This window comes from Paraburkholderia sp. Clong3, assembly GCF_050436485.1.
GTDB lineage: Bacteria > Pseudomonadota > Gammaproteobacteria > Burkholderiales > Burkholderiaceae > Paraburkholderia > Paraburkholderia tuberum.
Genome location: NZ_JBNDMH010000002.1, coordinates 2,753,059 through 2,810,422, shown reverse-complemented (window position 1 = coordinate 2,810,422; position 57,364 = coordinate 2,753,059). Strand labels below are relative to the sequence as shown.

Sequence of the window (57,364 nt, the reverse complement as noted above, 5' to 3'; positions counted from 1 at the left end):
GGGGCTGCGGCAAATGACGAGCGTCGCCCACTCAACTCGGGCGAATTGTCATGGGTCTGTTGTGGCTGTTCCTTTAGAGTCGGAGGAAGATATGTTCGTCGCAGGGCCAGTGTCCGAGAGGCGGGATGCCGAGCCATCGTCCACTCGATCCGATCGACATAACCCAACTGACTAAGAACGTGATGAATGTCCCACATGGGTTCCTTCAGCGGTAGCGAGGCTGCGATAGGCGCATGTGCATGTAGGTATTAGATAGGCGAAGCGGGCGTATCGAGTTCTATTTGCCTAAGCCAATCGTACAGACGACTGGCCTTGCGTTTGCTCGACGGCATGATTGGGGGGCGCTCCTAAAGGCTGGCAAGTGCAGAACATCAGGATTACGCGGAACTGAGCGGGACTGGAGGCTGTTTTTTGCCGGGCGTGGCCGTCAGCATCGCACCCTAGGGGATGCATGTGCAATTCTGACCTGCGTTCTTTCAAAAACGGGCAGTGGCGCCGCCCGAATTTGGCAATGCCTCGTGAAGTTGTGGTGACATACCACGGTTCTGTTGCAATTGCTGTGGTCGGATTCTAAGGCCGGATTTGCAGCCGCACCGGTTTCGGGGCATGCATTGGGGCACGCTGAAAAGTCGTCATGCGAATATCAACACCATTATTTTGGTGTTTTCGCAACAGTTCAGGAGCCCTCCTCTCAACAAAAGCCGGCCTCCCGCCGGTTTTTGTTTTTCTACATCGACAAACGCACATCGTCATTGCCCCCGATGCACGAGTTGACCGCACGCCGTGCCTTCGAGAACAGCAGGCGCGACGCGCAGGCGAAAAAGCTCCGGTCAGAACTTATCCCACCCCTCTGCGATCAAGTCCGTCGCGCGTGCGACGGCGTGCATGACCTCGTTCATCGTCCTCCCCGCTTCGCCAGCGAGCGCCGAGCCGTCGCGGATCCGGTCGACCGACGTCGCGATCGGGTCCTTGATCTCCTTGACCGCGCTCGACGAGCGTTGCGCGAGGCTGCGCACCTCGCTCGCGACCACCGCGAAGCTGCGCCCCTGCTCGCGGGCGCGCGCCGTTTCGACGACCGCGGTCAGCGCGAGAATGTTGGTCTGAAACGCAGCGCCTCGATGATCGCTGTGATGTCCGCGATCTTCGTCGATCTGTCGATGATGTGCCGCGTCGTGTTGACGACCTAGGGCCGGCCACCGCGCTGCCCTTCTGTGCAACAGACAACGCAATGACCGAAAAATTAGAAGCTTGCACGGATTTGCGCGTATTTAAAATGCGTGATGAATGCATCGCCTTTCGTTTGAATTTCGGTCTCTTTTCCATATGGCAGCAATTCTCCATGCCAGCACAGCGGTGCTTTACCTGAGGACAATGTTTTATTCGTCCACCCGGAGCGGTCACGGTTGAGGTAGGCTTAGCCAAACCCATCATGTCCCCGTTCTGCGCCCTGATGGACTGTCTCCCCTCGGGGCACGCACCTCAATAGCTCGTCTCCACGTATGTCAACACCGGACCCCAACAACCGCGACCTCCGCGCCGCCTTAAGCGACCTAGACGGCGCACGCAACTGGATGGCGTCCATCTGCGGCCCCCACGGCCTCCAGGTCAGTCACCCGGAGCGCTTGCGCTTCCACCAGTCCGGCACCGTACTTCGTTCGATGGCGACGACGATAGGCTACGTCGAATACGGCACCGACGTGACAGTCGCGGTGAGCGAGAGCAGTCCGCTGAACTGCTACAGCGTGAGCCTGCCGATGGTCGGTCAACAGGAGCTCGCAGCACACGGCAAGAGGTGGTTGTCAGATCAGGATTGCGGTCTGATCGTCAGTCCGCAGGAATCGCAAGATCTCGCGATCACCGGTAATTGCCGCAAGCTGCACGTCGCGATTCCGCGCTCCGCGCTCCAACAGGTGCTGCAGACGATGCTGCAACGCCCCATCGAAGCGCCGCTCGTGTTCCAGCCTGACATGGACGCAGCCACCGGCGATCAAGCATCGTGGTGGCGCATGGTCAAGTTCCTGGCCGGCGAGATGGAGCGCTCGGGACCATCGCTGGGGCAGCTTTACATGTCCAGCGAGTTCGAACTGACGTTGCTGAAGGGGCTTCTGCTGTCACAGCCGCATAACTATTCGGAACAGCTGGCCAACGCGACCGCGCCGACGCCACCGCATTATCTGACCCGCGCGCGCCAGTTCATTCACGACAACGCGCGCGAGCCGATCACGCTCGAAGACATCGAGCGCGCGTCGGGTGTGTCGCGCTTCAAGCTGTTCGACGGCTTCCGTCAATATTTTGGCTGCGCGCCGATCGCGTATCTGAAACGCTACCGGCTCGAATCGGCGCGGCGCGATATTCTCGACGACCGCTCGGTGCGCAATATTTCGTCGGTGGCGCTGGGCTGGGGGATGTCGCATCTCGGCCGTTTCTCGACCGAGTACAAGGCGTTGTTCGGCGAGTCGCCGTCCGAGACGCTGAAGCGCGCGGCGCGGCGTTAGAACGTCCTATCGCGCGTTGCTTTCGCCGAACTTCTCGTAAAACAGCCGGTAATCCTGAATACCCTGTTCGGTGAGCCAGGTCTTGATCGCTTCGACCATCGGCGGCGGTCCGCACACGTACATGTCGAAGCCATTCGATTCGAGGAACGAGCGGTCGAAATGCTCGGGAATCAGCCCGGTCTTGCCCGACCATCCCGGCGCCGGATTCATCACGACGGTCTCGACCGCGAATCCTTCGATGCTCGCCTTGTAGCCGTTGATGCGCCCGGTCTCGCACAGATCGGCTGCATTCGTGACGCCGTAGTACAGATGCACCGGATGCGCGACATTGCGTTTCGCCGAAATGTCGTCGAGCATGCCGAGGAACGCGGAGAGTCCCGTGCCGCCCGCCACCATCACGAGCGGACGCTCGACCTGGCGCAGATAGAACGCGCCGAGCGGCGCCTCGAACTCGACCGTATCACCGGCTTTGCAACGTTCGCGCAGATAGTTGCTCATCATGCCGTCGGGCAGCAGACGGATCAGGAATTGCAACTCGTTGCGCGCGTTCGGATGATTCGCGAACGAGTACGAACGCCATTCTTCGGTGCCGGGCACCTTCACGCGCGCATACTGGCCCGGCAGAAAATCGAGCTGACGCTCATGCGCGCTCGCATCGACTCGCAAAATCGCGGTCGTCGCCGAGACCAGCTCGACGCCGACCACGCTCGCGCACACGGTGCTCGTGCCGGCGCCTTCGCACAGCGTCGAGTCGAAGTCGAAATAGAACGACGCATCCGACTTCACGCGCGTCTGGCACGAGAGGATCTTGCGCTGCGCGAGGTCCTCTTCGCTGAGCGTTTCCTCGTCGACGTAATCGAGCGTGTAGTCGCCCGATTCGCAGCGCCCCTGGCAGGTGCCGCACACGCCTTCGCGGCAGTCGAGCGGAATGTTCACGCCGTTCTTCAGCGCCGCGTCAAGCAGCAGCTCGTTCGGGCTCACATCGAAGAACGCGGTTTTGCCATCGGCAAAGCTCAACGCGACTTTATGTTTCATCGTCGTGCTCCCGGTTCACAGATGGTAGAAATCCAGCACCGCGTTGATGTGGTCGTTCAGCAGCAGCACGTGCTTGCGCTTGATCTTCCAGCTATCGCCCGACGCTTGCAGGTCGTACACCGCGCGGCCGTAGAAGTAGTCGGTCGAGCCGTGACGCGTGTACAGCGTCGACCAGTTCACGTTCGCTTCGACGCTCGAATCTTCGCGCTCGCTCAGTCGCACGTTGCTGATCTGATGCATCGTGCGCGGCAGCGGCGTCGACGCGGCCGACTTGCCGGTGCGCAGCCGGAACACGCGGTCTTCGAGACCGGCGCGATCCGAGTAGTAAATCAGCGACATGCCCTGCTTCGGATCGGTCGTGTACACGTGCTCGGAATCCCACTGCGGCACATGGAACACGCTCTGCGGATCGAACAGATCGAGGTATTCGTCCCATTGCTGCTTGTCGCACAGATCGGCCTTCAGATACAGAAACTGCTCGACGGAGTGTTGGAGTTGGCTCATGCCTGCTCTCCCTGCGATTCGATGGATTTGTCGAGACCCTTGAGGATCGTGTCGCGCCAGGTGCCGTGCTGGTTCACGTAAAGCCCTTCGTGGGTCAGCTCGGTGCCGGTCAGATTCGGCTCGATGCCGAGCAGCGTGGTGTTCGCGGTCGCGCCGCTGACCCACTTGTGATGCCCGCGCGAGATGTCGCTCCAGCGTTCGAGGCGCGCCTGGAAGCCGCGCTGCTGCTCGCGGAACTCGACGAGGTCGTCGGGCGTGCCCATGCCGGACACGTTGAAGAAGTCTTCGAACTGACGGATGCGGTTCTCGCGATCCTTCGCCGACTCGCCCTTCACGCCGATGCACTGGCTGAGGACCTCGGTCTTGTTCCACGCGACCGGCCGCACGATGCGCAGCTGCGAACTGATCTGGTCCATGAAGAACAGGCTCGGGTAGACATTCAGATTGCGCAGCCGGTGCATCATCCATTCGGCCTTGTCCTGGCCATAGGCTTCGACGAGCCGCGGCATCACGCTCTCGTAGCCGGGACGCACTTGCGGATTCGGCATGTCGCTGAAGAGGACGCTGTGGCCATTCCTGAACGCGAACCAGCCGTCGTCGGTTTCGCTGTCGCCGGCGCCGAGCTTGCTGTAGTCGAGCGTGCCGCCGGGGTTATCCCCTTTCTTCGCATTCGCCTCGATGCGGTGCTGCACGGTCGCCACGTAGTTGTAGTGCACGGTGCTCACGTGATAGCCGTCGAGACCGTTCTCGTTCTGCAGCTTCCAGTTGCCGTCGAACGTGTAGGTCGACTTGCCGGGCAGCACTTCGAGCTCGCCGGTCGGCGACTGCGCGACCATCATGTCGAAGAAGATGCGCGCGTCGCCGAGATAGTCTTCGAGCGTGTCGATGCCGTCGACGTCGAGGCTCACGAACACGAAGCCCTTGTAGCTCGCGATGCGCGCTTTCTTCAGCCCGCGCACCGACTTGTCGAAGTCGTCGCAATATTCGCCCGGCGCCTTCACCTTCACGAGCCGGCCGTCGTTCTTGTAGCACCAGGCATGGAACGGGCACGTGAAGGTCGACTGGTTGCCCTTGGTCATACGCGTGAGCGTCGCGCCGCGGTGCTGGCACGCGTTGATCATCGCGTTCAGGTTGCCGGCGCCGTCGCGCGAGATGATCAGCGGCTGGCGGCCCGCGCGCATCGTCAGGAAATCGTTCTTGTTGGGGATCTCGCTTTCGTGGCACGCATAGATCCAGGCCTTCTCGAAGATGTGCTCCATCTCGAGCGAGAACAGCTCGGGCTCCGTGAACATTTCGCGGGCAATCCGGTACACGCCTTCCGCGGGGCGGAAGTCCAGACAGCCGCTGACGAATTCGCGCCATTCCGAGGCGCTGCGCTTCTCGCTCATGATGTGTCGCTCTCCTTGTGTTCAATCGTTTGAACGTGACAGGCTCGATTGAATACTCAAGTGGCGAGGCCAACTATCCAGCCAATTCGCATTTGCTATCCGAATAATTGGACGGCGCCTGGATAATCTGGCGATCGGGCGCAAACCCCCCGCCGGACGGAACTTCTGGCGTGCCGTTCTGGCGCATGCGGGCAAAAACCCGGCTACACAAACGTTTGCCTGTACGCCATGTCTGCTACGCTAACGTTTTTCGTAGGTCGCGTTTTTGACGGTGATTGCCGAGACGCGGCCGCTTCTTCACGCGCGACGTTCAGCGCATGTCAGAACCAAAAACGCATGGTGACGCGCCGACCGAACAACGTGATTGCGATCAGTGTCTTGCTGGCTGGCGCGATCCTCGCGATCGCCGTGTCGCTGCTCGCACAGATGCGCGAAGATGCGTTGCGGCGCGCGCAGGACTCCGTCGCCAACATATCCCTGCTGGTCCAGCGCGACGTGTCGCGCAATCTCGAGATCTACGACCTGTCGCTGCGCGCGGCGATCGACGGACTGAAGCAGCCGGGCGTGCTCGATCTGCCGCCGGAGATCCGCCAGATGGTGCTGTTCGACGGCTCGATCAGCGCAAAGTACATGGGCTCGGTATTCGTGCTCGACGAGAACGGCAACGTGCGCTTCGATTCGCGCGCGTGGCCGCCGCGCGCAAGTAACCATGCGGACCGCGACTACTTCAAGGCGCAGCGCGCTTCACCCGATGTCGGCCTGTACATCAGCCATCCGTTCAGCCCGAGCGGCACCGACGACGACCTGCGCATCGCGCTGAGCCGGCGCATCGCGAGGCCGGACGGCAGCTTCGGCGGCGTGGTGGTCGGCACGCTGCGCCTCACGTATTTCCATCGCCTGTTCGACGGCATGAAGCTCGGGCCGAGCGGCTCGATGGCATTGATGCTCAGCGACGGCACGATGTTGATGCGCCGTCCTTACGATTCGAAAACGATCGGCATCAACCTGACCGGCACGGCCAACTTCTCGCGCTTCATCAAGGGGCCGAGCGACGACTTCTTCGGCACGGCGGCGATCGATCGCGTCGAGCGCTGGTATGCGTTCCGCCATATCGACGGCTTTCCGCTGATCCTCGACGTCGCGCTCTCGACGCGCGACATCTACGTCGAGTGGCGGCGGCGCGCGTGGATCATCGGCATGCTGATCGGCGCGCTCGACGTGACGATCATCGCGCTCGCGATCCTGTTCTCACGCCAGTTGCGTCTGCGCCGCGCGGCCGAGGAAGAGTTGCGCGAACTGGCGCGCACGGACGGGCTGACCGGCCTGAACAACCGCCGCACCTTCGAGCAGCACGCGAACGACGAATGGCGACGCGCGCAGCGCACCGGCCGGCCGCTGTCGCTGCTGCTGATCGATGTCGACAACTTCAAGGGCTTCAACGACCTTTACGGCCATTCGGCCGGCGACGAAGCGCTGATCGGCGTCGCGCGCTGTATCGCGAAGAACGCGCGACGTCCGGGCGATACGGCCGCGCGCTTCGGCGGCGAGGAGTTCGCGGTGCTGCTGCCGGACACCGACGCGACGGGCGCGCAGCGGATCGCCGAGCAGATCCGCGCGGCGGTGCAGGCGCTGCAATGCCGCCATGTGGCCAGCACGCATCACGTGCTGACGGTGAGCGCAGGCGTTGCGACCGCGCAGGGCGCGGCGCTCGCGACGAGCCGCGCGCTCGTCGACGCCGCCGACGAAGCGCTGTATCGCGCGAAGGATGCCGGCCGCAATCGGGTGATGCTGTACGGCGCGCCGACGGACCACTCCTCGCGGGACGGCGCCGCGGTGACGCCGGACCCCGACCCGCGCCGCGCGAATTGACGCGCTTCCGGGGCTCGTTTCCCGAGCCACTTGTCGGCCCGCTTGCCAGCCCTTATTGCTCTCCGTAAACTCGCGCGTAACTTTTGCCGGACCCACGCCAAAGCGTGTGATCGGCACACACCACGCCGACCCTGAGGAGAATCCCCGCGATGGCCGCATCCTATTTCCCCCGCTGGCGCCGCCAGCCTGCCGCCGCCGAAGGCGGCATCGTCGGCATCGACGAACGGCTCGGGTGGCCGCAGATGTTCGCGATGGGCGTCCAGCACGTCGTCGCGATGTTCGGCTCGACCGTGCTCGCGCCGCTGCTGATGGGCTTCGATCCGAACCTGGCCATCTTCATGTCGGGGATCGGCACGCTGCTGTTCTTCGTGCTCGTCGGCGGGCGCGTGCCGAGCTATCTCGGTTCGAGCTTTGCGTTCATCGGCCTCGTGATCGCGGTGACCGGCTACGGCGGACACGGCGCGAACCCGAATATTGCGGTCGCGTTGGGCGGCATCATCGCGTGTGGCGTCGCGTACGGGGTGATCGGCCTGATCGTGACGGCGGTCGGCACGGGCTGGATCGAAACGCTGATGCCGCCGGTCGTGACCGGCGCGATCGTCTGCGTGATCGGTCTGAACCTCGCGCCGATCGCCGTGCATGGCGTGAGCGGCAGCAATTTCGAGTCGTGGATGGCGCTCGTCACGGTGCTGTGCGTCGGCGCGGTCGCGGTGTTCACGCGCGGCATGCTCCAGCGTCTGCTGATCCTGGTCGGCCTGCTGCTCGCCTACGTCATTTACGCGATCGTCACGAACGGCCTCGGCATGGGCAAGCCGATCGATTTCTCGATCGTCGCGAACGCCGCGTGGTTCGGCATGCCGCACTTCATGTCGCCGGTGTTCGACCCGCACGCGATGACGCTGCTCGCGCCGATCGCGGTGATCCTCGTCGCCGAAAACCTCGGCCACATCAAGGCCGTCAGCGCGATGACGGGCCAGAACCTCGACCGCTATATCGGCCGCGCGTTTCTCGGCGATGCGCTCGCGACGATCGTGTCCGGCTTCGCGGGCGGTACCGGCGTGACCACGTACGCGGAGAACATCGGCGTGATGGCGGTCACGAAGATCTATTCGACGCTGGTGTTCGTGATCGCCGCGTTGATCGCCCTCGTGCTCGGCTTCTCGCCGAAGTTCGGCGCGGTGATCCAGACGATTCCGGGACCGGTGCTGGGCGGTGTGTCGATCGTCGTATTCGGGCTGATCGCGGTGACGGGCGCGCGCATCTGGGTCGTCAACAAGGTCGACTTCTCCGACAACCGCAATCTGATCGTCGCGGCCGTCACGCTCGTGCTCGGCGCCGGCGACTTCTCGCTGAAGCTCGGCAGCTTCGGGCTCGGCGGCATCGGCACCGCGACGTTCGGCGCGATCATCCTGTACGCGCTGCTGAGAAGAAAGCCGACGCAAGGGCCGGTGGCCTGAGCGTCTTTTATCGGCACTGGCATTGCAAGCGCCGGTGCCGATGCCGATGCCGATGCGGCAGCCAACTCCTACCTTTTGCGCGCGGTCAGCGCCGTCTCCGACAGATCCACCTCGCGCATCAGCTTGTACAGCGTCTCGTCGTTGATGCGCTGGGTGTCGCGCAGATCGAGCAGCGTCTTGCGCTCGGCGCGCATCGCCGCGAGCTTCATGCGGAATTCGAGGGCATCGGCACGCCGCGCGAGTTCGCGTGGCGCCTGTTCGTCGTCGAGCGTCGCGAGGCGGCGGCGGTACAGGTCCATCACCCGTGCGGTTACATCGGTCGCATACGCCTGAGCCGATTCCTCGAGGTCCGCGCATTCCGTGTCGTGCAGATGATCGACCGCGCGAATCGCCGACTGCGCGGCGAGCGTACGCGCGAGTGCTTCCTCGGCGGCATGCGGGTCCTTGCCGCGCCGCCAGCCGCGCAGCAGCAGCGGCAACGCGGCCACCGCCACCACCAGCGACAGCAGGATCACGCCCGACGCGATGAAGATCGCGAGATCGCGTCCCGGCAGCGGCGTGCCGTTCGGCAGCACCTCCGGCAGCGACAGCACGCCCGCGAGCGTCACCGCGCCGCGCACGCCGGCCACCGTCGTCACCGACACCATGCGCAACCCGGGCACTGCGTTCGCGACGCCGTGCTTCGTCGCGCCGCGGCTCGCGAACCAGCGCAGCAGCCACACCCACGCGAAGCGCATCGCGTACAGCGCGAGCGCCACCGCAACGATATAGCCGATCAGCAGCGCGACCTGCGCGTCGTTGGTTTCGTGCGCGACGAGCAGCGCGCGGCCGAGGATGTGCGGAAACTGCAGGCCGAGCATGATGAACACCATGCCGTTGAACACGAACTCGATCATCGTCCACGTGCTCGAGGCCCGCACGCGCGAGGCGACCTGCCATTTTTCCGTGATGCTCGCGTAGTTCATCATCATGCCGGCGGAGACCGCGGCGAGAACGCCCGACAACTCGAAGCGCTCGGCGGTCAGATAGGCGGCGAACGGGATCAGCAGGGTCATCACGACGCCCGGCGCGGGATCGCCTTCTTCGGTGAGATTCAGGAAGCGCGCGGACACGAAGCTGAACACCGCGCTCACCGCCGCGCCGACCGCGAGGCCGCCCACCGCGATGATCACGAAGCTCACCGACGCTTCACGCAGCGAGAACGCGCCGGTCAGCGCGGCGGCGATCGCGAACTTCAGCGCGACGAGGCCTGACGCGTCGTTCATCAGCGCCTCGCCTTCAAGGATATGCATCAGTTGCACCGGAATCTTGCCCTTGCCGGCGATACCGGACAGCGCGACCGCGTCGGTCGGCGACAACACGGCGGCGAGCGCGAATGCGACCGGCAGCGAGATCTGCGGCACCAGCACGTGCACGAAGTGACCGACCACCAGCACCGTCATGAACACGAGGCCTAGCGCGAGCATCAGGATCGCGCGGCGCGCCATGAAGAACTCGCGCTTCGGGATGCGCCAGCCGTCCGCGAACAGCAGCGGCGGAATGAACAGCAGCATGAAGATTTCCGGATCGAACGCGACGTGCAATTCGAGGCGCGGCCACGCGAGCATCGCGCCGATCGCGATCTGCACGAGCGGCAGCGGCAGCTTGAACGGCAGCGCGCGGGTCAGCATGCCGGACGCGGCGACGGCGAGTAGCAGGATCAGGACGGTAAAGACAATTTCCATCGTGTGTTTCGGGGGATGAAGGGGGTGTCCCGAGAGAGGGCGCGATGCGCAGGGTCGAGTGTAGCCCGGCGGCGCGCGCAGTTGCCGCGAGCTTCGCCGCGACGCGGCCTGCGAATCGGTGCACCGAAACGGTGCGTGCGACGCCCGCGGGCGGCGCACGAGCGCTGTCGCCGGTGCAATGTTTCGGCCGAGTTACAGCGCAGTGTGCGCCAGCGTGCGCATGGACCTTGCTTAACCGGTAACGATGACGCACATTTTGAGAGCTCGTTGCCGGTCGCGTTCGGACCGGCCGGCTCTCGCGTGAGAGGATTGCATGACGATTGCGCAACAGGAAAGGGCGGCGAGCATGCCGCACGGCTTCGAGGTCGAGGTGAGCTCGGGCCTTCAACGCTATTCGGTCCAGCACGGCGAACTGACGCTTACCAGCGTGTTCCAGCCGATTTTCAGTCTGTCGCACCTGCGCGCGGTCGGCTATGAGGGCTTGCTGCGCGCGCACGACGCGCTCGATCGCCCGGTGTCGCCGCTCGATGTGTTCGGCGAGGCCGCGCGCCTCGGCGACGCGCTGCAGATCGACCGGCTGGCGCAGACGCTGCATCTGGAGAACTTCAAGGTGCTCGGCGCCGAGCGCGAATGGTTGTTTCTGAACGTGCACCCGGGCGTGCTGACCGACCCGTATCTCGCGGCCGCTTTGCTCGCCAATCTGCGGCGGCTCGATCTGTCGCCGCGGCGCGTCGTGCTCGAAGTGCTCGAGCAGAGCGCCGAAGATCTCGATCGACTCGCCGACGCGGTGCGCGAGTTTCGCGAGCGCGGCTTCCTGATCGCGCTCGATGATTTCGGCGCCGGCCATTCGAACATCGAGCGGATCTGGCAACTGAATCCCGACATCGTGAAGCTCGACCGCGTCATGCTGTCGCATGCCGCGCATCGCGCCGACATGGCGACGATCCTGCCGGGGCTCGTGGCGATGCTGCATGAAGCGGGCAAGCTCGTGCTGATCGAGGGCATCGAAACCGAGCACGAAGCGCAGATGGCGCTCGCCTGCAATGCCGACTTCGTGCAGGGCTTTTTCTTTGGCCGGCCGAATCCGGGTGTAGCCGATCCGATCCACGCGGCGGTTTGCATCGGCGAAGTCACCGAGCGTTATCGTGAGCAGGCCGAGGCACGCGAGCGGCGCAGCGCGAGTCGGCTCGCGCCGTATCTGCGCGCGTTCGAGCGCGCCGCGGAGCGTCTCGCCGCCGGTGAGCCGCTCGACGAGGTGTGCTGGAATTTCCTCGCGCTCGATCACGTGGCGCGCTGTTTTCTGCTCGACGCGAAGGGGCGCCAAGCCGGCCGCAACGTCGTGCTGCGCGCCGATCGCGCGGCGCACGAAACGCGCTTTCTGCCGCTCGCTGACGCGCAGGGCGCGAACTGGTTGCGTCGGCCGTACTTCAGCGTCGCGATCAACGCGCCGGAGCGGGTGCACGTGACGCGGCCGTATCTGTCGATCAACGAGGCGTTGCCGTGCGTGACGCTGTCGGTGGCAACGCGCGTCGGCAGCGAGACCTGCGTGCTGTGCGGCGATATCGACTGGGTCGAAGACGAACGCGACGCGCGCATCTGACATGATGTCGTTTCCAACGACACCAGGTTGCGCTCATGTCCGTGCTGCTCGAAGTGATTGCCACGACCGTCGCCGATGCGCGCGCTGCCGCGCAGGCCGGTGCCGACCGTCTCGAACTCGTGACCGCGATGGGCGAGGGCGGACTGACGCCGAGTGTGGGGTTGATCGAGGCGGTGGTTTCAGCGGTCGGCGTCCGGGCAGCCGGCGTACCCGTGAACGTGATCGTGCGGCCGCATAGCCGCGCATTCGTCTACGACGCCGACGACTACGCGGTGATGCTGCGCGACATCCGGGCCGTCAAGGCGGCCGGCGCGAACGGCATCGTGATCGGCATGCTCGATGCCGAGCGGGCGATCGACCGCGAAGGTCTCGCGCGCGCGTGCGAAGCTGCCGATGGACTCGCGATCACGTTCCATCGCGCGTTCGACGAGGCGCGCGATCTGCGCGAAGCGCTCGACGTATTGCTCGGTTTCGAGGCGGTGACGAATGTGCTGACGTCGGGCGGACAGCCGTCGGTGCTGCGGGCGCAAGCGACGATCGGCGAATTGCTGCGGCAGGCTGCCGGCTCGCATTGCACGGTGCTCGCCGGTGCTGGCCTGACGGTCGATGCGGTCGCGGAGTTCGTAAGCAAAACGCACGTCGAGGCCGTGCATTTCGGCTCCGGCGTGCGCGTGAACGGCAACGGACTCGCGCCAGTCGATCCGGCGAAGGTGATGCAGGTGAGGGCGCTGCTCGACGCAATGCAACGGTGAGCAGCGCAACGAACCACTTACTTCGCGACCACCACCGGAATGCCGCGCAACTGCCCGGCGCCCTTCATCTCCTCGAGCGACTTCTTCACCGCGACACCCGTCGCCGCATCGATGCCGAGGCGCGCGGCGAGGTCATGCTCGCCACGCTTGACCCCCGCCAGATTCGCCAGCTTCACGTGCCCATACCCGCGCACGCGCGCATGCAGTTCAGCGAGTTTCGCGACGTCGTCGACATGGCTCGCGTCGAGTTTCGCTAGCGCACGGTGCAGCGTGGCTTCGTAATCGCCCGCGAGCTCGCGCTCCATCTTGCGCTCGAGCGTGCGGCCGAACGGATCGAGCGCAGAGCCACGCAGACCGCGCCATTTCGCGAGCAGGCCGAGCACGGGCCACATCCACTGACCATAGGTTTTCTTCGTCGGCACGGCGCCGGGCTGCGCACGCGTGAGCGTCGGCGGCGCGAGGTTGAAGCGGATCGTGAAGTCCTTGCCGGCGACGCCCTCGAACTGCGCTTCGAGCGCATCGCGGAACGCGGCATCCGTATGCAGACGCGCAACTTCGTATTCATCCTTCACCGCCAGCAGCCGGTAGAACGTGCTCGCGACCGCGCGCGTCACGCGCTCGCTCGCCGCATCGACGGCGGTTTCCGCGCGCCGTGCCGCATCCACGAGCGAGCGATACCGCTTCACATAAGCCGCGCCGCCATACGCGAGCAGCCGTGCTTCGCGATGGGCGATCAGCTCGTCGAGCGTATCGACCCGCACGCTCGGCTTCGGTGCATGACGCGACTGCCACAGCGATTCGAGCGCGGCGGGATCAGCCGCGGCCATGCGCCCGATCGAGAACGCGAGCTGGTTCATCTGCACGGCGACGTTGTTCAGTTCGATCGCGCGCATCATCGCGGCGAACGACACCGGCACGAGACCGAGCTGCCACGCGAAACCGAGCATCAGAATGTTCGCGCCGATCGTATCGCCGAGAAAACGCGTTGCGAGCGCTTGCGCGTCGCACGTCGACATACGCTCTTCCCCGGCCGCGTGACGCATCTTGTCGATCAGGGCGTCGGCATGCAGCGTCGCATCCGGGTTCTGCACGAAGCTCGCGTTCGGAATCGCATGCGTGTTGACGACGATGCGCGTGCGGCCATGTCGCACCGTCTGCAGTGCCTCGGCACTCGCGCCGACCACCATGTCACAGGCGAGCAGCACGTCGGCCTGCTGCGTGTCGATGCGGACCTGGTTCAGCCATTCGTCGCGGGCGGCAAAGCGCACGAACGACAGCACCGCGCCGCCCTTCTGCGCGAAGCCCATGAAGTCGAGCACCGACGCGCTCTTGCCTTCGAGGTGCGCGGCCATGCTGATCAAGGCGCCGACCGTCACGACGCCGGTACCGCCGACACCCGTGATGAGGATGTCGTACGGCGCGGCATCGAGTTGCGTCGCGGGAATCGGCAACGCGTCGACGTGCGTGGCGAGCGCCTGCGGATCGAACGCGTCGCCCGCGGCTTTTTTCAGCGTACCGCCTTCGACGGTGACGAAGCTCGGGCAAAAGCCGTTCACGCACGAGTAGTCCTTGTTGCACGACGACTGATCGATGCGGCGCTTGCGACCGAGCGCGGTTTCCACCGGTTCCACCGACAAACAGTTCGACTGCACGCCGCAGTCGCCGCAGCCTTCGCAGACTTCCTCGTTGATGAAGAGCCGTTTGTTCGGGTCGGGGAATTCGCCCTTCTTGCGGCGCCGGCGTTTTTCGGCCGCGCAGGTCTGGTCGTAGATCAGCACGGTCACGCCGTCGGTGTCGCGCAACTGGCGCTGCACCGCGTCCATCTCGCTGCGATGGTGAAACGTCGTGCCCTGCGGAAACTGGCCGTGATGGCCGTCGTATTTCTCCGGCTCGTCGCTGACCACGACGAAGCGCGACACGCCCTCGGCTTCGACCTGACGTGCGATCTGCGGCACCGAGATGCTGCCGTCGACTGGCTGGCCGCCCGTCATCGCGACCGCGTCGTTATAGAGGATCTTGTAGGTGATCGTCGCGTTCGCGGCGACCGCCTGGCGGATCGCGAGAATGCCCGAATGAAAGTAGGTGCCGTCGCCGAGATTCTGGAATACGTGGCGGGTTTTCGTGAACATCGAATGCGCGGCCCAGTCGACGCCTTCGCCGCCCATCTGAATCAGCCCGGTCGTGTCGCGCTCCATCCACGACGCCATGAAATGACAGCCGATGCCCGCCTGCGCGATCGAGCCGTCCGGCACTTTGGTCGACGTGTTGTGCGGGCAGCCGGAGCAGAAGTACGGCGTGCGCTTCACGCTGTCCGCCGCGTTCGACAGGATCTGCGGCGCGACCAGATCGACGACGCGTTCACGGCGATCGAGCGCCGGCTTGTGCTTCGCGAGCCAGTTCGCGAACACCGGGAGAATGCGCGACGGCCGCAATTCGCCGAGCGACGACAGCAGCAACGTGCCATCTTCGGCGTGCTTGCCGATCACGACCGGCCGTGTGCCTTGTGTGCGGTTGTACAGATAGTCCTTGATCTGTTGCTCGATGACCGGGCCTTTCTCTTCGATCACGAGCAATTCGGACAGACCCGACACGAACGCGTCGATGCGCGTCATCTCCAGCGGAAACGACAGCCCGACCTTGTAGATGCGCACGCCGGCCACGTCGAGATCGGCGACCGTCAGATCGAGCCGGCGCAGCGCTTCCATCAGATCGAGATGCGCCTTGCCGCAGGTGACGATGCCGACATTGGCGTGCGGGCTCGGCGCGATCCATTTGTCGATGCTGTTCATGCGCGCAAACTGGCGCACCGCGTCGAGCTTCGCGTGCAGACGCGCTTCGATCGTCAGACTCGGCAGATCGGGCCAGCGGTTGTGCAGACCGCCGGCTGGTGCTTCGAATTCCGGTGGCGGTGTCCATTCGGTTTGCAGCGCGTCGAGATCGACGGTCGAGCCCGATTCGACGGTCTCCGAAATGGCCTTGTAGCCGATCCACGCGCCGGAGAAGCGCGATAACGCCCAGCCATACAGGCCGAATTCGAGCATGTCTGCGATGTTCGACGGATTCACGACCGGCATGTGCCAGCCGATCAACGCGAAGTCGCTCTGATGCGGCATCGACGACGACACGCAGCCGTGATCGTCGCCCGCGACCACCAGCACGCCGCCGTGCGGCGACGAGCCGTAGGCGTTGCCGTGCTTCAAGGCATCGCCCGCGCGGTCGACGCCCGGGCCTTTGCCGTACCACATCGCGAATACGCCCTCGACGGTGCGCTCGGGATCGGCTTCGACGCGCTGCGTGCCGAGCACGGCGGTGCCGCCGAGTTCTTCGTTGATCGCGGGCAGAAAGCGGATGTCGCTGGCGGCGAGCAGTTTTTTCGCCTTCCACAACTGCTGATCGACCATGCCGAGCGGCGAGCCGCGATAGCCGCTGATGAAACCGGCCGTGTTCAGGTTGCGGGTCTTGTCGAGCGCGCGCTGCATCAGCGCGAGGCGCACGAGCGCCTGCGTGCCGGTCAGAAAGATCCGGCCGCGCGTCGCGGTGAGATTGTCGGAAAGCTTGTAGTCGGCGAGTGCGGGCGTGCCGTCGATGGGCAGGCGAGCGGTCATGGGGGAGTCTCCAATGTTCTGGCTTCGCGCGCGGGCGGTGGGGTCACGGATGCCGCGCAGCGAAAGAGACTCTATTTTTTAGCGCTCGTGAGAGTGAATTATTTCTTCTTTAATCGGGCGTGCGCGAATGGGCGCGACGAGTCGCGCGTTTCGGCCCGCTTTTGAGCCGGATTTGCCACGCGGCGGCGCGCTTCGGGTATGCCCTGGGGTGTCGTGAGGCGGCGAATGGGACGATGGCTATTGCTATTGCGCCGTGTTCGCCGCGATGTCCGGTTGGAGCGGTGCCGCATCGAGCGGCACGATTTCGTCGAAGTGCGCGTAGTCGATGTGGCTCACGCCGTCGCGCTCACTCATGATGTCGACGAACCGGTGCTGCCAGACGATCTGGTCGCAGGTCCACATGTGGCGCGCCTGCATGGTTTGCGACGTCGATTCGTCGATGCCTTCGAGCGTGAGCAGCAGCGACACGTCGCGGCCTTTCAACGATTCGGCGTTTTCGCCGAACAGCGGACTCGCTTCGTCGATGATGTGCATCAGCGTCCAGCCGAGCTTGAAGACCGGGTGCTGGTCGCGCACCAGCGCGAGGTCGTAGAGCTTGCGCAGCGTAAAGCCTTCGATCGAGGTCTCCAGGCGCATGATGCGCAGCCGAGCGCGTGCCTCGGCGATCACGTTCTGACGCGCGTTGGCCGAACGCACCATCAACGTCATGCGGCCGTCGATCGGCCGGATCACCGCGTAGCGCGCGAACATGATCTTCGCGTGCGGCCGCGAAAAGCGCGCGAAGATCAGCCCGGTCGCCAACGCGATGCTCGACATGCCGATGAAGATTTCGAGCGTCGCGATCCAGTGCGCGTAGACGGTTTGCGGATGCATGTCGCCGTAGCCGACCGTCGCGAGGGTTTCGACGCTAAAGAAGAACGCGCCGCCGAAGCCCTTCGGAAACTGATTCGCGATCGGAGCGTCGCCGAGCATGTAGAGCATGGCGAACACGGTGTTGAGCAGCAGGAACAGCAGCGCGAGCGACACGAAGAACCCCGGCCAGCGCACGCCGAGCGCGCGGTGATACAGGTCTTGCCACAGCGGCGTCGGCATGCCGTGCGCGATCACCACGCGATCGTCGAGACGCATTTCGCGACTGCCGCGCGCGCGGCGCCTCGGCGCGCTTGCGTCGGTGTCGGTGTCGCCGAGCGTTGAAAAACGGTCTGACGGTTCGCTTGCCATCACGCGCTCGTGGGGATGAAGACGTGCACAGCGTAGCATGGCGCGTTGTGCGCGCTGCGCGAGTTCCCGCGCGGTGCGAAGGCGGCGCGGCGCGATGTATCGCCAGGGTGCGAGGTTGCGCGATGCCGTCGTTGAAATGCTTCCGGGCGCGTCCCGGATTTCAGGCTGGGTCAGGTCGCATCATGCGCGGCGAGCGGGTCGGACGCAGCCGCGCACCACACGCACCCAACCGCCGTCACGGAAACACGCGCGGCTTCGGAATTCCCGCGCCATGCTCGATATCGTCGACCGCCTGCCGATGCGCACGTTCCACCGCTTCGGCCTGCTCGGCATAACCCGCGTCGCCGCCGACCGTGGTCCACGCCTTGACGGCCTTCTCGCGATGACGGATTTCGTATTCCGCGTCCCAGCGCGCGCCACTGAGTTCAATCGGACGAACGTGGATCGAATACACGCCGTATTGGAACAACTGTTCAGCCATGATCGCCTCCAGCCGGCCGATCCGGCAGCGGCGCGCCGATGCGCGAGGACGCGCGGCGCGCAGCCCCTGGTTCGGCCTACAGTTCGATTTCCCCGAGGATACGATGTGCGAGCGCTTTGGCTTCTTCGAGCGCTTCTCCCGGCGTCGACGACGTCGAGTCGACTTCGTAGAGCGTGGTTTCCTGATCGGCGCTGGGTTCGCCTTCGTCGCGCGCGAGGGTGACGACACCTTGCCAGGCGTCATGTGCGACTTCTCTTATCGACGCGGTGGCCGTGTAGAGCCCTTTGGTGTAGGTGACGTCCTCCATGGCCTCGCTCCTTTTCGCAAAGGTTTCGATGTTTTCATCCTAGCACGGCGTGGCGGGATCGGTTCCCGCCCTGGGCAGCTTCGCGCCGCGCGACGTGCTCGACATCCGTTACGCTACGCGCGCCCCAGGGCAGCAGAATTACAGCGCCGCGTTTTATAGCAGCGCGACCACCTCGTCGAGCGTCGGTGCATGCGCGCCGGCGTGGCCGCAAGCCGCCGCGCCGGCCGCGAGCGCGAACGCGAGATGCTCGGGCCACCCGCGTTGCGGCGCGCTCATCAGGCTGAACAGCAGACCGCCGATCGACGCATCGCCCGCGCCGACCGTATCGACCACTTCGACGCGCGGCGGCTTCGCCTCGATCACCGCGGCGCCGTCGAGCAGCATCGCCGCTTCGGGGCCGCGCGTGACGAGCACGCTGGCGGCGGGATTCATCGCGCGCAATTGCGCGAGCGCGGCGGCTTCGTCGCTGGTCTTGAAGATCATGCGCAGGTCTTCGTCCGATACCTTGATCAGATCCGCGAGCGCGGCCATCTTGCGCAGCGTCGGCTCGTAGCCGTGCTCCATCAGGTTGCGATAGTTCGGATCGAAGCTGATCTTCACGCCGTGCGAACGCAACTGGGCGGCGAGCTTCGCCAGTGTGTCGCCGAGCGGCTGACGCACGAGGCTGATGCAGCCGAAGTGCGCCCACTTCACCGCGTTCATCCAACCGGCGGGCAGCTTCGCCGGCTCGAACGCGAGGTCGGCGCCGTTCTCGCCCATGAAGAAGTACGCGGGCGGATGCGTCTGATGCACGATCGCGAGCAGCGGCGGACGCTCGACGCGCTGCAGGAAGCGCATGTCGAGGCCGGCCGCGACGCTCGCGTCCCACAGCTCGTCGGAAAAGTTATCGACGCCGAGCGAGCCCGCGCACGCGGTCGGCAGGCCGAGCCGCGCAACGCAGCGCGCGGCGTTCCAGCCCGCGCCGCCCGGACGCGACAGCCAGTGCGATGCGCCGGTGCGCACGAGATCGGTCAGGATGTCGCCGGCGGATACGAAAACGGGGAGGTTGGTCGTCGCGCTCATTGTGCTTTCTCCGCGGAAGCCGCTGCGGCGGGAGCGGCTGATTCAGCCGCAGCGTTTTCGCCGAGCGCATGGGCGAGCACTTCGTAGCACGCGCCCATCGTGTGATAGTCGGTCTTGCCGGCCGGGCTCTTTTCGTCGCTGTACTTGCGGTTGTCGCAGGTGAGGATGCGATACCACGCGCCGTACTTGTGGTCGACGAAGTGCGTCCAGCTATAGCGCCAGATCTCGTCGTACCAGTCCCAGAAGCGCTCGTTGCCGGTGCGCTTGCCGAGCAGCGCGGCGGTCGCGAACGTTTCGGCCTGCACCCAGAAGTACTTGTCGTGATCGCACACGGTGCCGTCGGGGCCGAAGCCGTAGTAGAGGCCGCCGTGGTCTTCGTCCCACGCGTGCGTCATCGCCGCGTCGAACAGTTCGATCGCGCGCGGCAGCAGCCACGGGAGCGGACGGAAGCGTTCGAGAATCAGCAGCAGCTTCGCCCATTCGGTCTGATGACCGGGCTGGAAGCCCCACGGACGGAAGATGTTCGAGCTGTCCTCTTCGTTGTAGTGCCAGTCGACCGACCAGTCCGCGTGAAAGTGCTCCCACACGAGCCCTTGCGACAGCTTCGCCTGGCGCAGCGTGATATTCGACGCCACGCGCTCGGCGCGATCGAGATACACCAGATGACCGGTCGCTTCGTGCGCGGCGAGCAGCGCCTCGGTGGTATGCATGTTCGCGTTCTGCCCGCGATACGTGCTGACACACCAGTCGGCCGACGCGTCGTCGGCATAGAGGCCGGCGGCGGCGTCCCAGAAGCGGTGCTCCATCAGCTCGAAGGTCGCGCCGATCATCGGCTTCGCTTCCTCGATGCCGGCCATCGCCGCGTGCGAGTACGCGAGCAGCACGAACGCGAGGCCGTAGCAGTGGCGCGTCGCGTCGAGCGTGCGCTGTTTGCCGTCGCGCCATTCGATTTCCCAGTCGTAGCCCTCGTGCTGCGAGTCCCAGTGCGCGTCGCGCAGAAAGCGCAGGCCGTGGCGCGTGTATTCGAGGTGCTTCGGGTCGCCGAACTGCCGGTACGCCATCGCGTAGTTGAACACGTAGCGGCAACTGCTGACCAGGTGGCGCGTGGTGCGGTTGTAGATCGAACCGTCGTCGCGCAAGAAGTGGTAGAAGCCGCCGCTCGGGTCGAGCACGTTCGGCGCGTAGAAGCGCAGCGTGTCTTCGATGTGCGCGAGCAGGAACTCGCGCTTGCGGAAGCTGGCGACCGGCGGCGCCTTCGCCGCGTCGGTGGAAAGTTGAAGCGGATCGGTTAGCGTCATGGCGTTTTCACCAAAGTACTGGCACGGGCAACGAGTTGAACAGGCAAGCGGACTTCGAGTTCGGCGGGCGAGTCTTCGAGCAGCAATTCGACGCCGCGTCGGCCGAGCGCTTCCTTGTCGACCGCGATCGTCGATAGCGGCGGGGTAGCGTGGGCGGCGGCGGGGATGTCGTCGAAACCGATGATCGCGATGTCGTCGGGCACGCTGAGCCCGCGCGCGAGGCACACGCGCAGCGCGGCGAGCGCGGCGGCGTCGTTGAACGCGAATACGGCGTCGGGGCGCGGGCCCGGCGCGTCGAGCAGGCGCTGCATCGCGCGCGCGGCGCCGGTGTCGGGATCGAGCCCGGCGTCGATGTTCACTTCGAGCGACGGATCGAACAGCAGCCCCGCTTCGAAGAACGCGCGCCGGTAGCCGAGCGCGCGCTCGGCGATGCTGAAGTGCGCGAGCGAGCCGCCGATGAACGCGACGCGCTTGCGCTGCTGCGCGAACAGATGGCGCATTGCGAGCGTGGCGCCGCCGGCGTTGTCGAGATTGACCGAGCGCAAGCCCGGCGACCATAGATCGATCAGCACCAGCGGGCGTTGCATCGCGACCAGCGTGGCGAGCGTTTCGGGCTCGACGAAGCCGGCGATCGCGACGGCGTCGGGCGCGTGCAGGCGCATCTGGTGAATCACGTCCTCGGTCGGCCCGGCGGTCAGCACCGACGGCACGATGCCGCGCTCGCGGCACGCGTCTTCGACACCGTGTAGCACGTGCGAGAAGAACGGGCTCGCGGCGAAGTTGTTGTGCTGACGATGCAGCAGGAAAGTTAGCCGGCGGATGCGCGGACGCAGCTGCGCCGAGTCGTAGCCGAGCTGGCGCGCCGCTTCGACGACGCGTTCGCGCGTGGCCTCGGAAAGGCCCGGCTGATTTTTGAGCGCGCGCGACACGGTGCCGATCGAAACGCTGGCGGCGCGGGCGACGTCGCGGATGGTTGTGGCCATCGAATGAAGCTGCCGCGCGAGGCGAGGCAGCACGGGATCAGGTCGGGCGATTGTATAGTAAAACGCAGCTAAAGCTGCCCGCAAAACGCCAGCATGACACCAGTAAATACCCGTATTTTATGGACTTGTTGGAAATTAAGTTGTTTAGTAAAAATGCCTAAACAGTAGGCTGGCCGCCGTTTTCGAGACGGTTCGAGAATCGTCCTATGCCATCCGGCCGAGGCGACAGCGAGAGCGTTTGCGCGTGAAATAACGACAAAGGCCAGTGAAGAGCCAAAAGAAAAGCCGCCCGAAGGCGGCTTGCTTCACACGATCAAAACGACGCTCAGGGAGGGCGCTTATGAATGTCCTGTTTGCATTGCGTGTGTTTTCAACGGCGCGCGACGGCGGCGGCGGGTCGCCGCGCCGCGGCATTGCTCTCGCCGCTGAGGTCGCGGGCGCCCCAGCGTTGCGCGAGCGCGGCGCAGACCATCAGCTGGATCTGGTGGAACAGCATCAGCGGCAGCACCACGGCGCCGACCGCATGCGACGCGAAGATCACCTTGGCCATCGGCACGCCGGCGGCGAGGCTCTTCTTCGAGCCGCAGAAGATGATCGTGATCTGGTCCGCGCGGCTGAAGCCGAGCCGCTTGCTCGCGAAGATCGTCACGGCCAGCGCGAGCGCGAGCAGCACGGCGCTCACCACGACGAGGCCGCCGAGCGCCGACAGCGGAATCGTGTGCCACAGGCCTTCGGTGACGGCCTCGCTGAACGCGCCGTAGACGACGAGCAGGATCGAGCCCTGGTCGACGAACTTCAGCACGCCGCGATTCTTCTCGATCCACTTGCCGATCAGCGGGCGCAGCAGCTGGCCGGCAACGAACGGCACGAGCAGTTGCAGCACGATGTTGCCGATCGTATGCCACGGCGACGCACCGCCGCTCGCGGCCTGACTCGTCACGATGACGCTGACGAGTGCTGGAGTGACGAAGATGCCGAGCAGGCTCGAGGCGGACGCGCTGCATACCGCGGCCGGCACGTTGCCCTTGGCAATGGACGTGAACGCGATCGACGACTGGACCGTCGACGGCAGCGTGCAGAGGAAGAGGACGCCGGCGTAGAGCGACGGCGTGACCAGCGGCGAAAGGACCGGTTTAAGCGCGAGGCCGAGCAGCGGAAACAGCGCGAACGTGCTCAGCAGCACCACGAGGTGAAGGCGCCAGTGCGTCGCGCCCGCAATGATCGCCTCGCGTGACAGCTTGGCGCCGTGCAGGAAGAACAGCAGGCCGACCGCGATGTTCGTCACCCAGTTGAACCCCACGGCGGCCTGTCCATGAACGGGCAGGAAGCTGGCGAGGATCACGGTGCCGACGAGGCACAGGGTGAAGTTATCGGGCAGGAATTTCGGGCGGGCCATGTCGCAATCTCGATTCAATGACGCGGTGTAAGCATGGGACGGGTCTGTCAGGCGTGGTCCATGCCAATGGAAAGCGGCTATTGTTGTCGAAAGCCGATTGAAAACGCAAATTCATTTGCCGAATCGATTAATGAAGTTTGCGCATTGACTCCCCAATCAGGCCGAGCCCATTCGTGCGACGCGCCAGGTTTCAGTATTGACGAGGCGCTTTCTCGCGACAAACCGTTTAACCATTGACGTTGCAAGCGGCGTTTATTTGCAACAAACGGCGCCCGCGCGGACCCGGCGAAAACGCCGGCCGGCAAGCCGCCGAGGCGCGTGCGCACGAGGGCTCCGGCGCGAAAAAACGCCGCAGTAACAGGGTGTTACATCCACCGACGAGACCTAACACTTTTTGGCTCGACACCCTCTGCCCCCGACCATAAATTACTCGTTCAAAGGCCGCAGGGATGCCCTGCGCCGCGACAGGAACGCGGCGCTTTTCTCCTCCCGCAACAGGTCCATCGCAGCTCGAACGGTGGATTTCAGGCAAGTCTTCGGGCGTGAGAGTCACAGGTGGACGGGTTGTCGAGAACGAGGCACTGGGCGTGGGGCGCGGTCATCGCCGTGCTGTGCTCGTTCGCCTATGCGAGGGAGCCGGGTGGGCCGCATGGCGGCGGTGCCGCCGCGGGCGGCGCTTATTCGCGCGACACTGCCGGGCGCGCGCCGCGCATGGAGATGCGTGGCGACGGCCGTTATGCCGGTGCGGGCGGCGCACCTGCTCCGCGCGGCTCGCGCAATGCGATGGCTTCTCGTGACGCACGCGCACAGCGCGGCAACCCGAATATCGCGGACGCCAATTTCGGTTATGGCTTCGGCAGCTACAAGTCCGGCATGCGCCGTGTCGGCGATCCGTCCGGCTATGCGGGCGCGATCACGCCGGTCAGCGCGGAGTCGCGTCCGGTGCCGCATCCCCCGTCCAATATGCCGATGCGCAACGGCTCGATCCGCGCCGACGTGGCCCGCTACAACGAAGAGCGTGGCGCAGCGCGCCCGCTGCAACGCCCAACTGACGATCCGCGTCAGCCGGGCGGTTCACCGTACCGGAATTAGCTGAGCGCGATTTCGCAAACCAACGCAGCGCCCCCACCGCAGTCCCGAAACCCGTCTTCCAGATCCTTCCCGCGATCCCTCGCGCGGCTTCGCGCGCCTTCCTCTGCGCTGTAGCCCCGAATCTGACGTTTCGACGCCACACTTTTTTGTAAACACCCGGCATCGAAGTACCGGTCAGCGTCAAATCCTGGCATTCTGCCGCGTCGCGTCATCGGCCCGTCATTTAAGGCGTTCACGCACGCCGTGGCGCGCCGTTCGCCGCATGCCGCATTGCGTCCAGGAGTCGGCGCCAGTCCGCTCTGAAGCGTCGTATCAAGCCGATAACCGACCAAACTAATCAGACCGATATACCCGCAATAAGCAGCGATATTTTTGTTTATAAAAATGGTCCGCAAAGATGGGACCCGCCCAGATTGACTCGACGATCGAACGGATAACAACGACGTTTCGCGCGAGCGCCCCCTTTCGCACAGCCACACCCTTTTGACAAAGATTGGAGAACCCATGAACACAAGCCTCAGCAGCGCGCTGAAGACTACTCTCAAGGCCACCGCATGCGTCGCCGCGCTGGCGAGCGCGTCGTCGGCGCTCGCGCAATCGAGCGTGCAGCTCTACGGCCAGGTCGACGAATGGGTCGGCTCGCAGAAGTTTCCGGGCGGCCAGACCGCGGTGGTCGTGTCGGGCGGTGGCATGTCGACGTCGTACTGGGGCTTCAAGGGGACCGAGGATCTGGGCAACGGCTACAAGGCGATCTTCACTATCGAAGGCTTCTTCCGCGCGCAAACCGGGGAGTACGGCCGCTTCACCGGCGACACGACGTTCTCGCGCAACGCGTACGTCGGCATCGAATCGCCGTACGGCACGGTGACCGCCGGCCGCCTGACGACGCCGCTGTTCGTGTCGACGATCCTGTTCAACCCGTTCGTCGATTCGTACGTGTTCTCGCCGATGGTCTATCACACGTACCTCGGCCTCGGCACCTTCCCGACCTACACGACCGACCAGGGCGTGACCGGCGACTCCGGCTGGAACAACGCGGTGTCGTATGCGACGCCGAACTTCAGCGGTCTGTCGGCGACGGCGATGTACGCGCTCGGCAACACGACCCAGAACGGCGCGAAGAAGTGGAGCGGCCAGGTGCTGTACTTCCACGGGCCGTTCGCGGCGACCGCGGTGTACCAGTACGTGAACTTCAACAACGTGCCGGGCGACCTCGGCAGCTTCGAAACGTCGGGCGTGCCGGGTCTGCGCAGCCAGAGCGTCGCGCAGGCGGGCGTGTCGTACGACCTGAAGTTCGTCAAGCTGTACGGCCAGTACATGTACACGTACAACGACCAGCAGGTCACGAGCTGGCACGTCAACACGGGACAGGGCGGCGTCACGGTGCCGTTCGGGCCCGGCACGGTGATGGCGTCGTATGCGTACTCGCGTAACGGCGGCGGTTCGAACCAGACGCGCCAGACGGCGGCGGTCGGCTACGACTATCCGCTGTCCAAGCGCACTGATGTCTATGCCGCGTACCTGTATGACCACATCACCGGTCAGTCGAGCGGCAATACATATGGCGCGGGGTTGCGCGCGAAGTTCTGAGCTCGGCCCACGGTGTCACCGCAAAGCCCGCGTTCCGCCCGGAACGCGGGCTTTGTCGTTTTCGGGCGCCGCCGAATACGAGCGTTTGCTGCCGTCCTTTTGATAAACCCGGCAAAATGACGTCGATTGATTCCTGAAGCGAGCGACTGAGATGGACACCCTCGTCAGCATGAAAGTGTTTCGCCACGTGGTCGAAGCCGGCAGTTTCGTCGGCGCGGCAGAGAAGATGGAGATGTCGGCGGCGATGGCGAGCAAGCATGTGATGCATCTGGAGCAGCAGCTCGGCGCGCGGCTCCTGAACCGCACCACGCGTCGCGTCGCGCCGACCGAGGCAGGCCGCGAGTACTACGAGCGGCTGAGTCAGGCGCTCACCGAGCTCGACGAAGCCGGCCAGGCGGTCGGCGCGGCAAGCGTCGTGCCGCACGGGCGGCTGCGGGTGTCGTCGCTGTCGGCGTTCGGCCTGAATCACGTGATGGCCGCGGTCGCGGACTACGCCGCGCAGTATCCGCAGGTCACCGTCGATATGACGCTGTCCGACCGCGTCGTCGAGCTGATCGACGAGGGTTTCGACGTCGCGATCCGCGCCTCGCCGGGCGGCCTCAAGTCGTCGTCGCTGATCGCGCGGCAGATCGCGACCGCGCATCTGGTGCTGTGCGCATCGCCCGCCTATCTGCGCAAGCATGGCACGCCGAAGAGCGTCGACGATCTCGCGCGCCACAACTATCTGCAGTACGCGGGCGTATCGGCGCTCGAAGTCGCGACCGGCGACGCGGGCTCGCGTGTGCGCCTGTCGGGCAACCTGATCGTCAATCAGCTCGAGGCCCAGCGCGTGGTCGTGCTGCATGGCGCGGGCATCGCGATGCTCGGCACCGAGGTGATCGGCAGCGATCTCGCCGAAGGGCGGCTCGTGCCGCTGCTCGTCGACCAGGTACCGCCGCGGGAGCTGCCGATCCACGTCGTCTACACGAGCCGACGGCATCTATCGGCCAAGGTGCGCTCGTTCGTCGATTTCCTGGCGGCGCGGTTCGCAAACGAATCGCTGTGGCCGTCGCTCGACGAGATCAAGGCGTTGGCGGTGCGATAGCGTTTCGCGAAGCACCGAGCATACGTCGCCAATCGCCCGCCCCGCGCCCCGGCGCCGTGTTACCCCGTTTCTATATACTGATTGTGAACACCCATCAGTTAAATGATCTGGGGGAGACATGACCGATCTGTCCACGCCGCAGCGTGCCGGCAGCCACGAGCTGCCCGCGGGCCGGCGCCTGCGCTTCGTCACCGCCGCCGCGTTGTTCGACGGCCACGACGCGTCGATCAACATCATGCGGCGCATCCTGCAGGCAAGCGGCGTCGAGGTGATCCACCTCGGCCACAACCGCTCCGTCGCCGAAGTCGCGACCGCCGCGCTCAACGAGGACGCCGACGGCGTCGCCGTGTCGAGCTATCAGGGCGGCCACAACGAATACTTCCGCTACCTCGTCGAACTGCTGCGTGCGCGCGGCGGCGAGCGCATCAAGGTGTTCGGCGGCGGCGGGGGCGTGATCGTCCCCGAAGAAATTGCCGCGCTCGAACGCGACGGCGTCGAAAAAATCTACTCGCCGCACGACGGTCAGCGGCTCGGTCTGCAAGGCATGATCGACGACATGATCGCGCGCTGCGTCGAAGGGGCGCGCGCGGCCGACGCGGCGCGGCCGACGCCGGTGCGCGAATGGCTCGCCGAGCTGGCCGCGCGGCCGTTGCCGCGTTGCGGTGAGGCCCATGCTTCGCACGCTGGCACTGCTGCTGGCTCGCGCCCCGCCGATCCCGCCGCGCCGATCTTCCGCCGCCTCGCGCAACTGATCAGCGCGTTCGAAACGAACAGCGTCGACGCCGCCGCGCGCGACCAGCTAGCGACGCTCGCCCAAGCGCCACGCATCCCGGTGCTCGGCATCACCGGCACCGGCGGCGCGGGCAAGTCGTCGCTGACCGACGAGCTGATCCGCCGCTTCCGGCTCGACTACGGCGACACGCTGAACATCGCCGTGCTCGCGATCGATCCGTCGCGCCGAAAATCCGGCGGCGCGCTGCTCGGCGACCGCATCCGCATGAATGCGATCGGCGATTGGGGCGGCGGCGCCCGCATTTATATGCGCTCGATGGCGACGCGCGAGGCATCGACCGAACTCTCCGATTCGCTACCCGCCGCGCTGATGCTGTGCAAGGTGGCGGGCTTCGATCTGATCATCGTCGAGACGTCAGGGATCGGTCAGGGCGATGCGGCGATCGTGCCGTTCGTCGACGAATCGCTGTACGTGATGACGCCGGAGTTCGGCGCCGCGAGCCAGCTCGAGAAGATCGACATGCTCGACTTCGCGAGCTTCGTCGCGATCAACAAGTTTGATCGCAAGGGTGCGCAGGATGCGCTGCGCGACGTCGCGAAGCAGGTGCAGCGCAATCGCGGGGACTTCGCGACATCGCCCGACGCGATGCCGGTGTTCGGCACGATCGCGTCGCGCTTCAACGACGACGGCGTGACCGCGCTGTACCGGCGCATCGCTAATGCGCTGCGCACGCATGGCCTGCGCGAGGGCGGCGCACAGCTCGGCGCGACCGAAGGCCTGCGCTTTTCGAGCAACCTGCATGCAATCGTGCCGCCCGCGCGCGTGCGCTATCTGGCCGACATCGCGCAGACGGTACGCGGCTATCGCGAGCGGGCCGACGCGCAGGCGCAAATCGCGCGGGAACGCTGGCAGATCGTCGAGACGCGCCGCATGCTCGGCGAGGCGGGCAGCGACGCCTCGTCGCTCGATGCGCTGATCGACCAACGCGGCGCCGCGCTCGGCGAGCGCGAACGCAAGCTGCTCGACGCGTGGCCGCAAACGGTGGCCGCCTATGCGGGCGACGAACATGTGGTGCGCATCCGCGAGCGCGAAATCCGCACCGCGCTGACGGTCACGACGCTGTCCGGCTCCGAAATCCGCAAAGTGTCGCTGCCGAAATTCGTCGATCACGGCGAGATCCTGCGCTGGCTGATGCTCGACAATCTGCCCGGCCATTTCCCATTCACCGCTGGCGTGTTTCCGTTTCGTCGCGAGAACGAGGACCCGACGCGCATGTTCGCGGGCGAGGGCGATCCGCAGCGCACGAATCGTCGCTTCAGGCTGCTGTCGGAAGGCATGCCGGCCAAACGGCTATCCACCGCGTTCGACTCGGTGACGCTTTACGGTGAGGAGCCGCACGAGCGCCCGGACATCTACGGCAAGGTCGGCAATTCGGGGGTGTCGGTCGCGACGCTCGACGACATGAAGACGCTGTATGACGGCTTCGATCTGTGCTCGCCGGATACGTCGGTCTCGATGACGATCAACGGCCCCGCGCCGACGATCCTCGCGATGTTCTTCAACGTCGCGATCGACCAGCAGATCGCGCTGGGCGAGCAACAGCAAGGCCGCCCGTTGACCGAAGCCGAACTCGCCGCAACGCGCCGCGCCGCGCTCGAAAACGTGCGCGGCACCGTGCAGGCCGACATCCTGAAAGAAGACCAGGGACAGAACACCTGCATCTTCTCGACCGAATTCAGCCTGAAGGTGATGGGTGACATCCAGGCGTATTTCGTCGAGCACGGCGTGCGCAATTTCTATTCGGTGTCGATTTCCGGCTATCACATCGCCGAGGCCGGCGCGAACCCCATCTCGCAGCTCGCGTACACGCTCGCGAACGGCTTCACCTACGTCGAGGCGTATCTCGCACGCGGCATGTCGATCGACGACTTCGCGCCGAATCTGTCGTTCTTCTTCTCGAACGGCATGGACCCGGAGTACACGGTGCTCGGCCGCGTCGCGCGACGCATCTGGGCGGTCGCGATGCGCGAGCGCTATGGCGCGAACGAGCGTAGTCAGAAGCTCAAGTATCACGTGCAGACGTCGGGCCGCAGCCTGCACGCGCAGGAGATCGATTTCAACGACATCCGCACGACGCTGCAGGCGCTGATCGCGATCTACGACAACTGCAACTCGCTGCACACCAATGCGTTCGACGAAGCGATCACGACGCCGACCGAGGAATCGGTGCGCCGCGCGGTCGCGATCCAGCTGATCATCAATCGCGAATGGGGGCTCGCGAAGAACCAGAATCCGAATCAGGGCAGTTTCGTGATCGACGAGCTGACCGACCTGGTCGAGGAAGCGGTGCTCGCCGAGTTCGAGCGACTCACCGAGCGCGGCGGCGTGCTCGGCGCGATGGAAACCGGCTATCAGCGCGGGCGGATTCAGGACGAGTCGATGCTATACGAGCATCGCAAGCATGACGGCTCGTATCCGATCGTCGGCGTCAATACGTTCCTGAGCGCGCATCCGCATGAAGCGCCGCGGCCGCTGGTGCTCGCGCGTTCCACCGACGCGGAGAAGCAGAGTCAGCTGCGGCGGTTGCGCGACTTCCAGGCGCGCCACCGCGACGCCGCGCCCGAGGCGCTCGAACGCCTCAAACGCGCGGTGATCGACGACGGCAACGTGTTCGCGGTGCTGATGGACGTGGTGCGCGTCTGTTCGCTCGGGCAGATCACCCACGCGCTGTTCGAGGTGGGCGGGCAGTATCGGCGGAATATGTAGGCCGCGAGCGGGCGGCCCGCCCCGCCCCGTTCTTCACCTCAGCGCGCGATGCCGAGTCGCGCCTTCGCGTCGTTGTATTCCTTCTTCAGACGCCGCACGAGTTCGGCGACGTCCGGCACGTCGTCCATCAGGCCGACGCCCTGGCCCGCGCCCCAGATGTCCTTCCACGCCTTCGCCTTGTCGCCGCCGAAGTTCATCTTGGTCTTGTCCGATTCGGGCAGCGCGTCGGGATCGAGCCCCGCGTTCGCAATGCTCTCGCGGATGTAGTTGCCGTGCACGCCGGTGAACAGGTTCGTGTAGATGATGTCCGATGCCTTCGCGTTGATGATCGCCTGCTTGTAGCTGTCGACCGCGTGCGCTTCTTTGGTGGCGATGAAGCGTGTGCCCATGTACGCGAGGTCCGCGCCCATCGCCTGCGCGGCGAGAATCGAGCCGCCGTTCGCGATCGAGCCCGACAGCACGATCGGGCCGTCGAAAATGCGCCGCACCTCGCCGACCAGCGCGAACGGCGAGGTGGTGCCCGCGTGGCCGCCCGCGCCCGATGCGACCAGAATCAGCCCGTCGACGCCGGCTTCCAGCGCTTTCTGCGCATGACGCAGATTGATCACGTCGTGCAGCACGATGCCGCCGTAGCTATGCACCGCATCGACGATCTCGCGTGCCGGCGCGCGCAGGCTGGTGATGAAGATCGGCACCTTGTGCTCGACGCAGACGCGCACGTCGTGCTCGAGCCGCGCATTCGACTGATGAACGATCTGATTGACCGCGATCGGGCCGATCACCGCATCCGGGTTCGCGGCCTTGTGCCCGGCGAGTTGCGCCTGGATCTGCGTCAGCCATTCGTCGAGCAGCTCGGCCGGGCGCGCGTTGAGGGCAGGGAACGAGCCGACGATACCGGCCTTGCACTGCGCCAGCACGAGTTCGGGATAGCTGACGATGAACATCGGCGAAGCGACGACGGGTAGCGCGAGGTTTTGCAGAACGGCGGGCAATGCCATGGTGCGAGTCTCCAGATGGGGCCAACCGGTGCGACGTGCGGCCGGCGAATAGATGAGTTTAGCGGCACACGGCTTGCGACGTGTTGACCGGCGAATGCGTGTGGCAATCGAACGAAACCGGCATGCCGAAGTCGCGCCAAACATTTAAGAACGGTCGTTCGATTATAGGCGAAGTGGACGACCCGCGCGCGGTAGGCCCGTTTGGAACGGTTCGAAGGAGTATTCAGGTTCCATGTCTGCGTGGGTTATCCCACCTCGCACGGACCTGTTGGCCTTCTACAATGCACGGACCTCAAACGATCAACGAGACGTCATGGCCTTCGAAAATTTCACGTCTTTTCGCGTCGCCGTGGGCGATGTCGACATTTTCGGAGTGAAGGGCGGCGCCGGGCCGCCTCTGCTTCTGCTGCACGGCCATCCGCAATCGCATCTGATCTGGGAACGCTGCGCCGCGCCGCTCGCGCAGCACTTCACGGTGATCGCAACCGATCTGCGCGGCTATGGCGCGTCGGGCAAACCGCCGAGCGATGCCGCGCACACACCGTATTCGAAACGCGTGATGGCCGCCGACCAGGTCGCGGTGATGCGCCACTTCGGCTTCGAGCGCTTCCTCGTCTGTGCGCACGATCGCGGCGCGCGCGTCGCGCACCGGATGGCGCTCGATCACGCCGACGCGGTCGAGCGTTTGATGCTGCTCGATATCGCGCCGACACTCGCGATGTACGAAGCCACCGACCGCGCGTTCGCAACGCACTACTTCCACTGGTTCTTCCTGATCCAGCCCGAGCCGCTGCCCGAAACGTTGATCGGCGCAAATCCGGCCGCCTATGTCGACGCGGTGATGGGCGGACGTCACGCGGGTCTCGCACCGTTCGATCCCGCCGCGCTCGACGCGTATCGGGCGGCGCTCGCGCAACCGGGTGCGGTGCACGCGATGTGCGAGGACTATCGCGCGTCGGCGAGCATCGACCTCGAACTTGATCGCGCCGATATCGAGCGCGGCAACAAGATCGGCTGTCCGCTGCGGGTGCTGTGGGGCGACAAGGGCGTGATCGAAAAATGCTTCGATGCGCTCGACGAATGGCGGCATGTCGCGCGCGACGTGAGCGGCCGCGCGCTATCGTGCGGGCACTATCTGCCCGAGGAAGCGCCGGGCGAACTGGTCGCCGAGATGCTGTCGTTTTTCGAGGCGCTCGAACAATAAGCGCCGGGCTGCTTCGCGCGACCTTCGTTTGACCTGCGATGGACCTTCGTTAGCCGAGCGGCGGCAGCCGTCGCGCGACCGGCGTCGACTTGACGATCGCCGTGCTGGTCTCCGCGCGCTCGGTCACTTTCGACAGGATCTCGTCGAGCTGCTCGATCGAATGCAGGTACAGGCGGCAGATGAAACAGTCGTCGCCGGTCACCTTGTCGCATTCGACGAACTCCGGAATGCGCCGGATCACTTCCTCCACCAGATGCAGCTGCCCGGGCAGCGGCTTCACGCGCACTACCGCCTGCAGCGTGAAGCCGAGCGCGCGCGGATCGATCTGCACGGTGAAGCGCTCGATCACGCCCTGCGCTTCGAGCCGCCGCACGCGTTCGGCCGTGCTGGGCGCCGATAAGCCGACGACGCGCGCGAGTTCGCTGACCGGCTGGCGCGCGTCCTGCGCGAGCGCGGCGAGCAGTGCGCGGTCGGTGTCGTCGAGTGCGACCGGCGTGATCGATGCAAGGCGTTTGCTCATGATGGCCTTCGTTTATGAGGTGAAAATGCGGTAACGCTTAAGTCTAGCCATGTATTCGCGCGGGTGGATTAATTAGACTGCCAGTTATGCAGGCACAATCCGGGATCGAATCATGGCTTCAAACAAGGCTTCCGTCACGACCTCGAGCAGTTCGCCCAGCGACATCCGCCGTGGCGCGGCGGAGATGAGCGTCGCGATGCTGATGTCGGGCACGATCGGCTGGCTCGTCGTGTCGTCGCAGCAAAGCCCGTTCAACGTGGTGTTTTTCCGCTGCATTTTCGGCGGCGCGACGCTCGCGCTCGTGTGCGCCGTACTCGGCCTGTTCCGCCGCGAGCTGTTTTCGTGGAAGATGCTCGGCCTCGCGTTGCTCGGCGGCGCGGCGATCGTCGTGAACTGGGTATTGCTGTTCGCCGCGTATTCACGCGCGTCGATCTCAATGGCGACGGCCGTCTACAACACGCAGCCGTTCATGTTGGTCGGGCTCGGCGCGCTGGTGTTTCGCGAGCGCATCAGCGCATCGACGATCGCGTGGCTCGTGGTCGCGTTCGTCGGGCTCGTGTTCGTCGTGAAGGTCGAGCCGGCCGTGCTCGCGGTGCCGGGGCAGTATCTGGTCGGCGTCGCCTATGCGGTCGGCGCGGCGGCGATGTACGCGGTGTCGTCGATCATCACGAAGCGGCTGAAGGGCACGCCGCCGCATCTGCTCGCGCTGATCCAGGTATCGCTCGGCGTGCTGTTGCTCGCGCCGTTCGTACGCTTCGACGCGTTGCCGGCAAACGGCGCGCAGTGGCTCGAACTGATCGTGCTCGGCGTCGTCCATACCGGGCTCATGTACGTGCTGCTTTATGGCGCGATCCAGAAGCTGCCGACGTCGATGACGGGCGCGTTGTCGTTCATCTATCCGGTGGTCGCGATCATCGTCGACCGGCTCGCGTTCGGACAGACGCTCGCATGGATTCAGGTGCTCGGCGCCGCGCTGATTCTGCTGGCGGCGGCGGGCGTCAATCTCGGGTGGCGGATCGTGCCGCAGAGAAAGCGCTTATCGTCCACGTGATGCCGATTCGACATTCAATCGGATATTGCTACGGATCCAGGAATAACGCGCAAGCGTTCAAGCGCCTAACGCCGTTTGATGACAGATCATGTATGCATTCGTAAAACGTGGCGTCTAATTTCTGTAGGGAAATCACCGATGCGATGCAAAAACCCACACGCGTATCATCGACTGCGACGCTGATCACGTCCAACAGATGTTCCGCCGCTCGCTTCGTCGAGCGGTTTTCTTTTTGGGAGCAGGGTTTTGCGTTCCGGTGCGCTTTTCCGCCGCGCCGGCCGAACCGGTCACATCACAGTTCAACGCCGCGCGAGGATGCGCGTGCCGTCCACTTCGAGCGGTCCATCGTTCGCCGCGAGCTCCCCGATCATTCCCTTCAGCAACGCGGGCCATTCGCCGCGCGGCTTCAGCATCGAGGCGGCGGCGCGCATCGCGGTCGCGTCGTCGAGCATGCGCAGCAGCGTGTCCACACTCATCTCGCGGACTTCGAGCAGCTTGAATACGATCAGCACCTTCAGCGCGTTCCTTGCGTTGCGCGCGGGATCGGCGCGCAACCAGGCGACGCGCGACATCGCGCGTTCGAGCGCCGGTTCGACTTGTGTGAACGGCGCGCCGTGGCCTGGGATGACGACGCGCACGTCGAGCGTTGCGATCAGGTCGAGCACGGCTTGCTGCTCGGTGAAGCCGCTTTCGCCTTCGAGTTCGGGAAAGATCACGCCGAAGCCGTTTTCCCACAGCGCGTCCGCGCTGATCAGCAAGCGTTCGTCCGCGCAATAGAGCATCAGCGAATGCGGATCGTGGCCGGGCGCGCCGAGCACCTGCCAGTCGAGCGCGCCCAGCCGCAAGCGTGCGCCGGGCGCGAGCGTGCCGGTGAAGCCGAAGCGCTCGCAGGTTTGACCGGTCGCGCGAAAGCTGAGGCGCGTTTCGTCCCAGCCGCGCACGGCATCGGCTTCGGATGACGGAATCAGCGTGCGGCACGACCACGTAGCCTGCAGCAGCGCGTTGCCGCCGCAGTGATCCGAATGCAGATGCGTGTTGATGATCAGATCGAGCGGCCGCGTGCGCAACGCATTGCGTACCAGCGCGACCGTTTGCGATGCGTGCGTCGCATAGCCGGTATCGACCAGCGCGGCGCATGTGTCGTCGACGAGCAGCACGTTGTTCGACGACAGCCAGCCGCGCTCGAAAACCCGGATCGATGCGGGCAGGGCGATCATGGCGTGGCCGTGATCGCGTGCGCGTTTGCGACTGCGTCGGGCTTCGGCATCACGAGGATCGTCGAGGTACCCGTCAACATCAGCTCGCCGCGCTGATTGACCACCGAACCTTCGAGATAGGTCAGATCGCCGTTCAGGCTCGGCTTCCAGTGAGCGTCGCGCACACGCCACGTGATCGTCAGCGTGTCGTGCGTCTGCACTGCCTTCTTCAGCTTGATATCGAATTCGAGGCCGAGCGGTTGCGCGTAAGTAGAGAAATGCGTGGCGAGCAGCGCCATGAAATACGCGGTGGGTTGCGTGCCCGACGCGATCAAGCCTCCAAAGCGGCTTTGCGCGGCATACGCTTCATCGTGATGCAACGGGTTCAGATCGACGACGAGCGTCGCGAACGATTTGATCGAATCCACCGACAATTCGAGCGTCGAACTGAACGTCTCACCGGGCGTCACGATGCGCGGCGCGGCGTTCATTGCTTCTCCTTCGTCGTCGATGTCGTGCGCAGCGCCATTAACGTCGCGTGGCGCACTTCGATCGCGTCCCACACCGCGCGCTTCGCGTCGTTGTCGAGCGTCGACCAGCCGGCGATTTCGTCGATCGTGCGCAGGCATCCTTCGCACCAGCCCGTCGATGCATCCATCCTGCACACGCTGATGCACGGCGACGGCACGCAACCGCCGTCGTCCGTGTCGTCGTAATCGTTGCCGCTCGCCATCGTGTTCAGGCCGGCTCGCGCAACGCGACATCGACGACCGGCGCGCCTGTGAGCGAGATCAGCTCCTGCGCGGTCAGATTGAACACTGCGTGCGGATGACCGGCGGCCGCCCACAGGCTCTCCAGTTCGAGCAGATCCGCATCGATCAACGTGACCGGCTCGGTCGCGTGACCGACCGGGCACACGCCACCGATCGCATAGCCGGTTTTTTCGCGCACGAACTTCGCGTCCGCGCGGCCGATCTCGCCGACCTGCGCGGCCACTTTCTTTTCGTCGACACGATTCGCGCCGCTCGCGATCACGAGCACCGGCGCGTCGTCTTCGCGGCGCCGGAACAGGATCGACTTCGCGATCTGCGCGACCGAGCAGCCGAGTCCGGCGGCCGCTTCGGCGGAAGTCTTGCCGGTTTCCGGCAGCATCACGATTCGCCCTGCGTGACCGCGTTCGCGCAGCAGCAGCGCGACGCGGCGTGCCGAGTCGGGCAGCGCGGCGAGATCGTCGGAGTCGAAGGACGCGAGGTCGTTCATTGTTTGGGACCCTGAATGAAAATGGATGCTGCTGTTATACGCAGGTGTTTGCTTCGCTGCGCGCCTTCGCGAGCAGCGCTTTGCCGGCGCGCGACACGTTGGACCGGCCGATCGCGTTCGAAATGAAGTCGCCGATTTCGACCACTTGCGCGAGGTCGATACCGGTCTCGATGCCGAGGCCGTTCATCAGATACAGCACGTCTTCGGTCGCGACGTTGCCGGTCGCGCCCTTCGCATACGGACAGCCGCCGAGCCCCGCGACCGATGCATGAAAAATCTCGATGCCTTCGAGCAGCGCCGCGTAGATGTTCGCGAGCGCCTGGCCATAGGTGTCGTGGAAGTGTCCCGACAGATGCTCGCGCGGAAACACGTCGGTCACGGCCTCGAACACTTCGCGGGTGCGCTTCGGCGTGCCGACGCCGATCGTGTCGGCGATATCGATCTCGTCGCAGCCGAGCGCCGCGAAGCGCTTGACGACGTCGACGACCGACGCGACCGGCACTTCGCCCTGGTACGGACAGCCGAGCGCGCACGACACGCTGCCGCGAATCCGCAGCTTATGTTGTTTCGCCGCCGCGGCGACTGGCGCGAATCGCTCGATGCTCTCCGCGATGCTGCAGTTGATGTTCTTCTGCGAGAACGCCTCGCTCGCCGCGCCGAAGATGACGATCTCGTCGGCGCGCGCGGCGAGCGCGCCTTCGAAACCGCGCAGGTTCGGCGTCAGCACCGAGAAAATCGTGCCGTCGCGGCGCTCGATGCCGGCCATCACGTCGGCGCCGTCGGCCATCTGCGGCACCCATTTCGGCGACACGAACGACGCTGCCTCGACGTTGCGGAAGCCCGCCGCCGACAGACGGTTGATCAGCTCGATCTTGGTCGCGGTCGACACGAATTCCTTCTCGTTCTGCAGCCCGTCGCGCGGACCCACTTCGACGATTTTCACTTGCTTCGGTAAGGCCATGATGTGTCTCCGATCCGATGCGGTTTGATCGCTGTCCCATCCGGGATGGGTGCTGCCGCGTTGCTGCAATTCAAGTCAGCCCGCACGCCTGCGATGCGTGCGGGCGCGGGTTTCACTCAGTAGCCGCGTTCCAGTTGCACTGCGCCGCTCACCTGCTCGCCGCGCATCATCGCGCCGATCTTGTCCGCGACCTGCGCGACGCTGTCCTTGCGCAACGTCAGCGCCGACGTGTGCGGCGTGATCGTGACGCGCGGCTCGCGCCAGAAAGGATGATCGGCGGGCAGCGGTTCCTCGCGGAACACGTCGAGCGTCGCGGCGGCGAGCTGGCCGCTCGCGAGCGCAGCGAGCAGATCCGCTTCGACGAGATGCGCGCCGCGCGCGACGTTGATCAGATATGCGCCGCGCGCGAGCTTCGCGAAGACTCGCGCATTCAGCACGCTTTCCGTGTCGGGTGTATGCGGCAGCAGATTGACGAGCACCTTCGCGCCGTCGAGGAAGCTATCGAATTGCGCGTCGCCGGCAAACGTCGCGATGCCATCGATCTGCTTCTCGCCGCGAGTAAAGCCGCGCACCGGCAGGCCGAACGAAGCGAGCGTTTGCGCGACCTGCGTGCCGAGCACGCCGAGCCCGAGCACACCCACCGTGAACGTTGCGCGCGGATGCGGCTCGAGCACTTTCCAGCGGCGCTCGCCTTGCAGCACCTGATATTCGTCGAAGCGGCGCAGATAGCGCAGCACCGCATGCGTCACGTACTCGGCCATCTGCGCGCCCATGCCGGTATCTTCGAGGCGAATCAACGGCACCTCGGGCGGCAACGTGCCCGGATGCGCGCGTTCGAGCGCGAGAATCGCATCGACGCCAGCGCCGAGATTGAAGATCGCGCGCAGCGTATTGCGTCCGGCCAGCATCTCGCGCGGCGGACGCCAGACCACCGCGAAATCGGCTGGGCCGGTGTCGCCGGGCTTCCATTCGCGCAGCTCGGCGGCGGGCAGAGCGCGCGCAAAGTCGTGCAGCCACGCGGCGGCTTCGGTGTGCAGTGCGTAGAAGAGTATTTTCATGCGGTCCGGAATGCGTCGGCGTCGATGTGGGCATGAGCGGGACGGACCCGGAGCGCGCGACGGCAATCGGACGACGCGTGCGGGATCGGGTCTCCTCCCGGTATGAACAGGCTTCATTCTACTTTTTCGACGCAAATCGCGCGCGTTTGCGCACGCACGTGCGCTTCGAGATGCATGCCGTGGTGGGTGTCGAGTTCGCGCGTACCCGCGCATTTCTTCGTTTGCCCGATAACCAAAGCACAAAAACCTGGTTCATCGATGCGCGACCGAGCGGGACAATGATTGCCTGGATTCCTTGCGCAGCGAGGCACGCACATGCTTTCATGCACGCGACCGATCGCGACAATTCCTAATTTGACGCAAGTTGTATATTGATTAGGTTTCTTGAATTGGTGAGCAAAGCTTCGCCATGAAAAACACCCCGAAGATTGGATCAACGTCCGACTTTCGGGGTGAATTTCGCCACTATGCGGCGACGCAGACCATTGGCTCGCGCACGCAGCGCATGCGGCTCAGCGGTTCCGCGACTCAATTCGCCACGCCGTGATCCCCATGCCCATGCGCACACCCATGCGCACACCCATGCTCGCACCCACTCTGCTCGACCGGCATCTGCTGCGCAGCCTCAGCGCGAATCCCCAGGCGCGCGAGCAGCTTGCGATCCGCTTCCGCCTGCGGGTTGCTCGTGGTCAGCAACTGATCGCCGTAGAAAATCGAATTCGCGCCTGCGAGGAAGCACATTGCCTGCAACGACTCATCCATCTGCTCGCGGCCGGCTGACAGACGCACCATCGCGCGCGGCATCGTGATGCGCGCAATCGCGATCGTGCGCACGAATTCGAACGGATCGATCGCTTCGGTCCCGGTCAGCGGCGTGCCTTGCACCTGCACCAGATTGTTGATCGGCACCGATTCCGGATACGGCTCCATGTTCGCGAGCTGCGCGATCAGCCCCGCGCGTTCGCGGCGCGATTCGCCCATACCGACGATGCCGCCGCAGCACACGTTGATGCCCGCGTCGCGCACGCGTTCGAGCGTGTCGAGGCGATCCTGGTACGTGCGCGTCGAAATGATCTGGCCGTAGAACTCCGGCGACGTATCGAGATTGTGGTTGTAGTAGTCGAGGCCCGCATCGCGCAGCGCCTGTGCCTGGTGCGTTTCGAGCATGCCGAGCGTCACGCAGGTTTCGAGGCCCATCGCCTTCACGCCGCGGATCATGTCCTTGATCGGCTCCAGGTGGCGGTCCTTCGGATTGCGCCACGCGGCGCCCATGCAGAAGCGCGTTGCGCCGTTCTGCTTTGCGACCTGCGCGGCGGCCAGCACTTCGTCGACCGGCATCAGCTTGTCGGCGACGAGACCCGTGTCGTGATGCACCGATTGCGGACAGTATGCGCAATCCTCTTCGCAGCCGCCGGTCTTGATCGACAGCAGCGTCGACAGTTGCACCGCATTGGCGTCGAAATGCTCGCGATGCGTTTGCTGCGCGCGAAACAGCAGGTCGTTGAACGGCAGTTCGTACAACGCGACGATATCGGCGACGCGCCAACGCGCGAGCGGCTTCGCTTCAGTAGCGGCTGCGGTCGGATTGCTGTTGGCGGCGCTCGCTTCGGCGGTGCCCGCTGCGATATTCAGTTGTGTCATGTGATCGATCCTCGTAAACGGATGAATTTGGGTTCGGCGCTGCGGGGCAGCGCTATGCCGCGCGCAATTGGCGCAGCGTTTGCAGAAGCCGTCGAATGTCGAGCTGTTGCGCTGCAAGCTCCGGCGACGGCGAACTGATATGCGGCACGACGCCGAGCAACGGCGCGTCGTACGCTTGCGCGAAATGCACGCGAATCGACGCGATGTTTTCGTCGGGAAAGGTCATGTCCGGGTCGATGCGATTCGCGACCCAGCCCGCGAGCGTTAGACCGCGCGCGGCGATCGCTTCGGCAGTCAGCAGCGCGTGGCTGATGCAGCCGAGCCGCATGCCGACCACCAGCACCACCGGCAGCTTCAGCGCGACGGCGAGATCGGCGGTGTCCTGCGTCGCGGTCAACGGCACACGAAAGCCGCCGACACCTTCCACAACGACCACCTCGGCGAGCTTCAACGCCTCGCGATGGCACGCGACGATGTGCTCGAGATCGAACGAGACGTTTTCCAGCGCCGCCGCGATGTGCGGCGCGGCCGGTTCCCTCAGCAGATACGGCGTGCGCATGGCGGGCGGCAGCAGCACGCTCGACGCGGCATCGAGCTGATCCGCGTCCTCGTTGTGCAGCACGCCGTTCACTTCGAACGCGCCCGCCGCGATCGGCTTCATCGCTGCTGCCTGCAGGCCTTCGCGCACGAAGCCGCGCAATAGCGCCGACGACACGAAGGTCTTGCCGATTTCCGTATCGGTGCCGGTGACGAACAGCGACAGCGCGCCGTCATCGTTAATCATGTTGCTCATGCCGCGCGCGCTCCGACCTGTTGCAGGCCGGCCTCGAGCCGGTCGAGATCCGCGTGCGAGTGCGCGGCCGACAGCGAGATGCGCAGACGCGACGTGCCGGTCGGCACGGTCGGCGGACGGATCGCGGGCACCCACAGCCCCGCGCGATCGAGCGACGCGGCGATGTCGAGCGTCGCATCGTTCGCGCCGATGATCAGCGGTTGCACGGCCGTATGCGAATCGACGGGCAGCCACGGCGTCGCCTTCAGCATCGCGCGCGTGCGTTCGATCAGTTGCTGGAGATGCGCGCGGCGCGCATCGCCTTCCACGCCGCCGATGATCCGCAGACTCGCCGACACCGCATGCGCGGCCGCCGGCACCGACGCGGTCGTGAAGATATACGGACGCGCGCGCTGCACGAGCCATTCGATCACGGTCGCATGCGCGACGACGAACGCGCCGGAGACACCCGCCGCCTTGCCGAGCGTGCCGATCGAGATCAGATGCGGCGAGCGCAGCGCCGCCTGCGCGATCGCGCCACGGCCTTGCGGACCGAGCACGCCGAAGCCGTGCGCATCGTCGACGATCAGCCATGCGCCGTGCCGCTCGGCGAGTTCGAGCAAACGCGGCAGCGGCGCGATGTCGCCGTCCATGCTGAACACCGTGTCGGACACGATCACCTTGACGTCCGCCTCCGACGCTTCGAGCATCGCGCTCAATGCATCCACGTCGCAGTGCGGATAGATCTGGACATCCGCGCGCGACAGCCGCGCGCCGTCGATCAGCGAAGCGTGATTGAGCGCATCGGAGAACAGCGTCGTGCCGCGGCCCGCGAGCGCGGTCAGCGTCGCGAGATTCGCCATATAGCCGGTGCTGAAATACAACGCGCGGGCATCGTCGAGAAAGCCGCCGGCAAATTCGGCGAGATCGTCTTCGAGTTGCGCATGCGCACGCGAATGACCACCGAGCAGATGCGAGCCGCCGCTGCCCGCGCCATACAGGCGCGCGCCTTCGGCGATCGCGTCGATCAATTGCGGATGCGCGGCAAGGCCCAGATAGTCGTTGCTCGCGAAGCCGATGATTTCACGGCCGTCGACCGTCATGTGCGCGGCGCATGGTGTGTCGGCGGTGCGCCGGCGTCGGCGCAGGCCGCGCGCGTCGATTTCCTTCAGGCCTTCGGCGAGTGTGTCGAGCAGATGCATCAGCGTGCCTCCGCGAGCGTGGCGTCGAAGGTGTCGCGCGTGCGCGTGGCGAGCAGCGCGAGTTCTTCGTCGTCGAGGATGTACGGCGGCATCAGGTACACGGTGGTGCCGATCGGGCGCAACAACAGCTCGCGTTGCAGCGCGTTTTCGAAGAAGCGGCGCGAGAACGTTTTGGCTTGCTGAGGATCGTCGATCATTGCGTCGAACGCGAAGATCGTGCCGCGCTGACGCAGATTGCGCACCTGCGCGTGCTCGACGAGCGGCGCGAGCGCGGCCGCGAGGGTCGCCGATTTGCGTGTGTTGGCGGCGAGCACGTCGTCGCTCGTGAACAGATCGAGCGTCGCGAGCGCGGCGCGGCACGCGAGCGGATTGCCGGTGTACGAGTGCGAGTGCAGGAAGCCGCGCGCGGTGTCGTCGTGATAGAAGGCCGCGAAGATCTCGTCGCGCGACAGCACGATCGACAGCGGCAGATAGCCGCCGCTGATGCCTTTGGACAGACACAGGAAGTCCGGCCACACGCCCGCCTGTTCGCACGCGAAGAACGTGCCGGTGCGGCCGCAGCCGACCGCGATTTCGTCGGCGATCAGATGCACGCCGTACCGGTCGCACAACGCGCGCAATCCGGCGACGTACGACGCGTCGTGCATCGCCATGCCGGCCGCGCATTGCACGAGCGGCTCGACGATCAGTGCGGCGATGCGGTTCGCGCGCGCCTCGAACAGCGCGCGCACATGGTCGAGCGCGCGGCGCGCGACGTCGGCGGCGGTTTCGCCCGCTTGCGCGAGCCGCGCATCGGGCGAGGCGACGACGTGGGCGTGACGAATCAGCGGATCGTACGCGTCCTTGAACAGCGCGACGTCGGTCACGCCGAGCGCGCCGATCGTCTCGCCGTGGTAGCTGTTGGCGATGCAGACGAATTCCTGCTTGTCGGCGTAGCCCCGGTTGCGCCAGCTGTGAAAGCTCATCTTCAGCGCGATCTCGACCGCCGACGCGCCATCCGACGCGAAGAACGCGTGGCCGAGCGTGTTGCCGGTCAACGCGTGCAGACGTTCCGCGAGTTCGACGGCGGGCTCGTGCGTGCAGCCGGCGAGCATCGCGTGTTCGAGCGTATCGAGCTGATCTTTCAGCGCCGCGTTGATGCGCGGGTTCGCATGACCGAACAGATTGACCCACCACGAACTGATCGCGTCGAGATAGCGATGACCGGCGCGATCGTACAGCCACGCGCCTTGACCGCGCGCGACGGGGATCAGCGGCAGACGTTCGTGGTGCTTCATCTGCGTGCACGGATGCCACACCGCGCGCAGGCTGCGGGCGACCCAATCTTCAGGGGCGACCGGGGGGACTGCTGACTTTTCCAAAGAGGTACTCCAGGGTGCTTTTTTACCACGCACGCAAGCCTCGGCAAGTGCGCGGGGTCGAGATTAGCGGTTTATTTGGTCGCGCGCATCAACCGCGAAATGCTCGTTTTTCGCGGTGGCGTCGAGGTTTAGCATCGTTCGATGCAGCTCGTTCGAGTTCGTGAGGGAAGCTCGCCAATCGACGGAGATAGCGACGTCAAAGTAATGGGCTGTTACTGGCCAGAACTTGAGGTGACGAGGTGTTTTTTGCGGGGGAACGGAGCGCACAAGAAAAAGCCCGCCGATACGGCGGGCTTGCGGCACATCAGAATCAGGCGCGATTTACGGCTCGACTCACGCCTCTATTCGTACTTCACTCCCGGCTCGCGATCGCTTTCCGGCCATTGGCATCGGCATCGCTTGCATCCGCCGTCTGCGAGTTCTGATCGCCCCACACGACAGCGTTATCGACCGCATACAACCGGCACGGATCGGAGCTCTGCTTCTGGCAATTCTTCACCGCCACCGACATCGGATCGTCGCCGCCCTCGGCCCACGACCACGCGCCCGAATCCGACACCGCGAACGCGCGGCTCGGATACTGATGCAGGAAGTTGCGATAGCCATTACGGCCCTCGTTGTCGAGGTACGGCACCGAGTCGACCGCGTCGAGCGCGGCGAATCCGGTTGCCTTCGGCGCGGCCGGATCGGCGACGTGATACTGCACGGCAGTCGGCATACCGGCGCGAGCGAGGAATGCTTCGACGGCCGGCCACCATACGCGCACGCCGTCGCGGTCGCCGACCAGCCGATGCGCGTCGTTCTTGTAGTGGCCGAAGTCGACCATCTTCACGCTGGCGCCATGCGCGCCGTACGCGGCGTACATGCCCGCGACGAGCGGCGCGTTCCACACCGAATCGTTATCGCCGTAGAGCCACAGCGACGGCACCGAGGTCTTCTCGCCGTACGCGCCGAATGCGCGCGTCAGATTGCCTTGCCAGTCTTTGCAGGCGTCCTGGCGCAGGCCGCCCGAGAAATTGATCAGCGCGCGCACGCCGGGCGCCGCTTCGGTGCCGTATGCGATCGTCGCAAGACCGCCATGCGAGGTGCCGGCCACCGCGATGTGCGTCGCGTCGACATAAGGTTGCTTGGACATGTAATCGATCGTCGCTGCGACGTCGCCGGCCTGGCCAAGGCCGTTGCGCTCGACATCGCAGCCGTCCTGCTCGTACACGCCGTCCGAGCGACCGAAGCCCTGGCGGTTCGGCGCGACGACCACGTAGCCGCGGCGCACGAATTCGCGCGCGAACGGCAGCGGGTCGCTGCGTTCCTGCGTGCGCGGGTCGCCCGGAATCTTGCCGTGGTTGAAGACGATCATCGGGAACGGGCCGGGGCCGTCCGGCTTGTAGATCGTGGTTTCAAGCGTGACCGTGCCGGCGGCGTCGACCGGCACGCGGATGATCTTTTCGTTCAGGTGAGCGGTGGGCAGGTAGACGTCGTCGTCCAGCGCGAGGCGCGGCACGCGGGCGCGCGACAGCGGTCCCTGGATGTCGCTCGACGGCGTCGCGTCGTGTGCGGAAAGGGACGAGTAGGCGAGCGGATCGGCATGCGCGATCGTGACAGCACACGTGGCCGCGGCGCAGATCGCCGCACACTTCGTCAGAACCTTGCTCAACACCATTGACGCACCTGCTTTAAAGACGTGTCCTGAACTCCGTGCTGTCCGGTTGCGCAAAACGCGGCTGACATTCAGCTTTCGTTCGCGATTTCGACACAAACAGACTCACTCGCGAGCGTTGCGGGAAGCGCACGCTCGCAAATCGAGATTGCACGGGATGAACCCAACGGCCGACGCGACCCCACGCGTCGAGGATGAACGTCACTTGATGCTGGAGTCCGCGCGGCTCGCGTTCGATCAGCGGCCGGTCAGCCTTCCTTTGCATGTTGCGGAGCCGGTATGACCCGCTCTCGCAATGTGACGTCATGAAACTACGGACTCATCCTGGCACGACAATTTTGTTTTGTGCAATCAAGGAGAACCCGCGACGAAAAAATTGCTGCATGTGCGAACGAGGCTTCAAAGCCTTGCCGGGCAAGGGCCGGGGACATATGGCGGGAAGCGGCGAGTAAATATCGTGTAAGTGCTGTGGTGCGAGACCAACGAAGAAGCCCGCGTGAAAGGAACGAAAAAAGGCCTATGCAAAGGCCCTTTATAAAGTTTGTCGAGGGCAAGTGAAAGACACGAGAAAGCTTCGGCGTGTAATGCAGCGATTACTTAATCGTCGCGTGCTCTTCATTTACTCATTGACGTCGCCATCGACATAACGCCAGCGGCCATCATCGCCGCGCACGAATCGACTCGATTCATGCAACCGATAAGCACGTCCCCCCACTTTGTAGCGGGCGATGAATTCGACGGTCGCGCGATCGGCATCGCTTTCGGCGAAGCCTTTGATCTGCAGTCCGAGCCAACGGGGCGCGTCGGGCGCGGTGGGATCGACGTCGAGATCGGCGGGGCAGGTGCTGGGGTCCCACGTCGCGCGCAGGTAGTCGGTTGCACCGAGCACGTACGCGCTATAGCGCGAGCGCATCAGTTCGAGCGCGCGCGGCGCCGCTTCGCCGCCGTCGATATAGCGGCCGCAGCATTGCGCGAAACGCGGGGCTTTGGTCGCGGTGCCCCCGCGTGCGTCGGGCGCGGCGCCGCCGCACGGACAGTCGACAGGTCTTTGCAGTGACAATAATGGCTTGTTCATTGAAATTTCAGTTGAGCCCGCGAGCGATCAGGATCTTCTGGATGTCGCTCGTGCCTTCGTAGATCTGGCACACGCGCACGTCGCGGTAAATCCGCTCGACCGGGAAGTCGCTCAGATAACCGTAGCCGCCGTGAATCTGCAAGGCGGCCGAGCAGATGCGCTCGGCCGCTTCGGAGGCGAACAGTTTTGCCATCGCGGCTTCGGTCAGACACGGCTGGCCCGCGTCCTTCAGCGACGCCGCGTGCCAGATCAATTGACGCGCGGCTTCGAGTTGGGTCGCCATGTCGGCAAGGCGAAACTGCACCGCCTGGTGCGAGAACAGCGGCGCGCCGAAGCTCTCGCGTTCTTTTGCGTAAGTCAGCGCCGCCTCGAACGCGGCGCGTGCCATGCCGACGCTTTGCGCGGCGATACCGATGCGCCCGCCTTCGAGACCCGACAACGCGATCCGGTAGCCTTCGCCTTGCGCGCCGATCCGGTTCGCGGCCGGCACGCGACACGCCTCGAATACGATTTGCGCGGTATCCGACGAATGCTGGCCGAGCTTGTCTTCGACTCGTGCGACCACGTAGCCCGGCGTGCCGGTGGGTACGATGAACGCGCTGATGCCGCGCTTGCCAGCGGCCCTGTCGGTGACGGCCATCACGATCGCGACGTCGCCGTTCTTGCCGCTCGTGATGAACTGTTTGACGCCGTTCAGCACGTACGCGTCGCCGTCGCGTGTCGCGGTGGTGCGCAGCGCCGACGCATCCGAGCCCGCTTGCGGCTCGGTCAGGCAGAACGCGCCGAGCATCTCGCCGCGCGCGAGCGGCGTCAACCAGTCGCGCTTCTGCGCGTCGTTGCCATAAGTGAGCAGGATGCTGCACACGGGGCAGTTGTTCACCGAGATCGCGGTCGACGTGCCGCCGTCGCCGGCCGCGATTTCTTCGAGGATCAACGCGAGCGCGAGCGCGTCCATGCCGGCGCCGCCATACGCTTCGGGCACCAGCACGCCATAAGCACCGAGCTCGGCGAGCTGCCGGTGCACGTCGCGCGGGAAGGTACGCTCGCGGTCCCATTGCGCCGCGTACGGCGTGATCTCTTCGCGCACGAAGGTGCGCAGCGCGTCGCGCACCATCAGGTGATCCTGATCAAGCACCATGAGCGTGTCTCCGGTCCCATGCAACGTAGTTGTCTACCAGTCGAGCTGCGTGCCGTCGTGCTGAAAGAAGCGGCCGTGGAACGCGTCGCGCGATGCCGCCGCCTGCGCCAGCACCTCGCGCATGCCCGCCACGCTGCGCGCGGGATCGAGCGCGGCCTGCGCGCCGCCCATGTCGGTGCGCACCCAGCCGGGATGCAGCGACACGCAGGTCGCGCGCTGCGCGTCGAGCGACGCGAGCTTCAGCACGGCGTTCAGCGCCGCCTTGCTCGCGCGATACAGCCAGCCGGTCGTGCCGCTTGCATCGGCGATGCTGCCCATGCGACTCGAAATCACCGCGAGCACGCCGTCCGTTTCCTCGACGAGCGGCAGCAGGATTGGCAGCAGCTGCATCGGGCCGCGCACGTTCGTGTGCATCACGTGATCGAAGTCCTCGGCGGTGATCGTTTCGATGCCTTCGGTGCGCGGACCGTACACGCCCGACACCAGGATCGCGGCATCGAGCCGTTCGCCGTCGAGCTTCCAGCCGAGCGCCGCGATGTCTTCGGGCGCGGTGACGTCGAGCGTGAAGGTTTCGGCGCCGAGTTCGTTGAGCGCGTCGAGCGCGGCGCCGTCGCGCGCGGTCGCGAGCACGCGCCAGCCGCTGTTTCTGTACTGCCGGACGAATTCCTGGCCGATGCCACGCGATGCACCGACGATCAACACTGTTTTCATCGTATTCCTCGAAGATTTTGTGGATGCGTCAGATCAGTTCGACACCCATCGCGGTCGCCTCGCCGCCGCCGATACACAGCGTCGCGACACCGCGCTTCAGACCGCGATTCTTCAGCGCGCCGATCAGCGTGACGAGAATGCGCGCGCCCGATGCGCCAATCGGATGGCCTAACGCGCACGCGCCGCCGTTCACGTTGACCTTGTTGTGCGGTAAATCGTGCTCTTTCATCGCGGCCATCGTGACGACCGCGAACGCTTCGTTGATCTCGTACAGATCGACGTCGCCGGCGCGCCAGCCGTTCCTCCCAAGCAGCTTGCGGATCGCGCCGACCGGCGCGGTGGTGAACTTCGCGGGCGCCTGCGCGAACGTCGAATGACCGACGACGCGCGCGAGCGGCGCCACGCCGAGCCGTTTCGCGGTCGACTCGCGCATCATCACGAGCGCGGCTGCGCCGTCCGAGATCGACGACGAGTTCGCCGCCGTCACGGTGCCGGTCTTGCTGAACGCGGGCTTCAGCGTGGGGATCTTGTCGAGGTTGGCCTTGAACGGCTGCTCGTCGCGCGCGATCGTGACGTCACCCTTTCGGCCCGCTACGGTGACCGGCGCGATTTCCCAGTCGAACGAGCCGTCCTCGTTCGCGCGCTTCGCGCGGTTCAGCGACTCGACCGCGAACGCGTCCTGCGCCTCGCGCGTGAAGTCGAACGACGCCGCACACTCCTCGGCGAACGTGCCCATCAGACGGCCTTTGTCGTAGGCGTCTTCGAGGCCGTCGTAGAACATGTGGTCGAGCACCTGGCCGTGGCCCATGCGCATGCCGCCGCGCGCCTTCGGCAGCAGATACGGCGCGTTCGTCATGCTCTCCATGCCGCCCGCGACGATCACGTCGAGCGAGCCGGCGGCCAGCATGTCGTGTGCGAACATCGCCGCGCGCATGCCGGAGCCGCACATCTTGTTGACCGTCGTGCAGCCGGTGGCGAGCGGCAGACCCGCACCGAGCGCGGCCTGGCGCGCGGGCGCCTGGCCGAGGCCGGCGGGCAGCACGCAACCGATCACCGCCTCGTCGATCTGCTCGGGCTTCAGACCCGCTCGTTCTACGGCCGCCTTGATCGCGACCGCGCCGAGTTGCGGCGCGCTCAGCGACGCGAAGTCGCCCTGAAAGCCGGCCATCGGCGTGCGCGCCGCGCTGACGATTACGATTGGATCGGCGTTGATACCACTGTGGTTTGCGTCACTCATGTTCGAGCTCCTTGGTCATAGCTTGGATGGCTACCGCCGCGCGTTGCCTGATGCGAACCCTCGTGGGATTCATCAAGCCACGCGCACATTTGGCTCGTCCGCCTGCGCATCGGGCGCTCCGGCGAACCGCTCCGGATAACGCACGCAAAAGCGCACGCTCCGGTCGTACGGGAAAAAATCGGGCAGCTCGCCCTTCAACAGAAAATCTTTGTATCGCTGCCACAGCTCGGGCTCGAAGAAATCCGCGTGATGCCGCATGAACGAGCGCCGCACGCGTGGATCGCCGAGCAGGAAAGTGCCGTACGTCTCCGGGAAAATATCGTGCGGGCCTACCGCGTACCACGGCTCGTCCGACATTTCGTCTTCCTCGTTGCGCGGCGCCGGCACCGCACGCACGTTGCAGTCGGTCAGGTATTCGATCTCGTCGTAGTCGTAGAACACGACGCGGCCATGTCGCGTGACGCCGAAGTTCTTGTAGAGCATGTCGCCGGGGAAGATGTTCGCCTGGATCAGCTCCTTCACCGCGTCGCCGTATTCCTTGATGCCGTGCTCGACGTCGTCGTCGTTACCGTTCTGCAGGAACAGATTGAGCGGCACCATGCGTCGCTCGAGGTACAGATGGCGAATCACGAGGTTGTCGCCGTCGTACTCGATCAGCGACGGCACTTCCTTTTCGAGTTCGCGCAACAGCGTTTCGTCGAGCCGCGCGAGCGGCAGCGCGACGCTCGAATATTCGAGCGTGTCGGCCATCCGGCCGAGCCGGTCATGACGTTTGACGAGCAGATACTTCTGCTGGATCTGCGCGCGCGTGGTTTCCTTCGGCGGCGGAAAGTTGTCCTTGATCAGCTTGAACACGTAGGGGAACGACGGCAACGTGAACACCAGCATCACGAGCCCCTTGATGCCGGGCGCGACGATGAAGCGGTCGCTCGAATGCTTCAGGTGATGCAGCAGATCGCGATAGAACAGATTCTTGCCCTGCTTCTGCAGACCCACCGACGTATAGATTTCCGCCTTCGGCTTGCCCGGCATGACCGTGCGCAGAAACTCGACATACGCGGACGGCACTTCCATGTCGACCAGAAAATACGAGTGCGAGAAGCTGAAGATGATCAGCAACTGCTCGCGCTTGAGCAGCACGGTGTCGAGCGCGAGCACGCCCGGTTTCACGTGACGCAGCGGCACCGCGAACGGCAGCAGCGCCTCGCCGTTGATGATGCGCCCGACGATATATGCAGCCTTGTTGCGATAAAACAGCGACGACAACACGTGAATCTGGAAGTTCGGCGCTTCGTCGAACACGCCGAACGCTTCGTGAATCGACTGCATCACGCAGGCGACGTCGCGCGTCAGATCCTCGAACGGCGGATCGAGCTGGAAGTTCGTGACGACCCGTTCGAGCGTTGCGGCAAGTCCATCAGTACCGGGGTAATACGCGCGGTAGGTCGGCTTCGCGGCCGGTTCGTCGTTCTCGATGTATTCGGTCGAGATCGCCGGGCGTACGAAAATGAAATCGTTGTTGAAGTACGAGCGATGCAGAATCTTGCAGGAAACCGAATTAAAGAAGGTTTCCGCGCATTCCGGCTGACGGTGCGTGGTCAGCAGGCCGATGTAGTGCAGCTTGATCTGCTGCCACACTTCGCTGTCGATGTTCTCCGCGTCGTACTCGTCTTCGAGCAACTGCACGCATTCCTGCACGCGATCGTCGTACGACGTGATGCGGTCGCGCGCGAGCTTTTGCAGGCCGTGCCAGTCGCCGGCTTCGAACAGCGTTTTCGCGTGGATCGCCGCGTCGCGAAAGATCCGGTAGTGACGGTCGAACCCTTCGAGCATCGTCTGCGCGACGTCGAAACCGATTTGCGACGATAACAGCTTGGGGAAGTGATTCATCACGCGCGCTCCGCAAACGCCGGTCAGAGTCAGGCAGCTTCAGGCAGGCTTCGCTTCGTGCCTCGCGCCATCGAGCAGCGCGCGCGCCTGCGCTTCATACTGCGCGAGATCTTCGAGCGTCGCGTCGAGATCTTCTCGCTGACGTTCGAGCACTTCGCGATGACGCGCGACCGTCGCGAGGAACGCGTGCAACTGCGGCACGGTATCGGTCGGCGATTCGTAGACGTCGAGCAGGTCCCGGATCTCCGACAGCGTGAAGCCGAGCCGCTTGCCGCGCAAGGTGAGCTTCAGACGCGTGCGGTCGCGGCCCGAATAGACGCGCCGCAAGCCGCTCGAACCCTCGCGGCTCGGTGAGAGTAAACCCTGGTCTTCGTAGAAACGGATCGCGCGCGGCGTGACGTCGAATTCGCGCGCGAGCTCGGTGATCGTGTATTGCGTATTCATCGGGACATCTCGTGGCCGCTTGGTCGGCACCAAACCGGATTGGACGATAGAATCGACGTTTACGTTATCGTCAACCTGAGCGGAAAGCAACCACAACCCGGCCGACCGGCATCGCACACCTCGCCATGCCGGAGGGTCGTCGGAGGAAGACAGTCCCCATGAATGCACTCGAACACCAGCTCGAATACCCCTTCAACGACACGATGCCCGACGCGGGCCGCACGATGGAAGTCGCGCCCGGCGTGCTTTGGCTGCGCATGCCGCTGCCATTCGCGCTCGACCATATCAACCTGTGGCTGCTGCGCGATGAGATCGACGGCCAGCAAGGCTGGACCGTGGTCGATTGCGGCATCACGTCGGACACGATCAAGGCGAATTGGGAGAGCGTGTTCGAATCGGTGCTCGACGGCCTGCCGGTGCTGCGCGTGATCGTCACGCATTGCCATCCGGATCACATCGGCCTCGCGCATTGGGTGTGCGGCGGTGGCGATAAAAAGCGTTGGGACGCGCGACTGTGGATGACGCTCGGCGAATACTTGCAGGCGCGCGTGATGGCGACCGGCGACGGCTCGAACGCGGGTGGCGAGGCCGCGGCGCGGCACTTCGCGCGGCACGGTCTGACCGACGCCGAATCGCTCGAAAAACTGCGCAATCGCAATAGCTACTACGCGAGCCTCGTGCCGGCGATTCCGGGGCAATACCGCCGTTTGCGTGAAGCCGAGGATGTCAGGATCGGCGGCCGGACGTGGCGCGTGGTGACGGGCTTCGGCCACTCGCCGGAACACTGTGCGCTGCACTGCGCGGAAACCGGCACGCTGATTTCCGGCGATATGGTGCTGCCGCGCATTTCGACCAACGTGTCGGTGTTCGATATCGAGCCTGAGGGTTCGCCGCTCGAACTGTATCTGGAGTCGCTCGGCCGCTACGAGACGATGCCCGAAGCTACGCTCGTGCTGCCGTCGCATGGCAAGCCGTTTCGCGGCGTGCGCACGCGCATTCAGCAACTGCGCGAGCATCATGACGCGCGGCTCGCCGAAGTGCGCGAAGCATGCGCGGAAAGGCCGCGCAGCGCCGCCGATATCGTGCCGTTGATGTTCAAGCGCCAACTCGATATCCATCAGATGACGTTCGCGATGGGTGAGGCGCTCGCGCATTTGCATCTGCTGTGGCGAGCGGGGGATTTGAAGCGGACGCAGGATGCGGATGGGGTGATTCGGTTTGCGGCGGTGTGATCTTTTCGATTCGATGCGCTATATGAGCGCACTCAGCGGCGCAACGGTGCTGGGTGTGTTCATTCGAACTATTTCAACGGCAAGTCAGATGCAGCGTCGCGAAGTTGCTGGGCACGCCGGTTGTTGAGTTCCGCAACGCAAGCCAAACTGCGCACTTCGCGTGCACTGCCGGCTCCACCACCGCTTAGCGAAGCTGCGAACTGGCATTGAGTCTCGCGGTACTTAGCGAATTTGCTGTTTGATGCGACGAGTCTTGCCTTGGCCTGGTTCACGTACTTGTTGTCTTCATCCCATTTGGAGAGGGTGCCAGCCATCTTCTCCTCGGCTCGTCTGAGGGCCTTCTGACTGGCATCTGCTTTTTCTGCCAGACAGTCCCGCATTCCCGATTGCGAGAATGCACTGCATTCTTCGCGTAAAGCCCGCTCGCTTGCAACGAGAGCAGTTGAGGCCGCAAGGACCAACGTTGGCAGGCAGGCGGCGAGGCCTAAACAGATCAGCTTTATCGCGCGCATAGGGCCACCTTTCCTTTACGCACCATTGACAAAGCGTAATCAAGCTTTCTGGCGTAGTTGAGGTCACCGCCTCCGTTATAACGCTCCGCTATCAATGCCGCGGAGAAGGGGCGCCAGCTCGTAATAGCCTTTTGAACTGAAGCCTTCCGGTACTTCAACACTTGTCCGGGTCGCAGAACGGTGGCGGGGGATTCAGCTCTTTTAACGTGTCGATCGTCGTGCCCTGAGCCTTCGCCATCTTGTCGAGGCTGTCTCCTGGCCTGACGGCGATTTTGTAAACCTTAGGGTCAGCACGAAGTACGCTTCGGTACTTAAAATGTGCTATGCGCATCAGCAAATAGCCAATACCAGCACGGATGTTATACGCCGGTATCGTTCTGACTGAGGCCATTGTCAGCCGTCCTATCCAGGCTGGCGGCACAATCAAATCGCCGCCTTCATTACCTGAAAGCAGCGATGCTAATCCAGGATCGCCTGCAACCCCAATTCGCATCGGCTTGGCGTTCCACTCAGGATCGTGGGCACCTGTTTCGACCCACAACATCGCCTTGATAAGCTGCCAGTCCAGGGACACGTACCCGGAAGTGCCGCAGAGATGGCGGTGGTACTCATGGACTGCCGTCTGGATCTCGCAGTCCCAGGAATTCCATTTGGCATCGCTTACAGCCTTGCTAACGCCATCCTGCCACCGTTCAAAACCTGTCCTCGTTGGAGCTTGCATTGCCATAACCATTCCTTCTGTCAAAGTGTGGGCGGCTACTTTGCAGGCAATTATCAGCTTCTTGCCTGAGGAAAATTGCATTAGGAATCGGTCTGGCGGCCAAAGACCCGAGATCACGTCGAAAGAAGGTTACGCAGTGTCAGATGCAACCAGCCAATTCGCGCGTTGAATAAAAAAAGCCCGGTTCAAGAACCGGGCTTTCTTGCGCGGCCGGCTGCGTCAACCGCAGCGCAGAATCACTGCACCACCACCGCCCCAAAATTCTGCCGACCAAACGGACTCACGTGATACCCGCTCACGTTCATGCGCGTGATCGCGGCAGCGGTCGGATAGCCGAGCGGAATCCACAGCGCTTCGTCGTGGATGATCTGCTGCGCGGCTTCATACGCTTTCGTGCGCTTGGCGATATCGGACGTCGCTCTGCCGTCGGCGATCAGCTTGTCGAGGTCCTGATCGCAGAAGCGCGCGAAGTTGATGCCCGACTTCACCGCGTTGCAACTGAAGAGCGGCGACAGATAGTTGTCCGGATCGCCGTTGTCGCCGGCCCAGCCCATGAACAGCGTGTCATGCTGACCCTGCTTCGCCTGCTTGATCAGCTCGCCCCATTCGATCACCTTTACGTCCGCCTTCACGCCGATCTTCGCGAAGTCGGCCTGCAGCAGTTCGGCACCGGCCTTCGGATTCGGATTGAGCACGCTGCCATTCGGACGCACCCAGATCGTCGTTTCAAAACCGTTCGGATAGCCCGCGTCGGCGAGCAGCTTCTTCGCCTTCGCCGGGTCGTACGGCCAGCCCTTGATCGAATGGTTGTAGCTCCACGTATTCGGCGGAAACGGGTTCACGGCCGGCGTCGCGGTGTTGTCGAACACGGTCTTCAGATATGTCGTGCGGTCGAACGCCATGTTCAGCGCGGCGCGCACCTTCTGGTTTTCAAGTGGCTTCTGCTGCGTGTTCAGCGCGACGAAGGCCGTCATGAACGCGGGCGTCTGCACGATCGCGAGCGACTTGTCGTTCTTCGCGTCGGCGAGATCCTGCGGCTTCGGCGACAGCGCGATCTCGCATTCGCCAGCCTTCACCTTCTGCGCGCGCACGGTCGCGTCCGGCGTGATCGCGTAGATCAGGCGCTCGATCTTCGGCTTCGGTCCCCAGTAGGTCGGGTTCGCGTCATAACGGATCACCGCGTCTTTCGTATAGCTTTTCAGCACGAACGGGCCGGTGCCAATCGGCTTCGCATTCAGATCGACCTGCTTGCCGGCCTTCAGCAACTGGTCCGCGTACTCGGCCGAATAGATCGACGCGAAGCCCATCGTCAGGATCGACAGGAACGTCGCGTTCGGCTCGTTCAGCTCGAACTTGACCGTGTTGTCGTCGACCTTGGTAATCGACTTGATCAGCTTCGGCAGCCCCATCGATTGCGCATGCGGGAAGCCGCTCGCGCCCGCCACCTTGTGCCACGGATTGCTGTCGTTGAGCATGCGGTCGAACGTGAAGATCACGTCGTCGGCATTGAGCGCGCGGGTGGGCTTGAAGTAGTCGGTGGTTTGGAACTGCACGTTGGGGCGCAGGTGGAACGTGTACGTCAGGCCGTCGGGGCTCACTTCCCACTTGTCGGCGAGCGCGGGCACGACCTTCTTCGCGGCTTCGTCGAACGACACTAGCGAGTTGAAGATCACGTCGGCCGATGCATTCGTCGTGACGAGCGAATTGAACTGCACGACGTCGAAGCCGTCGGGGCTCGATTCGGTACAGACGGTCAACGGTTTGGCGAGCACGAGCGCGGGCGCAGTGAGCAGGATGGCGGCTGCGAGCAGTTTGAAGCGCATAGGATCTCCGGTAACGAGCGCAGTCAGGCAGTGCGTCTGGTTGTGTTTATGGCGGCGATGCGTGAGCGGGCAGGTCAGCGGTCCCGGCGCGCGCGTCGCCACGATTGTGATACGTTCCCGGCGCCGTCGTACAGGTCGGGCGATCCCGGCCTGAGGCTTGGGGACCGGCCTTCGAGGCCTGGCCGGCGGCGCGCCTTCGCGAAAGCTTATCGAAGGGCCATTTTGGCGACAACAATTTAATCGACATATCCATATGGGGGCGGCGCGGCCATGCTGCCGCCTCACGCTGCGGCGGCCTGACGCAGCAGGTAGCCGATGCCACTTATTGCGCGCACGCCGTACCACGACGTCATTTCCCCATCGATCAGATCGATGCGCTTGCCGGTGAGACGCGGATCGCGCGCGAGCGCATCGCGATGCGCGGCCGTGAAGCGGTACGGCTCGCTCGACAGCAGCACGCGCTCGACCTGCGCGAGCCACGGCGCGTCGTCGAAGTCGAGCGTGGGGTAACGCGCGGCGCCCGCGCTGCCGCCGCGCACGTCGGGCAGCGTATGCCAGTTCACGAGGCGCAGCATCGCGGCGATGTAGGTGTCGCGTGCGACGCTCATCCACGGTTCGCGCCAGATCAGGTACATCACGTTCTGCGCGGCGAAGGCGTGAGCGCCGGCCTCGCGCAGACGCGCTTCGAGCGAGTTGCTCAAGCGCCGCGCTTCTTCTTCACGCCCGAAGATCGCGCCGAGCAGCGCGAACAGCGCGAGGTTGTCGTGCGGCGTCTGCGGATGGGTGACGACGATGTGCGGCACGAACGCGCGCAATTGCTCGACGGTGTCGCGTTCGTTCTCGTCGACATTGACGATCAGATGGGTGGGGCGCAGCGCGCGGATCGCGTCCAGTTTGACGGCCTTCGTGCCGCCGACCTTCGGCACCGCCCGGACCTTGTCGCGCGGATGCACGCAAAAGCCGGTGCGCCCGACGATCTGCCGTTCGAGGCCGAGCGCGAACAGCGTTTCGGTGAGGCTCGGCACCAGCGACACGATGCGCGCGTCGGTGCCCGCGGATTCGTGCGCGACGCCGGCTGCATCGACCGCACGGGACTGCATGGCTTACTCGGTGGCGGCGCGCGGCTTGCGCGGCGCGCGTTCGAACACGCGGTCGTAGAGCCAGCGCGGCAGCACATGCAGCAGCAACGCGGCCACGCGCATCTGCCACGGAAACACCGCGAACGACGTCTGCCGTTCGACTGCCCGCGCGACCTTCG

Annotated in this window: 50 protein-coding genes and 1 pseudogene (2 of these 51 running past the window's edge); 14 read left to right on the top strand and 37 right to left on the bottom strand. The window is 64.6% G+C overall.

All coding sequences use genetic code 11. From position 1 onward, the window contains the following. Positions 1-175 carry the end of a DEAD/DEAH box helicase gene (locus OKW30_RS17135; RefSeq protein ID WP_429347172.1) on the top strand. Its footprint begins 3,008 nt before the window's first position, so 175 of the gene's 3,183 nt are visible here — the last part of the coding sequence; its start codon lies beyond the left edge, outside the window; the stop codon is at positions 173-175. Between the two features lie 673 nt (positions 176-848). On the opposite strand, the pseudogene OKW30_RS17130 reads toward OKW30_RS17135, so the two are convergent. Next, positions 849-1,269 (bottom strand): annotated as a pseudogene (locus OKW30_RS17130) (methyl-accepting chemotaxis protein); the annotation flags it as partial. Between the two features lie 302 nt (positions 1,270-1,571). On the opposite strand from OKW30_RS17130, the gene OKW30_RS17125 reads away from it, so the two are divergent. Further along, a complete protein-coding gene (locus OKW30_RS17125; RefSeq protein WP_260336491.1) occupies positions 1,572-2,495 on the top strand; it encodes an AraC family transcriptional regulator in 924 nt (307 codons plus the stop codon). Between the two features lie 6 nt (positions 2,496-2,501). On the opposite strand, the gene antC is transcribed toward OKW30_RS17125, so the two are convergent. The 3 genes from antC to antA are packed head-to-tail and all read right to left on the bottom strand — an operon-like array spanning position 2,502 to position 5,422. Further along, positions 2,502-3,530: an anthranilate 1,2-dioxygenase electron transfer component AntC gene (gene antC / locus OKW30_RS17120; protein ID WP_429347171.1), complete on the bottom strand. Its 1,029-nt coding sequence runs from the start codon at positions 3,528-3,530 to the stop codon at positions 2,502-2,504. A gap of 15 nt (positions 3,531-3,545) precedes the next feature. After that, positions 3,546-4,034 (bottom strand): anthranilate 1,2-dioxygenase small subunit, encoded by a 489-nt coding sequence (gene antB, locus OKW30_RS17115; protein WP_184026235.1) that lies wholly within the window; start codon positions 4,032-4,034, stop codon positions 3,546-3,548. Continuing rightward, positions 4,031-5,422: an anthranilate 1,2-dioxygenase large subunit gene (gene antA, locus OKW30_RS17110; RefSeq protein WP_429347170.1), complete on the bottom strand. Its 1,392-nt coding sequence runs from the start codon at positions 5,420-5,422 to the stop codon at positions 4,031-4,033. The genes antB and antA overlap by 4 nt, the downstream gene beginning before the upstream one ends. Before the next feature lie 336 nt (positions 5,423-5,758). On the opposite strand from antA, the gene OKW30_RS17105 reads away from it, so the two are divergent. Together OKW30_RS17105 and OKW30_RS17100 are read left to right on the top strand one after the other, a co-directional pair. Continuing rightward, positions 5,759-7,291, top strand: a complete 1,533-nt coding sequence (locus OKW30_RS17105) for a sensor domain-containing diguanylate cyclase (protein WP_429347169.1) — start codon at positions 5,759-5,761, stop codon at positions 7,289-7,291. Positions 7,292-7,440: 149 nt separating this feature from the next. Then, positions 7,441-8,748, top strand: coding sequence for a solute carrier family 23 protein (locus tag OKW30_RS17100; RefSeq protein WP_429347168.1), 1,308 nt, complete (start codon positions 7,441-7,443; stop codon positions 8,746-8,748). A 68-nt stretch (positions 8,749-8,816) separates the two neighbouring features. Here OKW30_RS17100 and OKW30_RS17095 read toward each other — a convergent pair whose 3' ends face one another. Continuing rightward, a complete protein-coding gene (locus OKW30_RS17095; protein WP_429347167.1) occupies positions 8,817-10,472 on the bottom strand; it encodes a Na+/H+ antiporter in 1,656 nt (551 codons plus the stop codon). A 313-nt stretch (positions 10,473-10,785) separates the two neighbouring features. On the opposite strand from OKW30_RS17095, the gene OKW30_RS17090 reads away from it, so the two are divergent. Next, positions 10,786-12,072, top strand: coding sequence for a sensor domain-containing phosphodiesterase (locus tag OKW30_RS17090; protein WP_429347166.1), 1,287 nt, complete (start codon positions 10,786-10,788; stop codon positions 12,070-12,072). A gap of 35 nt (positions 12,073-12,107) precedes the next feature. Then, positions 12,108-12,824, top strand: a complete 717-nt coding sequence (locus tag OKW30_RS17085) for a copper homeostasis protein CutC (RefSeq protein WP_184026264.1) — start codon at positions 12,108-12,110, stop codon at positions 12,822-12,824. 17 nt (positions 12,825-12,841) lie between these two features. On the opposite strand, the gene OKW30_RS17080 is transcribed toward OKW30_RS17085, so the two are convergent. The 8 genes from OKW30_RS17080 to OKW30_RS17045 all read right to left on the bottom strand — a co-directional run bounded on the left by OKW30_RS17080 (position 12,842) and on the right by OKW30_RS17045 (position 23,177). After that, complete coding sequence (locus tag OKW30_RS17080) at positions 12,842-16,429, bottom strand: indolepyruvate ferredoxin oxidoreductase family protein (RefSeq protein ID WP_429347165.1); 3,588 nt, start codon at positions 16,427-16,429, stop codon at positions 12,842-12,844. Between the two features lie 243 nt (positions 16,430-16,672). Further along, the gene (locus OKW30_RS17075) at positions 16,673-17,650 is read right to left on the bottom strand and encodes an ion channel (protein WP_429347164.1); all 978 of its coding nucleotides are present in this window, start codon (positions 17,648-17,650) and stop codon (positions 16,673-16,675) included. 235 nt (positions 17,651-17,885) lie between these two features. Further along, on the bottom strand, positions 17,886-18,131 hold the full coding sequence (locus OKW30_RS17070; RefSeq protein ID WP_429347163.1) for a hypothetical protein: 246 nt from the start codon (positions 18,129-18,131) through the stop codon (positions 17,886-17,888). 76 nt (positions 18,132-18,207) lie between these two features. Then, positions 18,208-18,438 carry a hypothetical protein gene (locus OKW30_RS17065; protein ID WP_018419210.1) on the bottom strand — a complete coding sequence of 77 codons (231 nt, stop codon included), beginning with the start codon at positions 18,436-18,438 and terminating at the stop codon, positions 18,208-18,210. Between the two features lie 153 nt (positions 18,439-18,591). Further along, complete coding sequence (locus OKW30_RS17060; protein WP_429347162.1) at positions 18,592-19,500, bottom strand: carbohydrate kinase family protein; 909 nt, start codon at positions 19,498-19,500, stop codon at positions 18,592-18,594. Next, a complete protein-coding gene (locus OKW30_RS17055) occupies positions 19,497-20,798 on the bottom strand; it encodes an AGE family epimerase/isomerase (RefSeq protein ID WP_429347161.1) in 1,302 nt (433 codons plus the stop codon). Before OKW30_RS17055 ends, OKW30_RS17060 begins: the two co-directional genes overlap by 4 nt. Next, positions 20,795-21,781: a LacI family DNA-binding transcriptional regulator gene (locus tag OKW30_RS17050; RefSeq protein ID WP_184051256.1), complete on the bottom strand. Its 987-nt coding sequence runs from the start codon at positions 21,779-21,781 to the stop codon at positions 20,795-20,797. Before OKW30_RS17050 ends, OKW30_RS17055 begins: the two co-directional genes overlap by 4 nt. A gap of 370 nt (positions 21,782-22,151) precedes the next feature. Further along, the gene (locus OKW30_RS17045) at positions 22,152-23,177 is read right to left on the bottom strand and encodes a bile acid:sodium symporter family protein (RefSeq protein WP_184068725.1); all 1,026 of its coding nucleotides are present in this window, start codon (positions 23,175-23,177) and stop codon (positions 22,152-22,154) included. Between the two features lie 555 nt (positions 23,178-23,732). Here OKW30_RS17045 and OKW30_RS17040 point away from each other — a divergent pair. The 4 genes from OKW30_RS17040 (at position 23,733) to icmF (ending at position 30,442) form a co-directional block, all read left to right on the top strand. Next, positions 23,733-24,269 (top strand): hypothetical protein, encoded by a 537-nt coding sequence (locus OKW30_RS17040; protein ID WP_429347160.1) that lies wholly within the window; start codon positions 23,733-23,735, stop codon positions 24,267-24,269. A 504-nt stretch (positions 24,270-24,773) separates the two neighbouring features. Next, positions 24,774-25,859 carry a porin gene (locus tag OKW30_RS17035; RefSeq protein WP_184068722.1) on the top strand — a complete coding sequence of 362 codons (1,086 nt, stop codon included), beginning with the start codon at positions 24,774-24,776 and terminating at the stop codon, positions 25,857-25,859. A gap of 151 nt (positions 25,860-26,010) precedes the next feature. Beyond that, positions 26,011-26,943, top strand: coding sequence for a LysR family transcriptional regulator (locus OKW30_RS17030; RefSeq protein ID WP_429294380.1), 933 nt, complete (start codon positions 26,011-26,013; stop codon positions 26,941-26,943). Positions 26,944-27,061: 118 nt separating this feature from the next. After that, positions 27,062-30,442 carry a fused isobutyryl-CoA mutase/GTPase IcmF gene (gene icmF / locus OKW30_RS17025; protein WP_429347159.1) on the top strand — a complete coding sequence of 1,127 codons (3,381 nt, stop codon included), beginning with the start codon at positions 27,062-27,064 and terminating at the stop codon, positions 30,440-30,442. 38 nt (positions 30,443-30,480) lie between these two features. On the opposite strand, the gene OKW30_RS17020 is transcribed toward icmF, so the two are convergent. Then, positions 30,481-31,440 carry an NAD(P)H-dependent flavin oxidoreductase gene (locus OKW30_RS17020; RefSeq protein ID WP_184051266.1) on the bottom strand — a complete coding sequence of 320 codons (960 nt, stop codon included), beginning with the start codon at positions 31,438-31,440 and terminating at the stop codon, positions 30,481-30,483. Between the two features lie 313 nt (positions 31,441-31,753). On the opposite strand from OKW30_RS17020, the gene OKW30_RS17015 reads away from it, so the two are divergent. Then, positions 31,754-32,644, top strand: a complete 891-nt coding sequence (locus tag OKW30_RS17015) for an alpha/beta fold hydrolase (protein ID WP_429347158.1) — start codon at positions 31,754-31,756, stop codon at positions 32,642-32,644. Positions 32,645-32,693: 49 nt separating this feature from the next. Here OKW30_RS17015 and OKW30_RS17010 read toward each other — a convergent pair whose 3' ends face one another. Continuing rightward, positions 32,694-33,164, bottom strand: coding sequence for an Lrp/AsnC family transcriptional regulator (locus tag OKW30_RS17010; protein WP_184026307.1), 471 nt, complete (start codon positions 33,162-33,164; stop codon positions 32,694-32,696). A gap of 112 nt (positions 33,165-33,276) precedes the next feature. On the opposite strand from OKW30_RS17010, the gene OKW30_RS17005 reads away from it, so the two are divergent. After that, a complete protein-coding gene (locus tag OKW30_RS17005) occupies positions 33,277-34,215 on the top strand; it encodes a DMT family transporter (RefSeq protein ID WP_187618022.1) in 939 nt (312 codons plus the stop codon). 299 nt (positions 34,216-34,514) lie between these two features. Here the strand turns inward: OKW30_RS17005 and OKW30_RS17000 are convergent, their stop codons facing one another. From OKW30_RS17000 to OKW30_RS16975, 6 genes are all read right to left on the bottom strand, one after another. Then, the gene (locus tag OKW30_RS17000) at positions 34,515-35,432 is read right to left on the bottom strand and encodes an MBL fold metallo-hydrolase (RefSeq protein WP_429347157.1); all 918 of its coding nucleotides are present in this window, start codon (positions 35,430-35,432) and stop codon (positions 34,515-34,517) included. Continuing rightward, entirely contained in the window at positions 35,429-35,902 is a 474-nt protein-coding gene (locus OKW30_RS16995; protein WP_429347156.1) for a MaoC family dehydratase, read from the bottom strand. Before OKW30_RS16995 ends, OKW30_RS17000 begins: the two co-directional genes overlap by 4 nt. Beyond that, a complete protein-coding gene (locus OKW30_RS16990; RefSeq protein WP_184026326.1) occupies positions 35,899-36,144 on the bottom strand; it encodes a DUF1289 domain-containing protein in 246 nt (81 codons plus the stop codon). The genes OKW30_RS16995 and OKW30_RS16990 overlap by 4 nt, the downstream gene beginning before the upstream one ends. A 5-nt stretch (positions 36,145-36,149) precedes the next feature. Then, positions 36,150-36,671 carry a YbaK/EbsC family protein gene (locus OKW30_RS16985; protein WP_184051277.1) on the bottom strand — a complete coding sequence of 174 codons (522 nt, stop codon included), beginning with the start codon at positions 36,669-36,671 and terminating at the stop codon, positions 36,150-36,152. A gap of 34 nt (positions 36,672-36,705) precedes the next feature. Further along, complete coding sequence (locus OKW30_RS16980) at positions 36,706-37,632, bottom strand: hydroxymethylglutaryl-CoA lyase (RefSeq protein WP_429347155.1); 927 nt, start codon at positions 37,630-37,632, stop codon at positions 36,706-36,708. A 116-nt stretch (positions 37,633-37,748) separates the two neighbouring features. After that, positions 37,749-38,690, bottom strand: coding sequence for a 2-hydroxyacid dehydrogenase (locus OKW30_RS16975; RefSeq protein WP_429347154.1), 942 nt, complete (start codon positions 38,688-38,690; stop codon positions 37,749-37,751). 32 nt (positions 38,691-38,722) lie between these two features. Here OKW30_RS16975 and OKW30_RS16970 point away from each other — a divergent pair, with 32 nt between their 5' ends. After that, positions 38,723-39,043, top strand: a complete 321-nt coding sequence (locus tag OKW30_RS16970; protein ID WP_429347153.1) for a hypothetical protein — start codon at positions 38,723-38,725, stop codon at positions 39,041-39,043. A gap of 175 nt (positions 39,044-39,218) precedes the next feature. Here the strand turns inward: OKW30_RS16970 and bioB are convergent, their stop codons facing one another. The 11 genes from bioB to OKW30_RS16915 all read right to left on the bottom strand — a co-directional run bounded on the left by bioB (position 39,219) and on the right by OKW30_RS16915 (position 51,818). Next, positions 39,219-40,331, bottom strand: coding sequence for a biotin synthase BioB (gene bioB / locus OKW30_RS16965; protein WP_429347152.1), 1,113 nt, complete (start codon positions 40,329-40,331; stop codon positions 39,219-39,221). A gap of 52 nt (positions 40,332-40,383) precedes the next feature. Next, the gene (bioD, locus tag OKW30_RS16960) at positions 40,384-41,124 is read right to left on the bottom strand and encodes a dethiobiotin synthase (RefSeq protein WP_429347151.1); all 741 of its coding nucleotides are present in this window, start codon (positions 41,122-41,124) and stop codon (positions 40,384-40,386) included. Further along, positions 41,121-42,305 carry an 8-amino-7-oxononanoate synthase gene (bioF, locus tag OKW30_RS16955; RefSeq protein WP_429347150.1) on the bottom strand — a complete coding sequence of 395 codons (1,185 nt, stop codon included), beginning with the start codon at positions 42,303-42,305 and terminating at the stop codon, positions 41,121-41,123. The genes bioD and bioF overlap by 4 nt, the downstream gene beginning before the upstream one ends. Further along, positions 42,305-43,666: an adenosylmethionine--8-amino-7-oxononanoate transaminase gene (gene bioA / locus OKW30_RS16950; RefSeq protein WP_429347149.1), complete on the bottom strand. Its 1,362-nt coding sequence runs from the start codon at positions 43,664-43,666 to the stop codon at positions 42,305-42,307. The genes bioF and bioA overlap by 1 nt, the downstream gene beginning before the upstream one ends. 352 nt (positions 43,667-44,018) lie before the next feature. Then, entirely contained in the window at positions 44,019-45,326 is a 1,308-nt protein-coding gene (locus OKW30_RS16945; RefSeq protein WP_429347148.1) for a dienelactone hydrolase family protein, read from the bottom strand. A gap of 616 nt (positions 45,327-45,942) precedes the next feature. After that, complete coding sequence (locus tag OKW30_RS16940; RefSeq protein ID WP_184068671.1) at positions 45,943-46,398, bottom strand: YchJ family protein; 456 nt, start codon at positions 46,396-46,398, stop codon at positions 45,943-45,945. A gap of 7 nt (positions 46,399-46,405) precedes the next feature. Further along, on the bottom strand, positions 46,406-47,536 hold the full coding sequence (locus OKW30_RS16935) for an acyl-CoA dehydrogenase family protein (protein WP_429347147.1): 1,131 nt from the start codon (positions 47,534-47,536) through the stop codon (positions 46,406-46,408). A 33-nt stretch (positions 47,537-47,569) separates the two neighbouring features. After that, positions 47,570-48,247, bottom strand: a complete 678-nt coding sequence (locus OKW30_RS16930) for an SDR family oxidoreductase (protein WP_184068665.1) — start codon at positions 48,245-48,247, stop codon at positions 47,570-47,572. Positions 48,248-48,275: 28 nt separating this feature from the next. Then, positions 48,276-49,484 (bottom strand): acetyl-CoA C-acetyltransferase, encoded by a 1,209-nt coding sequence (locus OKW30_RS16925; RefSeq protein WP_187628337.1) that lies wholly within the window; start codon positions 49,482-49,484, stop codon positions 48,276-48,278. 72 nt (positions 49,485-49,556) lie between these two features. Beyond that, positions 49,557-51,374 (bottom strand): bifunctional isocitrate dehydrogenase kinase/phosphatase, encoded by a 1,818-nt coding sequence (gene aceK, locus OKW30_RS16920; RefSeq protein WP_429347146.1) that lies wholly within the window; start codon positions 51,372-51,374, stop codon positions 49,557-49,559. 39 nt (positions 51,375-51,413) lie between these two features. Continuing rightward, positions 51,414-51,818: a MerR family transcriptional regulator gene (locus OKW30_RS16915; RefSeq protein WP_184026376.1), complete on the bottom strand. Its 405-nt coding sequence runs from the start codon at positions 51,816-51,818 to the stop codon at positions 51,414-51,416. Positions 51,819-51,976: 158 nt separating this feature from the next. Here OKW30_RS16915 and OKW30_RS16910 point away from each other — a divergent pair, with 158 nt between their 5' ends. Further along, entirely contained in the window at positions 51,977-53,050 is a 1,074-nt protein-coding gene (locus OKW30_RS16910; RefSeq protein ID WP_429347145.1) for an MBL fold metallo-hydrolase, read from the top strand. Positions 53,051-53,118: 68 nt separating this feature from the next. On the opposite strand, the gene OKW30_RS16905 is transcribed toward OKW30_RS16910, so the two are convergent. The 5 genes from OKW30_RS16905 to OKW30_RS16885 all read right to left on the bottom strand — a co-directional run. After that, positions 53,119-53,562 (bottom strand): lysozyme inhibitor LprI family protein, encoded by a 444-nt coding sequence (locus OKW30_RS16905; RefSeq protein WP_184068653.1) that lies wholly within the window; start codon positions 53,560-53,562, stop codon positions 53,119-53,121. A 154-nt stretch (positions 53,563-53,716) separates the two neighbouring features. Continuing rightward, entirely contained in the window at positions 53,717-54,364 is a 648-nt protein-coding gene (locus tag OKW30_RS16900) for a LysM peptidoglycan-binding domain-containing protein (RefSeq protein WP_429347144.1), read from the bottom strand. Positions 54,365-54,519: 155 nt separating this feature from the next. Further along, positions 54,520-56,106, bottom strand: a complete 1,587-nt coding sequence (locus OKW30_RS16895; protein ID WP_429347143.1) for an ABC transporter substrate-binding protein — start codon at positions 56,104-56,106, stop codon at positions 54,520-54,522. Between the two features lie 281 nt (positions 56,107-56,387). Then, the gene (locus OKW30_RS16890; RefSeq protein ID WP_429347142.1) at positions 56,388-57,206 is read right to left on the bottom strand and encodes a helical backbone metal receptor; all 819 of its coding nucleotides are present in this window, start codon (positions 57,204-57,206) and stop codon (positions 56,388-56,390) included. Between the two features lie 3 nt (positions 57,207-57,209). After that, on the bottom strand, positions 57,210-57,364 hold the 3' end of the coding sequence (locus OKW30_RS16885) for an SDR family oxidoreductase (protein WP_184068644.1). 619 nt of this gene lie beyond the right edge of the window; the window shows 155 of its 774 coding nt (coding positions 620-774); the start codon falls outside the window, past its right edge; the stop codon is at positions 57,210-57,212.

Bases quoted from the DNA above. Each gene is read 5' to 3' on its own strand.
- OKW30_RS16890 (WP_429347142.1), bottom strand. From the start codon at position 57,206: ATGCAGTCCCGTGCGGTCGATGCAGCCGGCGTCGCGCACGAATCCGCG.
- OKW30_RS16940 (WP_184068671.1), bottom strand. From the start codon at position 46,398: ATGAACAAGCCATTATTGTCACTGCAAAGACCTGTCGACTGTCCGTGC.
- OKW30_RS16910 (WP_429347145.1), top strand. From the start codon at position 51,977: ATGAATGCACTCGAACACCAGCTCGAATACCCCTTCAACGACACGATG.
- OKW30_RS16925 (WP_187628337.1), bottom strand. From the start codon at position 49,484: ATGAGTGACGCAAACCACAGTGGTATCAACGCCGATCCAATCGTAATC.
- OKW30_RS16990 (WP_184026326.1), bottom strand. From the start codon at position 36,144: ATGGCGAGCGGCAACGATTACGACGACACGGACGACGGCGGTTGCGTG.
- OKW30_RS17065 (WP_018419210.1), bottom strand. From the start codon at position 18,438: ATGGAGGACGTCACCTACACCAAAGGGCTCTACACGGCCACCGCGTCG.
- antC (WP_429347171.1), bottom strand. From the start codon at position 3,530: ATGAAACATAAAGTCGCGTTGAGCTTTGCCGATGGCAAAACCGCGTTC.
- OKW30_RS16970 (WP_429347153.1), top strand. From the start codon at position 38,723: ATGAGCGGGACGGACCCGGAGCGCGCGACGGCAATCGGACGACGCGTG.
- bioB (WP_429347152.1), bottom strand. From the start codon at position 40,331: ATGACACAACTGAATATCGCAGCGGGCACCGCCGAAGCGAGCGCCGCC.
- OKW30_RS17005 (WP_187618022.1), top strand. From the start codon at position 33,277: ATGGCTTCAAACAAGGCTTCCGTCACGACCTCGAGCAGTTCGCCCAGC.
- OKW30_RS17000 (WP_429347157.1), bottom strand. From the start codon at position 35,432: ATGATCGCCCTGCCCGCATCGATCCGGGTTTTCGAGCGCGGCTGGCTG.
- OKW30_RS17085 (WP_184026264.1), top strand. From the start codon at position 12,108: ATGTCCGTGCTGCTCGAAGTGATTGCCACGACCGTCGCCGATGCGCGC.
- OKW30_RS17075 (WP_429347164.1), bottom strand. From the start codon at position 17,650: ATGGCAAGCGAACCGTCAGACCGTTTTTCAACGCTCGGCGACACCGAC.
- OKW30_RS16900 (WP_429347144.1), bottom strand. From the start codon at position 54,364: ATGCAATTTTCCTCAGGCAAGAAGCTGATAATTGCCTGCAAAGTAGCC.
- OKW30_RS16980 (WP_429347155.1), bottom strand. From the start codon at position 37,632: ATGGCCTTACCGAAGCAAGTGAAAATCGTCGAAGTGGGTCCGCGCGAC.
- OKW30_RS17080 (WP_429347165.1), bottom strand. From the start codon at position 16,429: ATGACCGCTCGCCTGCCCATCGACGGCACGCCCGCACTCGCCGACTAC.
- OKW30_RS16915 (WP_184026376.1), bottom strand. From the start codon at position 51,818: ATGAATACGCAATACACGATCACCGAGCTCGCGCGCGAATTCGACGTC.
- OKW30_RS17060 (WP_429347162.1), bottom strand. From the start codon at position 19,500: ATGAGCGCGACGACCAACCTCCCCGTTTTCGTATCCGCCGGCGACATC.
- OKW30_RS16995 (WP_429347156.1), bottom strand. From the start codon at position 35,902: ATGAACGCCGCGCCGCGCATCGTGACGCCCGGTGAGACGTTCAGTTCG.
- OKW30_RS17050 (WP_184051256.1), bottom strand. From the start codon at position 21,781: ATGGCCACAACCATCCGCGACGTCGCCCGCGCCGCCAGCGTTTCGATC.
- OKW30_RS16905 (WP_184068653.1), bottom strand. From the start codon at position 53,562: ATGCGCGCGATAAAGCTGATCTGTTTAGGCCTCGCCGCCTGCCTGCCA.
- OKW30_RS17095 (WP_429347167.1), bottom strand. From the start codon at position 10,472: ATGGAAATTGTCTTTACCGTCCTGATCCTGCTACTCGCCGTCGCCGCG.
- antA (WP_429347170.1), bottom strand. From the start codon at position 5,422: ATGAGCGAGAAGCGCAGCGCCTCGGAATGGCGCGAATTCGTCAGCGGC.
- aceK (WP_429347146.1), bottom strand. From the start codon at position 51,374: ATGAATCACTTCCCCAAGCTGTTATCGTCGCAAATCGGTTTCGACGTC.
- OKW30_RS16975 (WP_429347154.1), bottom strand. From the start codon at position 38,690: ATGAAAATACTCTTCTACGCACTGCACACCGAAGCCGCCGCGTGGCTG.
- OKW30_RS17035 (WP_184068722.1), top strand. From the start codon at position 24,774: ATGAACACAAGCCTCAGCAGCGCGCTGAAGACTACTCTCAAGGCCACC.
- OKW30_RS16945 (WP_429347148.1), bottom strand. From the start codon at position 45,326: ATGGTGTTGAGCAAGGTTCTGACGAAGTGTGCGGCGATCTGCGCCGCG.
- OKW30_RS17090 (WP_429347166.1), top strand. From the start codon at position 10,786: ATGACGATTGCGCAACAGGAAAGGGCGGCGAGCATGCCGCACGGCTTC.
- icmF (WP_429347159.1), top strand. From the start codon at position 27,062: ATGACCGATCTGTCCACGCCGCAGCGTGCCGGCAGCCACGAGCTGCCC.
- OKW30_RS17015 (WP_429347158.1), top strand. From the start codon at position 31,754: ATGGCCTTCGAAAATTTCACGTCTTTTCGCGTCGCCGTGGGCGATGTC.
- OKW30_RS16930 (WP_184068665.1), bottom strand. From the start codon at position 48,247: ATGAAAACAGTGTTGATCGTCGGTGCATCGCGTGGCATCGGCCAGGAA.
- OKW30_RS17100 (WP_429347168.1), top strand. From the start codon at position 7,441: ATGGCCGCATCCTATTTCCCCCGCTGGCGCCGCCAGCCTGCCGCCGCC.
- OKW30_RS17105 (WP_429347169.1), top strand. From the start codon at position 5,759: ATGGTGACGCGCCGACCGAACAACGTGATTGCGATCAGTGTCTTGCTG.
- OKW30_RS16935 (WP_429347147.1), bottom strand. From the start codon at position 47,536: ATGGTGCTTGATCAGGATCACCTGATGGTGCGCGACGCGCTGCGCACC.
- OKW30_RS17010 (WP_184026307.1), bottom strand. From the start codon at position 33,164: ATGAGCAAACGCCTTGCATCGATCACGCCGGTCGCACTCGACGACACC.
- bioD (WP_429347151.1), bottom strand. From the start codon at position 41,124: ATGAGCAACATGATTAACGATGACGGCGCGCTGTCGCTGTTCGTCACC.
- OKW30_RS17030 (WP_429294380.1), top strand. From the start codon at position 26,011: ATGGACACCCTCGTCAGCATGAAAGTGTTTCGCCACGTGGTCGAAGCC.
- OKW30_RS17070 (WP_429347163.1), bottom strand. From the start codon at position 18,131: ATGGCTGAACAGTTGTTCCAATACGGCGTGTATTCGATCCACGTTCGT.
- bioF (WP_429347150.1), bottom strand. From the start codon at position 42,305: ATGCATCTGCTCGACACACTCGCCGAAGGCCTGAAGGAAATCGACGCG.
- OKW30_RS16985 (WP_184051277.1), bottom strand. From the start codon at position 36,671: ATGAACGACCTCGCGTCCTTCGACTCCGACGATCTCGCCGCGCTGCCC.
- OKW30_RS16895 (WP_429347143.1), bottom strand. From the start codon at position 56,106: ATGCGCTTCAAACTGCTCGCAGCCGCCATCCTGCTCACTGCGCCCGCG.
- OKW30_RS17045 (WP_184068725.1), bottom strand. From the start codon at position 23,177: ATGGCCCGCCCGAAATTCCTGCCCGATAACTTCACCCTGTGCCTCGTC.
- OKW30_RS17020 (WP_184051266.1), bottom strand. From the start codon at position 31,440: ATGGCATTGCCCGCCGTTCTGCAAAACCTCGCGCTACCCGTCGTCGCT.
- antB (WP_184026235.1), bottom strand. From the start codon at position 4,034: ATGAGCCAACTCCAACACTCCGTCGAGCAGTTTCTGTATCTGAAGGCC.
- OKW30_RS17055 (WP_429347161.1), bottom strand. From the start codon at position 20,798: ATGACGCTAACCGATCCGCTTCAACTTTCCACCGACGCGGCGAAGGCG.
- OKW30_RS17125 (WP_260336491.1), top strand. From the start codon at position 1,572: ATGGCGTCCATCTGCGGCCCCCACGGCCTCCAGGTCAGTCACCCGGAG.